This is a genomic window from Acinetobacter sp. ANC_7634 (genome assembly GCF_056779875.1).
The window spans coordinates 1-57,058 of record NZ_JBWYIT010000006.1 but is presented as its reverse complement, the minus strand read 5'-3'; the positions used below and the strand labels follow the sequence as shown (position 1 = coordinate 57,058).

General features: G+C 40.0%; 65 protein-coding genes and 1 pseudogene (1 of these 66 cut by a window edge). 26 read left to right on the top strand and 40 right to left on the bottom strand.

Annotated features, from left to right (window positions below; all coding sequences use genetic code 11):
• The 3 genes in view from metX to AC1M9A_RS07975 are tightly spaced (each overlapping or abutting the next) and all read left to right on the top strand, a layout consistent with a single transcriptional unit that may run on beyond the window.
• Positions 1-93, top strand: partial view of a homoserine O-succinyltransferase MetX gene (metX, locus tag AC1M9A_RS07985; protein ID WP_035265259.1) — the end only. 1,068 nt of this gene lie to the left of the window's left edge; the window shows 93 of its 1,161 coding nt (coding positions 1,069-1,161); its start codon lies beyond the left edge, outside the window; its stop codon occupies positions 91-93.
• Positions 93-686, top strand: a complete 594-nt coding sequence (metW, locus tag AC1M9A_RS07980) for a methionine biosynthesis protein MetW (RefSeq protein ID WP_092766759.1) — start codon at positions 93-95, stop codon at positions 684-686. The genes metX and metW overlap by 1 nt, the downstream gene beginning before the upstream one ends.
• The gene (locus AC1M9A_RS07975; RefSeq protein ID WP_481597594.1) at positions 683-1,273 is read left to right on the top strand and encodes a tetratricopeptide repeat protein; all 591 of its coding nucleotides are present in this window, start codon (positions 683-685) and stop codon (positions 1,271-1,273) included. The genes metW and AC1M9A_RS07975 overlap by 4 nt, the downstream gene beginning before the upstream one ends.
• A gap of 42 nt (positions 1,274-1,315) precedes the next feature.
• Here the strand turns inward: AC1M9A_RS07975 and AC1M9A_RS07970 are convergent, their stop codons facing one another.
• Positions 1,316-1,771, bottom strand: coding sequence for a GNAT family N-acetyltransferase (locus AC1M9A_RS07970; protein ID WP_481609991.1), 456 nt, complete (start codon positions 1,769-1,771; stop codon positions 1,316-1,318).
• A gap of 94 nt (positions 1,772-1,865) precedes the next feature.
• Between AC1M9A_RS07970 and rdgB the strand changes: the two genes are divergently transcribed.
• Positions 1,866-2,495, top strand: a complete 630-nt coding sequence (gene rdgB, locus AC1M9A_RS07965; protein ID WP_481609990.1) for an RdgB/HAM1 family non-canonical purine NTP pyrophosphatase — start codon at positions 1,866-1,868, stop codon at positions 2,493-2,495.
• Here the strand turns inward: rdgB and AC1M9A_RS07960 are convergent.
• Entirely contained in the window at positions 2,492-3,367 is an 876-nt protein-coding gene (locus tag AC1M9A_RS07960; RefSeq protein WP_481609989.1) for an AEC family transporter, read from the bottom strand. The genes rdgB and AC1M9A_RS07960 overlap by 4 nt on opposite strands.
• A gap of 172 nt (positions 3,368-3,539) precedes the next feature.
• Here AC1M9A_RS07960 and tatA point away from each other — a divergent pair, with 172 nt between their 5' ends.
• From tatA to AC1M9A_RS07940, 4 genes and pseudogenes are all read left to right on the top strand, one after another.
• On the top strand, positions 3,540-3,767 hold the full coding sequence (gene tatA, locus AC1M9A_RS07955; RefSeq protein WP_035266725.1) for a Sec-independent protein translocase subunit TatA: 228 nt from the start codon (positions 3,540-3,542) through the stop codon (positions 3,765-3,767).
• A 15-nt stretch (positions 3,768-3,782) separates the two neighbouring features.
• Positions 3,783-4,032: pseudogene (gene tatB / locus AC1M9A_RS07950) on the top strand (Sec-independent protein translocase protein TatB); the annotation flags it as partial.
• Between the two features lie 211 nt (positions 4,033-4,243).
• The gene (tatC, locus tag AC1M9A_RS07945) at positions 4,244-5,026 is read left to right on the top strand and encodes a twin-arginine translocase subunit TatC (protein WP_481609988.1); all 783 of its coding nucleotides are present in this window, start codon (positions 4,244-4,246) and stop codon (positions 5,024-5,026) included.
• A 165-nt stretch (positions 5,027-5,191) separates the two neighbouring features.
• A complete protein-coding gene (locus tag AC1M9A_RS07940) occupies positions 5,192-7,399 on the top strand; it encodes a PhoX family protein (protein ID WP_035266728.1) in 2,208 nt (735 codons plus the stop codon).
• Between the two features lie 27 nt (positions 7,400-7,426).
• On the opposite strand, the gene AC1M9A_RS07935 is transcribed toward AC1M9A_RS07940, so the two are convergent.
• Positions 7,427-8,230: an NRDE family protein gene (locus tag AC1M9A_RS07935; protein WP_481591566.1), complete on the bottom strand. Its 804-nt coding sequence runs from the start codon at positions 8,228-8,230 to the stop codon at positions 7,427-7,429.
• A gap of 93 nt (positions 8,231-8,323) precedes the next feature.
• Between AC1M9A_RS07935 and lgt the strand changes: the two genes are divergently transcribed.
• The 9 genes from lgt to msrA all read left to right on the top strand — a co-directional run bounded on the left by lgt (position 8,324) and on the right by msrA (position 14,491).
• On the top strand, positions 8,324-9,139 hold the full coding sequence (lgt, locus tag AC1M9A_RS07930) for a prolipoprotein diacylglyceryl transferase (RefSeq protein WP_035266733.1): 816 nt from the start codon (positions 8,324-8,326) through the stop codon (positions 9,137-9,139).
• Positions 9,140-9,223: 84 nt separating this feature from the next.
• The gene (locus tag AC1M9A_RS07925) at positions 9,224-9,595 is read left to right on the top strand and encodes a hypothetical protein (RefSeq protein WP_481591589.1); all 372 of its coding nucleotides are present in this window, start codon (positions 9,224-9,226) and stop codon (positions 9,593-9,595) included.
• Between the two features lie 132 nt (positions 9,596-9,727).
• Entirely contained in the window at positions 9,728-9,979 is a 252-nt protein-coding gene (locus tag AC1M9A_RS07920) for a hypothetical protein (RefSeq protein WP_179998671.1), read from the top strand.
• Positions 9,980-10,126: 147 nt separating this feature from the next.
• Positions 10,127-10,618 carry a lipocalin family protein gene (locus AC1M9A_RS07915; protein WP_481591567.1) on the top strand — a complete coding sequence of 164 codons (492 nt, stop codon included), beginning with the start codon at positions 10,127-10,129 and terminating at the stop codon, positions 10,616-10,618.
• A 192-nt stretch (positions 10,619-10,810) separates the two neighbouring features.
• Positions 10,811-11,653, top strand: a complete 843-nt coding sequence (gene thyA / locus AC1M9A_RS07910) for a thymidylate synthase (RefSeq protein WP_035266815.1) — start codon at positions 10,811-10,813, stop codon at positions 11,651-11,653.
• A gap of 93 nt (positions 11,654-11,746) precedes the next feature.
• Positions 11,747-12,259: a dihydrofolate reductase gene (locus AC1M9A_RS07905; protein ID WP_035266739.1), complete on the top strand. Its 513-nt coding sequence runs from the start codon at positions 11,747-11,749 to the stop codon at positions 12,257-12,259.
• Between the two features lie 26 nt (positions 12,260-12,285).
• On the top strand, positions 12,286-13,356 hold the full coding sequence (locus tag AC1M9A_RS07900; protein ID WP_481587592.1) for an Lnb N-terminal periplasmic domain-containing protein: 1,071 nt from the start codon (positions 12,286-12,288) through the stop codon (positions 13,354-13,356).
• Between the two features lie 74 nt (positions 13,357-13,430).
• The gene (locus AC1M9A_RS07895; RefSeq protein ID WP_035266743.1) at positions 13,431-13,886 is read left to right on the top strand and encodes an META domain-containing protein; all 456 of its coding nucleotides are present in this window, start codon (positions 13,431-13,433) and stop codon (positions 13,884-13,886) included.
• Between the two features lie 83 nt (positions 13,887-13,969).
• Positions 13,970-14,491, top strand: coding sequence for a peptide-methionine (S)-S-oxide reductase MsrA (msrA, locus tag AC1M9A_RS07890; protein ID WP_035266744.1), 522 nt, complete (start codon positions 13,970-13,972; stop codon positions 14,489-14,491).
• Positions 14,492-14,541: 50 nt separating this feature from the next.
• Here the strand turns inward: msrA and AC1M9A_RS07885 are convergent, their stop codons facing one another.
• The 5 genes from AC1M9A_RS07885 to AC1M9A_RS07865 form a co-directional block, all read right to left on the bottom strand.
• Entirely contained in the window at positions 14,542-14,946 is a 405-nt protein-coding gene (locus tag AC1M9A_RS07885) for an ExbD/TolR family protein (RefSeq protein WP_035266746.1), read from the bottom strand.
• Positions 14,946-15,569, bottom strand: coding sequence for a MotA/TolQ/ExbB proton channel family protein (locus AC1M9A_RS07880; protein WP_180028347.1), 624 nt, complete (start codon positions 15,567-15,569; stop codon positions 14,946-14,948). Before AC1M9A_RS07880 ends, AC1M9A_RS07885 begins: the two co-directional genes overlap by 1 nt.
• Before the next feature lie 20 nt (positions 15,570-15,589).
• The gene (locus tag AC1M9A_RS07875) at positions 15,590-16,408 is read right to left on the bottom strand and encodes an energy transducer TonB (protein WP_481609987.1); all 819 of its coding nucleotides are present in this window, start codon (positions 16,406-16,408) and stop codon (positions 15,590-15,592) included.
• A 213-nt stretch (positions 16,409-16,621) separates the two neighbouring features.
• Complete coding sequence (purU, locus tag AC1M9A_RS07870; RefSeq protein ID WP_092766746.1) at positions 16,622-17,488, bottom strand: formyltetrahydrofolate deformylase; 867 nt, start codon at positions 17,486-17,488, stop codon at positions 16,622-16,624.
• Positions 17,489-17,576: 88 nt separating this feature from the next.
• Complete coding sequence (locus tag AC1M9A_RS07865; RefSeq protein WP_035266753.1) at positions 17,577-18,269, bottom strand: TetR/AcrR family transcriptional regulator; 693 nt, start codon at positions 18,267-18,269, stop codon at positions 17,577-17,579.
• 124 nt (positions 18,270-18,393) lie between these two features.
• Here AC1M9A_RS07865 and AC1M9A_RS07860 point away from each other — a divergent pair, with 124 nt between their 5' ends.
• The 4 genes from AC1M9A_RS07860 (at position 18,394) to AC1M9A_RS07845 (ending at position 22,282) form a co-directional block, all read left to right on the top strand.
• Complete coding sequence (locus tag AC1M9A_RS07860) at positions 18,394-19,842, top strand: coniferyl aldehyde dehydrogenase (RefSeq protein ID WP_035266754.1); 1,449 nt, start codon at positions 18,394-18,396, stop codon at positions 19,840-19,842.
• Positions 19,843-20,007: 165 nt separating this feature from the next.
• Positions 20,008-20,244: a 50S ribosomal protein L28 gene (gene rpmB, locus AC1M9A_RS07855; protein WP_000048256.1), complete on the top strand. Its 237-nt coding sequence runs from the start codon at positions 20,008-20,010 to the stop codon at positions 20,242-20,244.
• A 12-nt stretch (positions 20,245-20,256) separates the two neighbouring features.
• Entirely contained in the window at positions 20,257-20,412 is a 156-nt protein-coding gene (rpmG, locus tag AC1M9A_RS07850; RefSeq protein ID WP_001205031.1) for a 50S ribosomal protein L33, read from the top strand.
• A 151-nt stretch (positions 20,413-20,563) separates the two neighbouring features.
• Entirely contained in the window at positions 20,564-22,282 is a 1,719-nt protein-coding gene (locus tag AC1M9A_RS07845) for a cation:proton antiporter (RefSeq protein WP_035266756.1), read from the top strand.
• Positions 22,283-22,318: 36 nt separating this feature from the next.
• On the opposite strand, the gene AC1M9A_RS07840 is transcribed toward AC1M9A_RS07845, so the two are convergent.
• From AC1M9A_RS07840 to AC1M9A_RS07815, 6 genes are all read right to left on the bottom strand, one after another.
• On the bottom strand, positions 22,319-22,597 hold the full coding sequence (locus tag AC1M9A_RS07840) for a hypothetical protein (protein WP_035266758.1): 279 nt from the start codon (positions 22,595-22,597) through the stop codon (positions 22,319-22,321).
• Positions 22,598-22,719: 122 nt separating this feature from the next.
• Positions 22,720-23,223 (bottom strand): DUF6586 family protein, encoded by a 504-nt coding sequence (locus tag AC1M9A_RS07835; protein ID WP_035266761.1) that lies wholly within the window; start codon positions 23,221-23,223, stop codon positions 22,720-22,722.
• A gap of 193 nt (positions 23,224-23,416) precedes the next feature.
• Positions 23,417-23,743 carry a hypothetical protein gene (locus AC1M9A_RS07830; protein WP_035266764.1) on the bottom strand — a complete coding sequence of 109 codons (327 nt, stop codon included), beginning with the start codon at positions 23,741-23,743 and terminating at the stop codon, positions 23,417-23,419.
• Positions 23,744-24,040: 297 nt separating this feature from the next.
• Entirely contained in the window at positions 24,041-24,292 is a 252-nt protein-coding gene (locus AC1M9A_RS07825) for an RNA recognition motif domain-containing protein (protein ID WP_035266766.1), read from the bottom strand.
• Positions 24,293-24,372: 80 nt separating this feature from the next.
• Positions 24,373-26,361 (bottom strand): ATP-dependent helicase, encoded by a 1,989-nt coding sequence (locus tag AC1M9A_RS07820; protein ID WP_481609986.1) that lies wholly within the window; start codon positions 26,359-26,361, stop codon positions 24,373-24,375.
• 102 nt (positions 26,362-26,463) lie between these two features.
• Positions 26,464-27,606 carry a glycerate kinase family protein gene (locus AC1M9A_RS07815; protein WP_481609985.1) on the bottom strand — a complete coding sequence of 381 codons (1,143 nt, stop codon included), beginning with the start codon at positions 27,604-27,606 and terminating at the stop codon, positions 26,464-26,466.
• A 134-nt stretch (positions 27,607-27,740) separates the two neighbouring features.
• Here AC1M9A_RS07815 and AC1M9A_RS07810 point away from each other — a divergent pair, with 134 nt between their 5' ends.
• Positions 27,741-28,256 carry a hypothetical protein gene (locus AC1M9A_RS07810; protein ID WP_481588666.1) on the top strand — a complete coding sequence of 172 codons (516 nt, stop codon included), beginning with the start codon at positions 27,741-27,743 and terminating at the stop codon, positions 28,254-28,256.
• Between the two features lie 55 nt (positions 28,257-28,311).
• On the opposite strand, the gene topA is transcribed toward AC1M9A_RS07810, so the two are convergent.
• From topA to AC1M9A_RS07790, 4 genes are all read right to left on the bottom strand, one after another.
• Entirely contained in the window at positions 28,312-30,951 is a 2,640-nt protein-coding gene (topA, locus tag AC1M9A_RS07805) for a type I DNA topoisomerase (protein WP_481591572.1), read from the bottom strand.
• Between the two features lie 32 nt (positions 30,952-30,983).
• Positions 30,984-31,433, bottom strand: a complete 450-nt coding sequence (locus tag AC1M9A_RS07800; protein ID WP_481587602.1) for an ammonium transporter — start codon at positions 31,431-31,433, stop codon at positions 30,984-30,986.
• A 204-nt stretch (positions 31,434-31,637) separates the two neighbouring features.
• Positions 31,638-32,648: a hypothetical protein gene (locus AC1M9A_RS07795; protein WP_481591573.1), complete on the bottom strand. Its 1,011-nt coding sequence runs from the start codon at positions 32,646-32,648 to the stop codon at positions 31,638-31,640.
• 112 nt (positions 32,649-32,760) lie between these two features.
• Positions 32,761-33,006: a SlyX family protein gene (locus AC1M9A_RS07790; RefSeq protein WP_035266784.1), complete on the bottom strand. Its 246-nt coding sequence runs from the start codon at positions 33,004-33,006 to the stop codon at positions 32,761-32,763.
• A 34-nt stretch (positions 33,007-33,040) separates the two neighbouring features.
• Between AC1M9A_RS07790 and AC1M9A_RS07785 the strand changes: the two genes are divergently transcribed.
• Entirely contained in the window at positions 33,041-34,951 is a 1,911-nt protein-coding gene (locus AC1M9A_RS07785) for an ATP-binding cassette domain-containing protein (protein ID WP_481609984.1), read from the top strand.
• Positions 34,952-35,009: 58 nt separating this feature from the next.
• Here AC1M9A_RS07785 and AC1M9A_RS07780 read toward each other — a convergent pair whose 3' ends face one another.
• From AC1M9A_RS07780 to AC1M9A_RS07760, 5 genes are all read right to left on the bottom strand, one after another.
• A complete protein-coding gene (locus AC1M9A_RS07780; protein ID WP_035266789.1) occupies positions 35,010-35,579 on the bottom strand; it encodes a HupE/UreJ family protein in 570 nt (189 codons plus the stop codon).
• A 17-nt stretch (positions 35,580-35,596) separates the two neighbouring features.
• A complete protein-coding gene (gene ureG / locus AC1M9A_RS07775; protein ID WP_481609983.1) occupies positions 35,597-36,211 on the bottom strand; it encodes an urease accessory protein UreG in 615 nt (204 codons plus the stop codon).
• A gap of 22 nt (positions 36,212-36,233) precedes the next feature.
• Positions 36,234-36,899: an urease accessory protein UreF gene (locus AC1M9A_RS07770; protein WP_481590387.1), complete on the bottom strand. Its 666-nt coding sequence runs from the start codon at positions 36,897-36,899 to the stop codon at positions 36,234-36,236.
• Positions 36,886-37,371 carry an urease accessory protein UreE gene (ureE, locus tag AC1M9A_RS07765; protein WP_481591590.1) on the bottom strand — a complete coding sequence of 162 codons (486 nt, stop codon included), beginning with the start codon at positions 37,369-37,371 and terminating at the stop codon, positions 36,886-36,888. The genes AC1M9A_RS07770 and ureE overlap by 14 nt, the downstream gene beginning before the upstream one ends.
• Positions 37,372-37,541: 170 nt before the next feature.
• Positions 37,542-38,429: a DMT family transporter gene (locus AC1M9A_RS07760; RefSeq protein ID WP_481609982.1), complete on the bottom strand. Its 888-nt coding sequence runs from the start codon at positions 38,427-38,429 to the stop codon at positions 37,542-37,544.
• A 392-nt stretch (positions 38,430-38,821) separates the two neighbouring features.
• Here AC1M9A_RS07760 and AC1M9A_RS07755 point away from each other — a divergent pair, with 392 nt between their 5' ends.
• Positions 38,822-40,309, top strand: coding sequence for a PAS domain S-box protein (locus AC1M9A_RS07755; protein ID WP_481593284.1), 1,488 nt, complete (start codon positions 38,822-38,824; stop codon positions 40,307-40,309).
• The gene (locus AC1M9A_RS07750) at positions 40,300-40,947 is read left to right on the top strand and encodes a response regulator transcription factor (protein WP_481608982.1); all 648 of its coding nucleotides are present in this window, start codon (positions 40,300-40,302) and stop codon (positions 40,945-40,947) included. The genes AC1M9A_RS07755 and AC1M9A_RS07750 overlap by 10 nt, the downstream gene beginning before the upstream one ends.
• A gap of 35 nt (positions 40,948-40,982) precedes the next feature.
• On the opposite strand, the gene AC1M9A_RS07745 is transcribed toward AC1M9A_RS07750, so the two are convergent.
• The 16 genes from AC1M9A_RS07745 to AC1M9A_RS07670 all read right to left on the bottom strand — a co-directional run bounded on the left by AC1M9A_RS07745 (position 40,983) and on the right by AC1M9A_RS07670 (position 55,403).
• Entirely contained in the window at positions 40,983-41,975 is a 993-nt protein-coding gene (locus tag AC1M9A_RS07745; protein WP_481607785.1) for a 2Fe-2S iron-sulfur cluster-binding protein, read from the bottom strand.
• A gap of 5 nt (positions 41,976-41,980) precedes the next feature.
• Positions 41,981-42,313 (bottom strand): non-heme iron oxygenase ferredoxin subunit, encoded by a 333-nt coding sequence (locus AC1M9A_RS07740; protein WP_092766730.1) that lies wholly within the window; start codon positions 42,311-42,313, stop codon positions 41,981-41,983.
• Positions 42,310-43,080 (bottom strand): SDR family oxidoreductase, encoded by a 771-nt coding sequence (locus tag AC1M9A_RS07735; protein ID WP_481608983.1) that lies wholly within the window; start codon positions 43,078-43,080, stop codon positions 42,310-42,312. Before AC1M9A_RS07735 ends, AC1M9A_RS07740 begins: the two co-directional genes overlap by 4 nt.
• Positions 43,077-43,601 (bottom strand): flavin reductase family protein, encoded by a 525-nt coding sequence (locus tag AC1M9A_RS07730; RefSeq protein ID WP_481608984.1) that lies wholly within the window; start codon positions 43,599-43,601, stop codon positions 43,077-43,079. Before AC1M9A_RS07730 ends, AC1M9A_RS07735 begins: the two co-directional genes overlap by 4 nt.
• Positions 43,588-44,859 (bottom strand): styrene monooxygenase/indole monooxygenase family protein, encoded by a 1,272-nt coding sequence (locus AC1M9A_RS07725; RefSeq protein WP_481608985.1) that lies wholly within the window; start codon positions 44,857-44,859, stop codon positions 43,588-43,590. The genes AC1M9A_RS07730 and AC1M9A_RS07725 overlap by 14 nt, the downstream gene beginning before the upstream one ends.
• A gap of 34 nt (positions 44,860-44,893) precedes the next feature.
• Positions 44,894-45,370 carry a nuclear transport factor 2 family protein gene (locus AC1M9A_RS07720; RefSeq protein WP_481587616.1) on the bottom strand — a complete coding sequence of 159 codons (477 nt, stop codon included), beginning with the start codon at positions 45,368-45,370 and terminating at the stop codon, positions 44,894-44,896.
• A 13-nt stretch (positions 45,371-45,383) separates the two neighbouring features.
• Positions 45,384-45,737, bottom strand: coding sequence for a hypothetical protein (locus AC1M9A_RS07715; protein ID WP_481587617.1), 354 nt, complete (start codon positions 45,735-45,737; stop codon positions 45,384-45,386).
• Positions 45,738-45,748: 11 nt separating this feature from the next.
• Positions 45,749-46,951, bottom strand: coding sequence for an aromatic ring-hydroxylating oxygenase subunit alpha (locus AC1M9A_RS07710; protein ID WP_481587618.1), 1,203 nt, complete (start codon positions 46,949-46,951; stop codon positions 45,749-45,751).
• A 110-nt stretch (positions 46,952-47,061) separates the two neighbouring features.
• On the bottom strand, positions 47,062-48,396 hold the full coding sequence (locus tag AC1M9A_RS07705) for an acetamidase/formamidase family protein (RefSeq protein ID WP_225530670.1): 1,335 nt from the start codon (positions 48,394-48,396) through the stop codon (positions 47,062-47,064).
• A 45-nt stretch (positions 48,397-48,441) separates the two neighbouring features.
• Positions 48,442-49,326, bottom strand: a complete 885-nt coding sequence (locus AC1M9A_RS07700) for a SphA family protein (RefSeq protein WP_481609981.1) — start codon at positions 49,324-49,326, stop codon at positions 48,442-48,444.
• Between the two features lie 412 nt (positions 49,327-49,738).
• On the bottom strand, positions 49,739-50,323 hold the full coding sequence (locus tag AC1M9A_RS07695) for a lysozyme (RefSeq protein WP_481609980.1): 585 nt from the start codon (positions 50,321-50,323) through the stop codon (positions 49,739-49,741).
• Positions 50,324-50,490: 167 nt separating this feature from the next.
• A complete protein-coding gene (locus AC1M9A_RS07690; RefSeq protein WP_481609979.1) occupies positions 50,491-52,020 on the bottom strand; it encodes a DUF4209 domain-containing protein in 1,530 nt (509 codons plus the stop codon).
• Positions 52,021-52,084: 64 nt separating this feature from the next.
• Positions 52,085-53,785: an urease subunit alpha gene (gene ureC / locus AC1M9A_RS07685; RefSeq protein WP_481609978.1), complete on the bottom strand. Its 1,701-nt coding sequence runs from the start codon at positions 53,783-53,785 to the stop codon at positions 52,085-52,087.
• A 12-nt stretch (positions 53,786-53,797) separates the two neighbouring features.
• Complete coding sequence (locus AC1M9A_RS07680) at positions 53,798-54,106, bottom strand: urease subunit beta (RefSeq protein WP_481609977.1); 309 nt, start codon at positions 54,104-54,106, stop codon at positions 53,798-53,800.
• 22 nt (positions 54,107-54,128) lie between these two features.
• Complete coding sequence (ureA, locus tag AC1M9A_RS07675) at positions 54,129-54,431, bottom strand: urease subunit gamma (protein WP_035270654.1); 303 nt, start codon at positions 54,429-54,431, stop codon at positions 54,129-54,131.
• Positions 54,432-54,527: 96 nt separating this feature from the next.
• Positions 54,528-55,403: an urease accessory protein UreD gene (locus tag AC1M9A_RS07670; protein ID WP_481609976.1), complete on the bottom strand. Its 876-nt coding sequence runs from the start codon at positions 55,401-55,403 to the stop codon at positions 54,528-54,530.
• Positions 55,404-55,638: 235 nt separating this feature from the next.
• Here AC1M9A_RS07670 and AC1M9A_RS07665 point away from each other — a divergent pair, with 235 nt between their 5' ends.
• Positions 55,639-56,574 (top strand): LpxL/LpxP family acyltransferase, encoded by a 936-nt coding sequence (locus AC1M9A_RS07665; protein ID WP_481609975.1) that lies wholly within the window; start codon positions 55,639-55,641, stop codon positions 56,572-56,574.
• A 22-nt stretch (positions 56,575-56,596) separates the two neighbouring features.
• Here the strand turns inward: AC1M9A_RS07665 and AC1M9A_RS07660 are convergent.
• On the bottom strand, positions 56,597-57,058 hold a 462-nt coding region (locus AC1M9A_RS07660; protein ID WP_481609974.1), incomplete at its 5' end, for a hypothetical protein.

Genomic DNA, 57,058 nt, shown 5'->3' with positions numbered 1-57,058 from the left:
TTCTTGTTCCCTATCCCTTTATATGTCAAAACTTTAAGGGCTTTCTTAGGTGGTGTAGACCATCTTGCTTCAACCCCTAAGGAGACCGTGTAATGCGTATTGATCAGAAGCTTGCAGAAAAATGGATTAAACCTGATTCAAGCATTTTAGATCTTGGTTGTGGCGATGGTGAGTTACTGGCTCATATGAGCAAAAAGCACAACATTCGTGCATACGGATTAGAAATCGATCAAGAAAAGATTGCAATTGCAGTCAGTCGAGGGTTAAATATCATCCAACAAGACTTGAACCTCGGTTTGGGACGCTTTGCAGACCAGTCATTTGACTATGTTGTCATGGCACAAGCTTTGCAAGCTGTAGATGCACCTGATGTGCTTTTGCGCGATATGGTGCGTGTTGGGAAACAAGCAATTATTACTTTTCCTAACTTTGCACACTGGAAAACACGCTCTTTCCTTGCTTTAAAAGGGAAAATGCCTGTTTCGGATGCCTTACCCTATATGTGGTATAACACTCCAAATATCCATCTGTGCACGTTTAAGGATTTCGAAGCACTTTGTGCTGAGAATCAAATTAAAATTATTGACCGTTTAGCCGTGAATGGGAATCAACAAGGGAGTTTGCTCAGCAAGCATATCCCGAACTTGTTTGGCGAGGTCGCGATTTATCGAGTGAGCGCTCTATGAAAAAGTTATTCTTAGGTACTTCATTATTTCTAGGGTTGTTGAGTTTCCAAGTTCATGCAGATTATGTACCTCAACAACCATCAACTTCTGCACTGGCTGCACAGTATTCACGTATGCCTGTATCTGAGCTGCAAAAAGCTGCTCGAGCAGGTCAACCGGCTGCCCAGTTTTATCTGGCAACACATTATCAACATGGTAAAGATGTTGCTAAAGACCTAAAACAAGCTTTCGTTTGGTATAAGGCAGCAGCCGATCAAGGTATTTCATCTGCTCAGCTGAATGTGGGTCGTATGTATGCTGATGGTATTGGTGTTACTAAAAATGAAACCTTAGCTCGCCAATACTTCGAAAAAGCAGCAAGTCATGGTGACAATCGTGCAAGCTTCAATTTAGCCGTTATGGAAGAGCAAAAGAAAAACTATATGGGTGCTTACCAATGGTATGAGCTTTCTACACGTGATGGCATGTTAGATAATAAAGTGATCAATATGTCTGAGACGAAAAAGACGGCTTTGGCTGCCAACCTGACACCAGAACAAATTCGTACTGCACGTGACCGTGCTGATCAATGGATTCAAAGCCGTTAATTACGCTTATAAGTTTGAAGAAAGCACCTATCGGTGCTTTTTTTATTCGATCATCTTCTTCATTCTTATGAATTTCATATCTTCGAATATGTCCACTTCACTATGTGAAGTAAAACCTAATTTTTTATAAAAATGAACAGCCCCTATATGTGCATTGACTGTTATCTGTTGGATATCCGTTTGAGTTAATTGATCTAACACATAATTAAATAAATGAGTTCCAACGCCTTGAAATTGCAGATTTGGATGAACAAAAAAATGAAAAATATGAGTGGGTTGTTTGTAAGCAATCATCCCAACAAGCGACTGCTTTAATTCTGCAACAAAGTATTTTATCTCTTGATGATTGATGTGCGATACAAGAGCTTCTTTTGAAAATAGGGACTTACTTTTTGGCATTTCATCAAAGTGATTCAAAGCTAAAGCAATACAGGACGCAATATTTTCAACATCCGCGATCTCTGCTTGACGAATATGAATGGTATTTAAATCTCTCATGATTAATGATTGGTTATTTTAGAGATGAGTTCATCTGTATCATCGCAAATATCCGTTAGAATAGCTTCAAATTTGAAACTGAAAGCGATTCAACATGGCGTCTAAAGATTGGTTAGATCAAGGTACTTTGGTTTTAGCGAGCAACAATAAAGGGAAAATAGCTGAGTTCGAAAAGTTATTTGAAGAATTAAAACTCCCTGTTAACGTTGTGCCTCAAGGAAAACTGAACATTGAGGATGCGGTGGAAGATGGGTTAAGTTTTGTAGAAAATGCCATTATCAAAGCACGACATGCTTCTAAGATTTCGGGTAAACCAGCTATAGCAGATGACTCAGGTATTTGCGTCCCTGCACTTGGTGGTGCTCCTGGTATTTACTCTGCACGTTATGCTGGTGAGCATGGCGATGATGCTGCCAATAATGCTAAATTACTGGCAGATTTAGCACCATTACGTAACAATGGTGACGTGATTGAAGGGATGTTTGTCTGTGTACTCGCCTTAGTTCAACACGCCGAAGATCCTTTACCTCAGATTTTCCAAGGAATCTGGAAAGGTGAAATTTTGGAAGTAGCACGTGGCAAAAATGGTTTTGGCTACGACCCACTGTTTTGGCTACCTGAACTCAATATTAGTAGCGCTGAAATGACCAAAGAAGAAAAAAATAAGATCAGTCATCGTGGTCAAGCCATGCAGTTATTCAAAGCAAGCCTCGAAACGAACTAAACGATCAGTCCATGATAAACCATGGCAAATAAACCAATTGTCATGCAACTTACGATGGTACCCGCTGCGATATATTGGGCTGAAACACCTGTTCCTGAATAATGTGTTTCTAAAGCAACAATATTCGCTGCGGGTGGTAATAAAAAAAACATAGACATCAGTGCAATAACAACCAGTTCGTGAGGAATCGGTAGAAGAAAATAGGCTACCGCACAGCACACTAAACCAAATAGAAATTTAATCAAAGCAAGTTTTAAACTTTCAATTAAATCGGACAAGTGAATTTTTACTTGAGATAACCACATCCCAAGGATACACATCCCTGTAAAGGTCATTAACCACTTATCCAATATATACAATGATTGAATCATTGCATCCTGCTGAAAATGACTAACATTCCATAACGAAAGAAAACCAGCAACTAATAAAGCTAAAATCGGTGGAGAGAAAGTCAATTTTCTCAAAATCTCCATCGCAGACTGCTTTTCAGCACTTAATACGGTCACTGCACAAATATTACCAAAAATAGAGCCCCCGACATAAAGTGCAACCATAGGACTAGATGCTTGCGCACCAAAAATAGCGAATGCAAATGGAAAGCCCAGCCAAGCCATATTGAGGTAACTGGAACATAAGGAGACTAATTTGTCTTTTGTACGGTAATAAACAAATAAATACAGCAAAAATGAAGCGATAAAACTAAATAACATCAACCATATACTACCCTCTTGATAAAACACCATATTGTAAATAATGATGAGAGGAATCAGCACTTTCGCCAACAACATCGCCATAAAGGGACGAATTTTTTTTAAATATTCTACGCCAAAATAGCCGATAAGAAAGGAGACTAGTGGGAGTAGAAGAACCATATTAAATATGAAATAGATTTTTTCTCATCTTAGCACAACATCTATTTCACTTCAGGATAAGTCTCTTGCACACATAAGAAAGCCATGACTTCAAACTGAAATAATTCCGTCAACTTGCTGTCATAAAGAACTGTTGAAATCATTCAAGATCATTTTCAATAAGGAATATATCATGGCTGGATTATCAATTTGGCACGTACTTATTTTCGCAATTGTCGTTTTACTTTTGTTCGGTACGTCTAAGCTAAAAAATTTGGGTAAAGATGTTGGTGGTGCGGTTAAAGATTTTAAAAAATCAATTAAGGATGACGAAGACCAGAGCACATCTGCTCAATTAAAAGAACCACGCACGATTGAACATCAAACATCTCATGATTTGAATTCAACAGCGAAACATTAAAGGTAGGTAACAGTAATGCTGAATATTGGTATGGCTGAACTATTAATGTTTGGCATCATTGCATTGCTTGTTCTTGGACCTGAAAAGCTTCCTGAGGGTGCGCGATTTGCTGGTAAATGGTATGGCAAAATTAAACGTATGGTCAGCAATGTACAAAATGATATTGATCGTGAACTAAGAATGTCTGAACTTAAAGAACAAATGCAGACTGAAATGAAGCGCATTCAAGAATTAGAAGAAAAAATGAAAGCGCAAATGCAGGAAATTGAAAAACACACAGTATTAAGCGATGAATATTTAAATCCACCTATCCATCAACAGGTTCGCTCTGAAACAAGCCCTGTTTATGTGTATTTAAACGTTCAGCAAAGTACAGCAGTTCCTTTTAGAGGACACGCTACACCTAAGCAAAGTTTTATTCATATTCAAAATTCGGCGCAACACAATAAACCGTATGTAGTCTTAGCGGAGGCAGTATGAGTCACAATACTCTCCCAAATATCATCTCTTCAAATGAGGAAAATCCTCAGCTTGAAGAAATGCCAATAACCAAGCATCTTATTATTTTAAGAAAATATTTATTTAGAATAGTTGGGGTCATTCTCGTTTTATTCTTTTGTTTATTACCATTTGCAAATCAAAGCTATCAAATTATGTCTGAGCCTCTTAGAGCTCAACTCCCAATAAATTCATCAATGATTGCAACTGATGTCACCGCGACATTTATGGCACCATTTAAGTTAAACTTCTTCGTTGCTCTAATGATCGCCATGCCATTTATCATTTATCAAATATGGGCTTTTGTCAGACCGGCGCTTTATAAAAATGAGAAAGCTTTAGCTCTACCATTACTCATCGGAAGTATTACATTATTTTATGCAGGTGTTGCTTTTGCTTACTTTATAGCCCTCCCTTCGATTTTACATTTTTTCATTAGCGTTGCACCTGAAACGGTTGCACCCATGACTGACATTAATAGCTATCTGAGTTTCTGTTTAAAATTATTCTTGGTTTTTGGTTTAACTTTTGAAATTCCAATTGTGACTTTATTACTCATTATGATTGGGGTCGTTACCACAGAACAATTGGTTGAAAAAAGACGTTTTATTATTGTAGGTTGTTTCTTCGTTTCTATGTTTGTGACGCCACCTGATGCACTCTCGATGATTATGTTAGCGATACCAATGTGGATGTTATTTGAATTGGGACTTTTGTTTGGAAAATTACTCGAAAACAGAAGAGCAAAGTCAGTACTTTGATATCTTGACCCTTTTACACATAGGCGAGTCTGAAGACTCGCCTTTTTCATACTCTTTAAATAAAAGCTTAATTCAACTGACATAAATCTATCACTTGATTGTCATGATTCCGCATTAAGTTGTTTGTGACGCTAAAAACTACCAAGCAAGATGCTAGGAACGAACATGACTGATTTAACACCTTTTAACGATGATTACGATAGCAATGATTCGGGGAATCCAGAATTTCACCATTTACTTGAAAAGCAAATTACGCGTAGAGATCTCATTAAGAAGACTGCTGGTGGTGCAGTAGCATTGACAGTAGCGGCTTCAGTAGCAGGCTGTAACAGTGACGACAATGACAATAACAACTCAAATCCTTCTCTACCTGAATTCGACAAATCAAAAACGCCAACTGAACTAACATTTAAAGCGGTTGATAAAAATATTAAAAATGAATTCACAGTGCCTGAAGGATATGAAGCACGTGTTATTTATGCACTAGGAGACCCGCTTTTTGAAGGTATGCCTGAATGGGATGCAGATAATATTCCGAGTGGTGCTTCATTTACCATGCGCTCAGGCGAATGTCATGACGGTATGACATATTTCGGCATGAAAAATAGTCGTTATGATCAAAATGAGTCAAATGTAGGTTTACTGGTACTCAACCACGAATATGTAGATAACAAAGCGATTTTGCATCCAGCGAATAATACCATTTCAGCGGATATTCGTTCTGAAGATGAAGCATTACGTGAAATCAACTGTCACGGCGTTTCAGTGATTGAAGTACAAAAAAATCCTACAACTCAACAAGTCACTCTAAACAAACGCTCTGTATTCAACCGTCGAATTACAGCTGCAACACCGATCGATTTCGCTGGTCCTGTAAAAGGGCATGAATTGGTACAAACCAAGATCAGTCCAGAAGGCACATTTACATTAGGTACGATCAATAACTGTGGTAACGGTTATACGCCTTGGGGCACATACTTAACCACTGAAGAAAACTTTAACCAATACTTTACTCGCGATGATAAAGATCGTTCTGAAAAGGATTTGGAGTCGTTAAAACGCTATAAAATTGCTTCAAATAGTTCTTATAAGTGGCACACAGTTCAAGCACAACTGTTCCCTCAAGATGTTTATGAGCGCTGGTTAACTAAAGTCTCTGCATCTTCTGCAACTCAAGATTTTAGAAACTCACCAAATACATTTGGTTGGATTGTTGAAATTGACCCGTTTGATGGTCGTCAACGCCCAGTAAAACGTACAGCTCTTGGACGTTTTGCACATGAAGATTGTCGTGTCAGTCGTGCCATTCCTGGGCAACCACTAGCCTTCTATATGGGGGATGACTCTCAAGGCGAATATATCTATAAATTTGTTTCAGATGCGGTTTGGGACCCTAAAGATATCAACGGTGGTTATGCTGCTGGCGATAAATATATGAATAACGGTAAATTCTATGTTGCTAAATTTAACTTTAATGAAGCAACTCAAAAGACGTCTGGTGAGTGGATTGAACTCAATATCTCCAATCCATTAATTGCTAGTTATTCAAAATACAAATTTACAGATCAAGCTGATGTATTGGTAAATGCCCGTTTAGCAGGTGATGCAGTTGGTGCAACCAAAATGGATCGTCCAGAATGGGTTGCCGTAAACCCAGAGAATGGTGAGGTTTATGTCACCTTAACAAATAACTCATTACGTGGAAGTGAGCATACGATTGATGCTGCCAACCCTCGTAATTATGCTGATAATGATAAAGGTGGTAGTCCTCGCGGGAATATCAACGGACATATTATTCGTTTCCGTGAAACTGGTGATACTGTTACAGCAAAAACATTTGTATGGGATATCTTCTTATTTGGCGCAGAAGAAGATTCACTTCCGGGTGTAAACCTATCTGGACTCACATCAGCAAATGATTTCTCAAGTCCAGATGGCCTATGGTTTGATCCACGTGGTGTCTTGTGGGTACAGACTGATGATGGCGCTTATACAGATGAAACGAATTGCATGATGCTCGCTGCACTTCCAGGTCAAGTAAGTGATGGTAAAGTGACTTCTGCAAATGCTGGTTCAAATAATGCCACTCAACTTACTCCTGCTGGCGCACAGCTTGATGATTCAAAGTTACGTCGTTTTTTAACAGGCCCTTCAGGCTGTGAAATTACAGGTGTAACGATGACACCAGACTATAAAGCTATTTTTGTGAATGTTCAGCATCCAGGTGGCACTTGGCCTGCAAATCACAGCAACACTATCAGCGGTGGTAAAGGTACACGTCCTCGCTCTGCGACGGTCGTGATTACACGTAAAGATGGTGGCGAGATTGTTGGTGAAAGTCTAGAAAAGAAAGAAAACACTCCTGCTGCTTAATTCAAACATTGAAATAGAAAATGCCGACTACGATGTCGGCATTTTTTTTGAGAGATTCAGATCAATTTTGACTATGTGATTCTGATGTTCACCTTGCTGCGTTTTTTCAAGCCAAGTCCATTGGTTTCTTTTCAACAACAGGTAGTTTGAGCATCGTGTTCCATATATCGGGCTTTGTATAAAAGTAGAAGATAACAGCTGCTCCATTTCCACTGATATGCCCGTTTGAGGTAATAAGTCTAAATCAATTTTTCTTTCATCTTGTAAGATATCCCAAACGGCGTACTCTAAATCATACGCTTTTTGAGCATTGGGATTTAATTGCAATAATGGTAAGAACTCTTGTGTGAAGCGTTTACGCAAATGTTTGGTTTTTTCCCATGGATCACTTAATACACCATTGGAAACCACATATACACCTTTGGCAAGCACTTGTGGAGATTCACCACGATTACTCATATAAACCGCTTGATCAGAGGTTCCGATAAAAAGGTTAAATCCAGCGTAATCACATTGCTTTTTTTCTAATTCTTGGGCGAATCGGATCGGTGCTAAATCGGATTCCAGATATTGCTGAATGATATGTCCTCTTGAAGTTGGATATTCCTTCTTATCATTTGCATCACGGTAATTTGTCACAAGTGCCCAACGCCCTGCAGCAGTAATCCCCATCCATGTCCCACCAGATTGTAAATCTTGACCTGCAATAATTGGGCTATTTTCCCACTTATGAATTTGTGAAGCAGGTCGGTGATAAAACTCATCCCGATTTGAAATTAAGCATAATGGTGTTTCATCCAACACTTGCCATGCGATTGCTACAATACACATCGTTGCATCCTTAGAACTTTACACATTGAATGTACAACATTTTTTCAGTCTTTCCGTTAGAATCGACACAAAACATAATATAAAGGAAAAGCAATGCTGACCTATCCTTCTATTGACCCAGTGGCAATATCTGTGGGTCCATTACAAGTTCACTGGTATGGACTCATGTATCTACTCGCATTTTTATTTGCTTGGGGCTTGGCAACATTCCGTGCTAAGCAACGAGGATGGACACCAGACATGGTCTCTGATCTCATCTTTTACGGTGCATTAGGTGTCGTGATTGGTGGTCGAGTAGGCTATGTGTTCTTTTATGGTTTTGATCAATTCCTTGCAAATCCGATATGGTTATTCCAAGTTTGGACAGGTGGCATGAGCTTCCATGGCGGCTTCTTAGGTGTCATGTTGGCCATGTTATTGTGGTGTAAAAAATACAAAATGACTTGGTTCCAAACACTGGATTTTATTGCCCCATGTGTTCCAACAGGTCTGATGTTTGGTCGTATTGGCAACTTTATTGGCGGCGAACTTTATGGCCGACAAGTCACAGATCCAAATTTCGCATTGGGTATGATTTTCCCTACAGATCCTTTACAACTCGTACGACATCCATCCCAACTTTACCAAGCACTCTGTGAGGGTTTGATTCTTTTTATTGTTCTGTGGTGGTTTAGTTCTAAACCTCGTCCACGCATGGCTGTTTCTGCCCTCTTCTTAATTGGATATGGCATCGCTCGCTTCACAGTTGAATTCTTCCGTGAGCCAGATAATGGACAATTATTTATCGGATGGATGAGCAAAGGACAATTCCTTACAGTTCCAATGATTCTCATCGGGCTATGGATGCTTTGGTATGCCTACCAAAAGAAAGTATATGACTGGGGTCCTCTACAAAATAATGGCAAATAAGTAAATCATGCCCTCAAAGGTGAACATCTTGTTCACCTTTTTTTGTGCTAGAGTTTTGACTTATTTACTTTGATTCAGATTACTATGCTCGAGTTTTGGTTTGATCCTAAAGTTTCAATACAACACAAAGCTTTATTTTTTATTTTGATTACGAGTGCTACCGCTACGTTATATTGGATGCAACCGCTTAACTTCGATGCGATCTTAATGTTTGTGGGCACAGGTATCGTTTTTCTTATTTGCCGTTACTGTAAAATTCATTTCGCTTCACACCATCCAACAGGGTTGATGTACCGATTATTTACTTGGATTCCTATCGCTCTGCTACTTGCCTTAATTTTCATACATGCAAAGGATGGAGAAATTCTTTTACCTGGTGCTCAAGGATTAGGATTTATGGCTTTATCTATTTGCTTATTTTCTCCACTGTCACTACTTCATCAACATCAGCATTAAAACGTCATTATGTTAAATTTCTGGTATTCGGAACGATGCACACGCACGATTAAATTGATCATTTGTATATCAACGTGTGTAGTGATTCTGTTGACAGCTGAAATTAAAAAACTTGATTTTCTATCGACACTAATGAGCTTATGTTTAGGCTTAAGTCTACACATTATTCATCATGTTTTGATCCAATCTAAGCGTCTAAAGCATCAGCTGAAAGCATATTATGCTTTTAGTCCTTTCATCTTGATTGTATTTTTTATCTTCATGCTTTCAGCGCTGAACTTTCAAAATAGCAGAGAGTTTTTTGCACTTTTTGTACAACTCATGGGTTATAGCGCAGTGGGATTATTCGTAGTGAGTTTATATGCATCTCGTACACCCCGCTGAATTTCAAAACAACTAAGCAAATGAAAATAAATATAAAATTAATCACACTCACTTAACGCTTTGCTACAGAACAGTATTATTTCTACTCCAAAACTGTGCCTATACTCAAAGGATGTATCTAATTTAGATTAAATGGAGTAAATCATAATGAGTCAAAATTTAACGACCGTATCTAACTTCCAACTTGAACGCTATTTAGGTACTTGGTATGAGATTGCACGCTTACCAATGAAGCATCAACCTGAAGACAGTACGGATATTTCGGCAGTCTATACCTTAAACAGCGATGGAACTGTACGTGTTCAAAATCGTTGTCTTGATGGCAACAAAGAACTGGATGAGTCTATTGGCGAAGCCACAGTTGTAGATGCTGAACATGGCAAATTAGAAGTCAGCTTTTTGCCTGAAGGATTTCGTTGGATTCCATTCACTAAGGGTGATTATTGGGTACTTAAGATCGATGAAAATTATCAAACTGCTTTAGTCGGTGAACCTAATCAAAAATATCTTTGGATTCTGCACCGTGAACCTGTGTTAAATGAATCTATCAAGCAAGCGTATCTAGCATATGCTCAATCCATTGGTTATGACCTAAGCGATTTAATTCATACTGTACATACAGGACACAAAACTGTTTAAGCCCTAAAATTTTGTGTTAAATGAGAGCACCCTAAAGGGTGCTTTCTTATTTCTTTAATTACTCGCTTTCAAAGAGTCTATTCCGTAAGGAAGATATTAAAATGCATGCTGCTTTAGTATAAACTGATGCCAATGAAATTTTTGGCATTGGTTTATTCTTCAAATGCCACATTCAAATCGATCAGGACATTTATGAAAGCGTATTTAGACCTACTACAACATATCCTCGACAATGGCGGTGATAAAGGTGACCGTACTGGTACAGGTACTCGTTCTGTATTTGGTCATCAAATGCGCTTTGATCTTTCTAAAGGTTTTCCTCTACTGACCACAAAGAAAGTTCACTTCCGTTCAATCGTGATTGAATTACTTTGGTTCCTTAAAGGTGATACCAATGTTAAATATCTGCAAGATCATAAAGTTACAATTTGGGATGAATGGTCGACAGCTGAGCAGACTGCTCGTTTTGGACGTCCTGAAGGAGAGCTAGGTCCAGTATATGGACACCAATGGCGTAACTTTGGTGCAACTAAAAAAGACGATGGTTTATACGAGCAAGATGGTTTTGATCAAATCAAATGGTTAATTAATGAAATTAAAACCAATCCAAACTCCCGTCGTTTAATCGTATCAGGTTGGAACCCAAAAGAAGCTGGACAAGTGGCACTCCCTCCTTGTCACACGCTTTTCCAGTTTTTTGTTCAGGATGGAAAATTATCATGTCAGCTTTATCAACGTAGTGCTGATGTTTTTCTTGGCGTTCCATTTAATATTGCAAGTTATGCACTTCTCACCCATATGATTGCGCAAGTCTGTGATCTAGAAGTCGGTGATTTTGTTTGGACAGGTGGTGATACTCATCTTTACGCCAATCATTTCGAGCAAGCACAACTTCAATTAACACGTGAACCACTTCCATTGTGCCAACTCAAACTGAATCCCGAAATTAAAGATATTTTTGATTTCAAATTTGAAGATATTGAAATCGTAAATTACGAATCGCATCCTGCAATTAAAGCACCTGTTGCGGTTTGATTTTAACTAATGTCTTTTGGGATCACAGTTGATACTAATCGTGATCCAACTTTACATTTCCCTCTTTAACTCATATTCGCTGGAAGAATAATCATGGCATTTCAAGGTTTAGAAGTCGTACACGTCGTTGCAATGGATCAGCAACGTTGTATTGGCAAAGGAAATGATTTGCCATGGCATATTTCAGCTGATCTCAAACATTTTAAAGAAATTACCCAAGGTGGTGTTGTGGTGATGGGACGTAAAACACTTGAGTCTATGGGTAGAACGCTTCCTAAACGTGTAAATTGGGTCATTACACGAGATACGTCATGGCAATTTGAAGGAACAAAAATCGCGCATACAATCGAGAGTGCACTTGAGCAGGCAGTCCATGATGTAAAAGCTTCAGAAAAGCCTGGATCTATTTTTATCATAGGTGGTGGAGAAATTTTTAGCCAAACGATCTCTATTGCGGATCGCTTAGAACTCACGCATGTTGAATTAGACGTTCAAGGTGATGCTCATTATCCTGAGATTCCACCTGAATTTAAAAAAGTGGCATCAGAGCAACACATTGATGACAAAACAAATATTGCATTTGAGTTCGCAACCTACCAAAAATAAAGCTTTCTTACATATAGCCAATAACAATGCATAACATCGGTAAAAGAGAGTTTATTCTTGCGCTTGCAAAGGGAGCTTTTCACTCCCTATTTAGTTTATTTGTCATCTTCTCTTCAATTTGGTTATGTATGGCCTTATGGGTTCAAGAGCCATTTGGCTGGTTAGTCAGTCGTATTATCATTGGCTTTTGGGTCGCTTTTGCCTTAAGTGTTTTAGGCATATATGCAACACAACATTTTTTCAGCCGTAGTAAAGATGTTGTCTTATACATTGTCTTTTTTGCGTTCAGTTTAGTTTGGTATTTTAGTATCCCTGCCAAACAAGACCGTGAGTGGAATCCTGAAGTCGCAAGAATTCTCAATTATGAACGTCAAGGTGATTGGGTCACTTTACACAATGTGCGTAATTTTGCATGGAATGAAGACGGAACCTATCAAGAACGCTGGGAAACACGTCAAATTGATTTGAATCAAATCAGTGGCATTAACATCATTACTTCATATTGGATGGGACCACAAATCGCCCACACTTTAGTCAGCTTTGATTTCAAAAACTCTAAACCACTGACCTTTTCGATTGAAATTCGCAAAGAAAAAGATGAAGAGTTTTCTGCTATTGGTGGTTTTTTTAGAAAGTACGAAGTCAGTTTAGTTGCTGCTGACGAGAAAGACATTATTTATACACGTAGCAATGTACGTAATGAGCAGGTCTATTTTTTCCCAATCAACATGGAAGCTGCTGAAATGAAAGCTTTATTTGAGGAATATTTAGAGCAAGCAGATAAACTTAGTCAAGAACCAAAATGGTATAACACCTTGACCAGTAACTGCACCACTTTGGTTTTTGATATGGTTCAAGCGATTTCCAAACATGAACTGCCAGTGGACTACCGATTATTAGCCTCAGGTTATTTACCTAATTATCTGTATGACTTAGGGGCATTACAACATCATTGGGATATCAAAACATGGTACAACAAGGCACATGTCAACCCAAGAACAGACCAATTTAATCAATTTAAATATCAAAGTAGTGAAAATTATTCAAAATTGATTCGTCTGGGTCTCCCTCAGAGTCAGCCAGAGCTTGCACCTTAGCGTATCAGTTGATATACATAAAATTGACTTGAATTTAATTTACATTAGAAAGAAATAACACAGGGGCATTTCATATGTTAAAACAACTTTTAGCCGTATCCGTTATAGGCTCAGCATTACTTTTTACAGCATGTACCACAACACCATCTGCTGAAAAGCAACAACAAGCACTTAATCAATTGCAAAATAAAACTTGGATTTTGACACATATTGGCGCAACAGAATTTAAGACCGACCCTACTGCACACAATGTTCCAAGTATTCAATTTGATGCAGCATCTAGTCGTTTGAGTGGTGCAGATGGTTGTAACCGTTTTATGGGTGCATATAGCATTAAAGCTGACAAAATTAGCTTGAGTGAAGTTGCAACTACACAAATGATGTGTGTGAATACTCAAGAACTTGCAAATCGCTATAATGCTGCCTTGGCAAAAGTCGCGGCATTCCAAGTCTATGACAAAACGCTTCGCCTACTCGATGAGAATGGTAATCCAGTATTGCAGTATGAGTCTGCAATACAACCGCGTTAACAGTTAAGCAACCATTTCACTGGTTGCTTTTTTCATTCTACACCCCATTATTTCAGTCATTGCAACTCAATAAGGTGAATCCCATGCAACAAGCTTTGCTCGGTGGCGGATGCTTCTGGTGTGTTGAAGCAGTTTTCCTTCAACTCAAAGGTGTCACTAAAGTCGTGAGTGGTTATGCGGGTGGGTATACGGCCAATCCAAGCTATGAGGACATTTGCAAAGGAGACACCCATCACGCAGAAGTGGTTTTAGTGGATTTTGATGAAAGTCAAATTAGCTTTGCTCAATTGCTTGATGTATTTTTTGCAACACATGATCCAACCACACTCAATCGCCAAGGTAATGATATAGGTACGCAATATCGCTCTGTCATTTATTATTTTAATGAAGAACAGCGCCAGATTGCAGAGAAAGCGATTCAACAGTTAAAAGCAGAAGGTTTAGATATTGTTACAGAACTAAGCTCAGTACCGACCTTCTACCCTGCTGAAGAATATCATCAAAATTTCTTTGCTCGTAACCCGACTCAGGGCTACTGCAATTTTAGTATCCCACCAAAACTTTTAAAGCTTCGCTCTAAATTTGAAGGTTTACTCAAAGACTAATACAGGTATAAAAAAAGCGACCTTATGGTCGCTTTTCTCATGTTAATCAGTTAATTATCTGTGGCAAAGGCAATGTCAGCAAGCCCGGCTTCGCTTGCACGTGACATCACTTGAGCAACAGTATCGTAACGTGATTCTTTATCTGCTTTAAGAATAATTGTCGGTTGTTGTGCTGAACCACCGGCATCGTTAAATCTTTTTTGCAATTCATCTAAGCTGATAATTTCTGAATCCCATGCAATCTCACCCTGTGAGTTAATGCTTACTTGAATCGATTCAGGTGGCGGATCAATGATATCCGCTGTCGTTTTTGGTAAAGTTAATGGAATTGATGGGTTAGCAACGGTCGCTGTCACCAAGAAGATGATCATCAAAACCAACATAATGTCAATTAACGGGATGAGGTTCATCTCCGTCATGCCTGTATCGTTGTCTTCACCCAATTGAAAAGCCATTAAGCTTGACCTCCAACGTAACTTTCTTGAGTCGCTTTCACTTCAACTTTTTGCGCAGAAGAATCTTGTTGCAGCATCGTGTCGATTAAAAGACTGTGAGCATGATCTTGTAGTTCATTACTTAATGTACGATTAAAGCGAATACAAATGTTGTATGCAATCACTGCTGGAATAGCTACTGCTAGACCAATACCAGTCATAATCAGGGCTTCACCCACAGGGGTTGCAACTTGTGCAAGTCCTGCTTGACCGCTTTTACCTACTGCAACCAATGCATGGAAGATTCCCCATACTGTACCAAATAGCCCTACAAATGGTGCAAGTGAGGCAATTGTTCCGAGTACAGCAACACCTTTTTCAGCAGATGCTTTTTCCAAAGCAATCTGACGCAATAAAGCTTGCTCCGCAACAGCTTTACGTTGTTCAAATCCCAAAGGAGCGAGTTTTGCTTTCAATCCTGCTAGTGCTTTAGAGAGTTGAGCATAAGCAACTTCTTTCAGTTGACGTGTTCCCATCACACGTAAAACGACAATCGTCCATGTCGCAATAGACATTGCGAGTAAAACGAAATAAAGCGTCTTACTGACTGCATCAGCATGTTGCCAATAAACTGAAAAGTTCATACTCGAACTCCTAATAAAAGTTAGCCGTTAGAATTCAACTTAAGTTCAAATGGTTGTTCCGCTCTAAACGGATAAGCCACACCATTTTCCTTATAAGGTCTGAATTTTGCATTACGCACTGAGCGTAAAATCTTTTGATCAAGCGAATCAATCCCACTTGATTTTGTGATTCTGGCATTCACTACATTACCGTTAGTGTCCGCTTCAATCGATACTACAACAGTACGATCAGAACCTTGTAAATCTCGGTTGGTATATGATGGCTTCGGTGTACGAGACCATGATATTTGCCCAATACTTAAATTCTTTGGTGTATTACGAGCTTGCTGCTCACGACGTTCTTGTTCGCGTCTTTCATTTTCCAAGCGCTCACGTTCTTGTTGCTCACGTAGCTGTTGGTCACGCAATGCTTGCTCACGTCGCTGCTGTTCAAGTAACTCACGATTTTTACGTTCTTGCTCTAAACGCTGTTGTTCCTGCTTTTGCTTTTCTAATTTATCTTCTTGAACAATTGCTTTTTGTTCGACAGGTTTAGGCTTTTCAGCAATGACTTTGGGTTTAACCACAGGAGGTGGTTCAACGACTTTAGGTTCTGGTTTTGGTTGAACTTGAGGTTCCACAGGTTCAACAGGAGGTGGCGGCGGTGGCGCATCCTCTTTAATCTGAACAAAACGAACCTTAATTGGGTCTTTATCAATAGGTTTTAATTCAGGTGTTTTCATCTGACTCACTGCAAATAAAACACCAATATGCCCGATCACCACTGCAATGAGCGAAGTAAGCACTTTCTTTTTCATTGAGATTGGATTTTGCATCATAGGAATGGAAGATGGGCTCATTAAAGTTTATGACCTGATATACATTGACGCTGTCTTCAGAAGGAAGATTTCAATCAAACTTATCGGTTAGTACAATTAAAGTACGCCAATAATAAATGAGAAGTGTTTTCATTTGCAACTATTAATTCTGCAGTTTTGATGAGTTTTTTTGATCATCAATAAAAAAGGCATGCTCACGCATGCCTTAATAAATCAGTGATATTTAATTAAAAATCACTGGAATACCACAGTTTTATTACCATCAACAATGATACGGTCTTCTAAATGCCACTTAACAGCACGCGCCAAGACATTACGCTCAACGTCTTGACCTAATTCACGTAATTGATCAACTGTAAAATCATGGCTGACACGCTCAACATCTTGTTCAATAATCGGGCCTTGATCCAAATCAGCTGTCACATAATGCGCTGTTGCACCAATCAGTTTTACGCCTTTTTCATACGCTTGCTTATAAGGGTTAGCACCCACAAAAGCTGGAAGGAAAGAATGATGAATGTTGATCACTTTCATTTCCCACTTAGAGACGAACTCTTCATCAAGAATCTGCATATAACGTGCGAGTACAAGCAAATCATTACCTTGCATTAACTCATCAATTTTTGCATATGCTTCGCGCTTGTTCTCTTTATTGACAGGCACAACTTCAAAAGGAATACCGAAATTTTCCACAGACTCACGTAGATCTTCATGATTCGACACAACCTTAGTGATTTCACAAGGTAATCCACCACGTGCATGACGCCATAAAAGTTCAAGCAAGGCATGATCGACTTTCGATACCAAAATACCTACTTTCTTTACATCTGACACTAAAGCTAGACGCCAATGCATGTTGTAACGTTCAGCTACGTTTGTGGCGAAAGTTTGTAGAATATTTTCCTTACGGCTTTGCAAATTGTCGAGTTCAAACTCAACACGCATGAAATAACGCCCGCCCTGAGCTTCTGTTGCATATTGATCAAGCGCAGTGATGTTTGCCCCTTGATGATACAAAAAGCTCGATACAGCCTGCACGATTCCTGGTTTATCTTCGCAAGTAATCAGTAAACGTGCTGTGTTAGCAGTTGTCATATTCATGATGATTTATATCACTTAACAGTTAAATTGAAAAACAGCCGCGTATTCTAACTCTTTTTTTAATGCTTTCAAATTATCTTTGCTGAAATCAATCTTCTCGATCAGCAGAAAGACTAGCAAATAATTCAGATGTTCCCAGCGTTTCAAGCAAGCGCTCATAAGTCTGACGACTTTCACCACGTAAATAAGGACCTTCAAGAAACACCATTTGACGCAGTGCCTGCCAAACCCACTTTTCATCTAGATGGTTGGAATCTTTTAAATGACCAGACATATAGAGAAAGTTCGTCCAATTGGTTAGGACGATCCATAGGTTAATGATCAACGCTTCAATTTCAGACTCTGTCATTTGCATGAGACCTGCATTGACGAAGGCTCGGTAAATCTTTTGACCTTGTTGCATCACTTTACCTGCGAAACGCGGGTAAATTTTTCTAAAGTCATCATTATTTTCGGTTAAATGATATACATCACGATGCAGAAAACGATAGGCCCATAACTGACTACTGAGTACTTGAAAGTATCGGATTTTATCATTGGCATTTACATCACGGTCTTCTGGCAATGCTAGCAGCTCTAAAGTTGCATGCTGATATTGCTCCATCAACTCTTTAATGATCTCTTGCTTGTTACGAAAGTGATAATAGAGATTACCAGGGCTAATACCTAACTCTGCTGCGATATGGTTAGTTGTGACAGATCGCTCTCCACGTTCGTTAAAGAGTTGCAAACTAATTTGCAAGATTCGGTCTTTGGTTTTTAACGTTTTGGAATGCGACATCCTAATACCATCTATAACAAGAATAATGACGTTTAGCCCAAGCTAACATAAAAGTGACTTGACTTTTAGAGTATTTACTCTAAAAATAAAAATCACATCAACCCTTACATTAGTGGTACTGGTCATGAACAGTCAAACAAAAACAAATTTAATGACGACTGAAGCATCGGAAGTTCAGCATTTACATGATCTTCTAGCGCTTCAGAAAGCAGCCTATCGACGTTATCCGAACCCGACAGCAAAACAGCGTATTGAACGTTTGGCTCGTCTTAAAGCAGTTTTGATTAAATATCAGGACCAAATTGCAGAAGCAATTAGCCAAGATTATGGTAATCGTTCGGTTTCTGAAACGAAAATTGGTGAACTACTCACTTCACTCGAACAAATCAAATATTACAGCAAACATTTAACAGAGTGGATGAAGCCTTCTAAACGCCATATCGGTATTTTACATCAACCTGCAAAAGGTTGGGTTCAGTATCAACCTTTAGGTGTTGTCGGTATCATTTCCCCTTGGAACTACCCTTTATTATTGGCGATTAGCCCATTAGTATGTGCATTGGCAGCGGGCAACCATGCCATGATTAAAGTTTCAAGCACCTCTCGTAACTTTGGCTATGTATTACAAAATGCTTTATCTGAAGCGTTCCCACAAGAGTTAGTTGCCGTTGTTACAGGTGGTGGCGTAATCTCTGACACATTCAGTCATCTTGCATTTGATAAATTAGTCTTCACAGGCTCTACCAATGTTGGTAAGACTGTGATGAAAGCAGCATCTGAAAACTTAGTTCCAGTTATTCTAGAACTTGGTGGTAAATCACCAGTTATCGTGCACCCTTCAATTGACTTAAAGGATGTCGCGGAGCGTGTTGCATTCGGTAAATTGTGGAATGCGGGTCAAACTTGTGTCGCACCAGATTATATTTTCCTACCACGTGGTAAAACTTCAGAGTTTATTCACCAGTTTGAAACCGTTGCGAAAACGATGTATCCAACATTACGTGACAACCAAGATTACACCTCTATAGTGAGCGATAAGCAAAATAAACGCTTACAAGGTTACTTAGAAGATGCGATTCAAAATGGTGCTCAAGTCACTGAAATTAACCCATTAAAAGAAGAGCTTGCTTCTGTACGTAAAATAGCGCCAACCCTTCTGACCAATATCAGCCCTGATATGGAAATTATGAAGAACGAAATCTTTGGTCCAATTTTACCAATCTTAGAATATGATCAAATAGACGAAGTTATCGAGTTTATTAATGACCGACCACGTCCACTTGCATTATACTATTTCGACTTTAACGATGCTCGAGCAGAATACGTTTCGCAACGTACTCACTCTGGACACTTTGGTCAAAACGCTGTTGTTACTCATGTTGCACAAGATGATCTACCTTTCGGTGGCGTTGGTGCATCTGGTATGGGCAGATACCATGGTCCCGAAGGCTTCTTCAGTTTATCAAATGAACGCTCAGTCATGTCTATTCCAAAGCTATTCAGCTTGAAATACGTACTGCCTCCGTTTAATAGACCGATCCCTAGTCTTATCCGTAAAGCCTTTCTTCGTTAAATGATCAAGGCATGATCTATCACAACAGGTCATGCCCTGTTTTTATCAATTTCGCTTGTCTTTTAAGCGTATTTTTGATATAAAACGCCCCTTGAATGAATTCAATCCGTTTTATTTTGACTGGCCATACAGGTTTGCTGTTGGCTAAATCAATGGAGTTACACCATGTCTAAGGTTTGCCAAGTTACCGGCAAGCGTCCAGTCGTTGGTAACAACGTCTCACACGCCAACAACAAAACTAAGCGCCGGTTCGAGCCGAACCTGCACCACCACCGTTTTTGGTTAGAAAGCGAAAAACGTTTCGTACGTCTTCGTCTAACTACTAAAGGTATGCGTATTATCGACAAATTGGGCATCGAAAAGGTTGTTGCTGACCTACGTGCTCAAGGTCAAAAGATCTAAGGAGCAACGAAAATGCGTGATAAGATTCGCCTAGTTTCTTCTGCTGGTACAGGTTATTTCTATACCACTACTAAGAACAAACGTACTATGCCGGAAAAAATGGAAATCAAAAAATTTGATCCAAAAATCCGTCAACACGTAATCTTCAAAGAAGCTAAAATCAAATAATTTTAGTTCTTTAAAAAAATACGACCCATTGGGTCGTTTTTTTTGCCTTTTTTTTCTTCAGGTTGTTAAAATTTAATCTCAGTTTGGCATTTTTTATGCTTATACAGCTCAAAAGCCAATTCATAATTTATAAATATTTAAGGGGTGATTAGTGCCACATGATGTAGATTTAATTATATTGCTTGCGGTTGGTTTTGGCTTAGCCCTTATTTTTGGCTTTATCGCCGCACGTTTACGTCTACCCCCTCTTGTTGGCTATCTCATTGCCGGCATTATTATTAGCCCCAAAACCCCCGGTATCGTCGCCGATATCACACTAGCCAATCAACTCGCAGAACTGGGTGTCATGTTTTTGATGTTCGGTGTCGGGATGCACTTTTCACTGAAAGATTTAATGCAAGTTCGGCGTATTGCTGTCCCTGGTGCAATTTTACAAATCACAGTGGCTACCATCCTCGGGATTGGCGTCTCCATGCTATGGGGATGGAGTTTTGGGTCAGCATTGGTGTTTGGCTTAAGCTTATCTTGTGCGAGTACTGTGGTACTCCTAAAAGCTTTAGGTGACCGAGGCTTACTGGATTCAGTCAATGGAAAAATTGCTGTGGGATGGCTACTCGTCGAAGACCTAGTCATGGTGCTCGCTTTAGTTTTATTACCCGCTACAGCTGTACTCCTTGGTGGAACAGCACTGGAAGGCGCTGATCCAGATCAAAATGTCTTTGTGACTTTAGGAATAACCTTACTTAAAGTTGCGGGCTTTATTGCCTTTATGCTGATTATTGGTAAGCGCCTCATCCCTAAAATTATTCAGTTTGTCGTACGCTTGGGTTCTCGCGAGCTATTTACACTGACTGTGGTTGCAGCAGCCGTATCCATTGCCTATGGTTCATATGCGATTTTTGGCGTTTCAATGGCATTAGGTGCATTCTTTGCTGGGATGGTGGTTAAAGAGTCTGACTTCAGTCATCGTGCTGAAGAAGAAACGTTACCACTGCGTGAGATATTCTCCATCCTATTCTTCGTCTCTGTCGGAATGTTGTTTGACCCAACAATTATCGTTGAAGAACCACTTCATATTCTGGCTGTGATTAGCATTATCATGATCGGAAAAACATTAGCAGCAATGGCGCTGGTTTTGTTCTTCCGCTATCCATTAAATACCGCACTTACAGTAGGTGCCTCACTCGCTCAAATCGGTGAGTTCTCATTTATATTGGCAACACTCGGTCTATCTATAGGATTATTAACCCCTGAAGCTCAAAACTTGATTTTAGCCGGGGCATTATTTTCTATTTCGCTCAATTCTGTTTTATTTTCAGCCATTGAACCCGTACAGAAATGGATTCGTGAGCGCTCGCATTTGGCTCGTTTGCTTGAGCGTAGTGGTGATCCATTGGCGATGCTACCTGACGAGGTCTCACAGGACTACCTGCGCGATCAAGTGGTCATGGTCGGTCATGGAGAAGTTGGACGTCGCTTAACAAAAACACTGATGGAAAATAACATCAAAGTGGTGATTGCTGAAGAAAATCGAGAAATTGTTGAAAAACTACGTGCAAAAGATATTGCTGCAGTATCAGGTTCAGCAACAGAACCGGGCGTATTAATTCAAGCGCATATACAACATGCGAGGCTTTTAATTATCTCGCCGATGGATATTTTAGATATTCATAAGATTGTAGATACTGCCAAACTTCTGAATCCACAGATTCAAGTTTTGATCTGTGCAGAAAGTAAAGAAGAAGCTGAAGCAATACGTGCAGATGAAATTGGTGAAGTGTATTACGCGAAGGAAGAAATGGCGAAGAACATGAGCAATCATATTCTAAATCAAATTGAAATCGCACATCATCATGCACCATCTCACTAAGTAAAATAAAAACCGCGCTATTTGCGCGGTTTTTTCTTAGCTATAAAACTGTGGTTTTTCATCTACGACTTCCGCATGCCATTCATTCGATTGTTTTTCGAGAAGTGCAAATAACGCAGCCTGAATCATGTGTTGGGCAATCAAAGGCATATGATCACCTAATAAAGCTTTCACTTCATCATTAAATTGAATTTTCACAAGTGGCTCATCCTCGGATGCAGCGTGACGAAGCGCTAACTCGCCATTCTCAAGTTGCACCAATTCTAAAATTGCTTCTTGTGTTCCGAATAATTCTTTCAATTGCTCTATAGACATATACCCTCCATGATTCACATGGTGGCAAAATGCTGAATGCACTTTGCATAGCTTAGACTATTTTATATAAGTTCTAAAATTTATATTTCAAGTCTAATCGTTTAAAACTGTCATGATTACAATTAAAACTCAACCATTTCGTTACGAAAACCGTCAATAAGATGGGTTAAGTCACGATGCCACTCTCGAAGAATTTGAGTGTCTGGCAACCACGCTTGAGGTGTCTGCGTGACTTTAATAATAAGATTTGAAGAAGTCTCATCCTCAGGTTCTGGTGCACTTGGTTCAGGTGCATACTGGCACATACGATAAGCGCGCTTTAGTTCTGCAATAAAACCATCCTTTGCAAGATGCTGTAAAACGGTGATTTCTGGAGAAACTTGCCCTTTAGCGGCCATATGCTCTTCAATAGATTTTAATGTAGGTGAAAAATCATTTAAACGGTAATAACGAACCAACTCTTGCAAAAATGCCAAAACCGCTCCATGCAAATGAAAGACTGCCGCTTCACGATGGGCTTGAGCTTGTTGAATATGATCTGTCTGTTCTGCTTGCTGACATGATAGACGGGCAAAATAGAGTTTTTGATTAGTGCGATCTGCATGAAAACGAGCAACACGAGACATGAAAACTTCCTAGCAACATTTATGTCATACAACTTAAATGTTGGCGCCATATCACGCAATGCTTTTAAGAAAAAAATAAAGATTAATTTTAGATCAACAAGATTGATTGAAAGCTTGATGATTAATGCATACTGCTTAAAAAAAAAGCCAGCCAAATACATGGCTGACCCTTTCGAATGAATCTAAGGTTATATTAGCGAACAATACCCTTAAAAATTCCTAATGGATTATAAGTCCCATCGCCTTTTTCATTGTCATAATGAAATTTGACCTGATCTTGATCACCACCTAACAGTGTTCCAGCCTTGTAAAGACCTTCTGAAATCGCAAGGAAGCCAACATCAATTGCTTGATGAACTGTACCAACACCAGGAATTAGGCTCAGTGGCTTCCAAATTGGAGCTTGAACATTCAATGTGCTCGAAAATAAGTTTGATGCGTTTTGAAGCGTGTCACCGATTAACGTACCTGCACCTGATACGATTTCTGTTTCTAGATGATTTAATTCTTGAATAGACATTTTTATAACCTTTTGGGGTTTTATAATGGAGCTTTTATACTACACACTTCACTCAAACTTATTCAATCTATTATTAAGATATACTTCACAATAATTTGTATATAAATGTGATTTTAAGTGTATATTTTTAATAAAAATATTAATATATAACAGAAATACATTTCAAAAATATGTCAATTCTTCAAAGTACAAAAGTCGGTCAAAAAAGCTAAAAAAGATTCATATTTATTAGTGAAATTAAATAAAATATCAAATAAAAAGGAGCAATAACTGCTCCTACTTTATTTAGACATCAAGTTATGCTTCTGGCTTTTCGTCTGCAGCTTTTACTCGAATACCTGCACCTTTAACTTTACGGGTGTTCAGCCCCTTAATTGCTTTCACAGCTTCACGACCATGTGGCATTTCAACAAAGGCAAATCCTTTCGATTTGCCTGTTGCAGCATCTAATACCAATGTACATGAGTCTACTGTTCCAAACTGCTGAAATAACTCCAGAATCTCAGCTTCAGTAATGCTGCGCTCTAAGTTACGAACTAAAATTTTCATGAAAAAACCTTAAGAAGATAGGCAAAAAAACCAAAAAGTACGCGCCTACTCTACTTTTTGTATGAAACAATCTAGATAGTTTAATCGAGATCAATCCCAAAATCTAAATTAATCGACTGTCGCTCAATCAAAGCACTCTTAACCGTTTGCTGCCTGGTTTTATAATGTGTTTCACTTGTACACAAATGTCTTGAAAGATCATTAAGAAAATAGCTTTCAACTTTTCGTCCTTGCTCATCGACTTGTTCCCTTGCCCACGTCACCAAATTTTGCTTGGTTAAAATCAATTCATTTTGTGCACGGGTAAGTGCTACATAAAGCACACGGCGTTCTTCTTCAACTTCATCAAAATCCCCTTGAGCTCTTGCATGTGGATACTGACCAGGTGTCACATTCGCCACGTAACAAACTTTTTGTTCAGTTCCTTTCGCAGAATGTATCGTGATCAAAGTCACAACATCAGTCTCTGATTGGCGCTCGATTTCACTGATTGAAACTGGATCAAGCACGTAGGCTTCTAAAAACTCACTTAACTGAGTATGTTTTGAAGCTAACTGTTTCACCAACTCAAAGTCTCCTTGACGACGCCCCCAATCCTTTTTGTAATTTTCACTCAACTGAATTTCTATTGCCTGAATTGCCAAGCTTACGCAAGCTTGAACTTCAGTCTTTATCACATTCAACTGCTTCATAATGAGTAGAGCCTCAGCAGGAATACGTCCAAATTTTTCTAGTTTTTCCGCAATGACGTCATCTTGAGGGTCCTGTAACAACTGTTGCGCTAAACGGCTTGCGCCAACATCACCGACCCCATCCCAAAGCGTCAAAAACCGCATCCATGCAATATCGTCTGAAGGATTGGCAATGACCCGTAGTAAACTCAGTAAATCCTTAACATGCGCAGTTTCAAGAAGTTTCATACCACCAATAAACCGATATGGGACATTGGCTGCAATGAAAGCTGCTTCAATATGACGAGCTGCAAAGCTTGAACGTACCAGAACCATATGATCGCGCCAAGGACTTCCCTCAAGCAAATGTCGCTCTTTAATATCTATGGCAATCCATTTTGCTTCATCAAACTCATTCGGGAAAATATGAATTTTAGGCTTTATGCCTGTACCTCGATACGCATTTAAGCGCTTGTCATATTTAATCTCACTTTGATCAAGCAACCAATTTGATAAATCTAAAATTTCTTGAGTAGATCGGTAGTTTTTTTCTAATTTAAAGATCTGTGCTGCTGGCACACGCTCTTTAAAATGATGAATGTTTTCGAAATCTGCTCCACGAAAACCATAAATCGATTGAGCATCATCCCCGACACAAAACAAACTTACTCGATCCTTTAAAGGCTCTAATAGCGCCCATTGCAATGGATTGGTGTCTTGCATTTCATCCACAAGCATATGTCTGCAAATCGAGGCCACATAATCGACTAGACCCTCAGACTGTGCTAAAGCTGATGCCACGATCGCAAGAATATCGTCATAATCAAGAAAGCTGCGTGCCTGCTTTCGAGTTTCATATTCTTTCATGATTTCTGCAATCAGGTCTTTCATTGCTAAGAATTCAGGCATTTGCTTTTCTATGGCAACACTTAGCTTTTGACGCGTATTTCTAGCATATGAATACAGATCACATAATTCAGCAGGCTTCGGGAGCTGATTGGGATTCTTCTTATCATCTTTACCACGTATCAAACGAAACATCATGAGTTGATCATCACGATCAATAATTGAGAATTGCGCTAAGCCGAAAGCTTTTGGTATACGACGCAGCAAGTACATACAAAAAGTATGGAATGTTGATGCTCGTAATCCTTTTGCTTGTTCACCGAGTGCCAATTCGACACGCGCCACGATTTCACTGGCAGCACGACGCGTAAACGTCAAAATTTGAATTTGATTGGCGGGTACACCTTGATCAATAAGATAAGCAGCACGTGCCACAATCGTTTTGGTTTTACCACAGCCCGCACCCGCCAACACCAAACTATGTAAGGCTTCTGTGGTTGCAGCTTGTTTTTGTTGAGGATTTAATTCATCAATCAGGCTGTCTAAACTCATCGCTACTCATCAATTTTACAATAACAATAGTTTAACAGAGCTAGATTTAGAAAATACAAACACGCTTCAGTTTTAAACCTCAAAGCCCACTTACATAGAGGATTAGATATACTGCCTTACGATATTTTGTACCGTTAAATCTAAATTCTGAACTGCATTTTTCAAGGATTCTGACAAACTTTGATCCAGAGGATTAATACTACAGATGTGATGAAACCCTTGTTCGTACAATGGTTCTACCCCTTCACCAACTCTACCAGCGAATGCAAATACAGGCTTGTTGTGCCGATATGCGACTTGAGCAACGGCAAATGGGGTTTTACCAAATTGAGTCTGAGTATCAATTTTCCCTTCACCCGTAAATACATAATCAGCTTGCGCAATTTTTTCAGCCAATTGAGTTTCCTCAATGATTAATTCAGCACCCGATCGAATATCTGCGCCTGTAAATGCCATCAAACCAAATCCCAAACCACCTGCTGCACCAGCACCAGATCGATGACGTAAATCAACTAAAAGCTGCTGCTCTACCACCCCTGCAAAGTGCAATAAATTATGATCCAATACTTGCACCATTTCAGGTGTTGCCCCTTTTTGCGGACCAAAAATATAAGATGCGCCAAGTGGACCACATAATGGATTGTTTACATCTGAAGCAATAACAATATCTGTTTTAGTCAATCTTGGGTCGAGTTGTGACACATCAATGGAATCGATTTGGTTTAAGTTTCCACCTGTTGGCTCAAATACTTCATGATATTGATTAATAAATTTCACGCCCAAAGCATGCGCCATACCAGCACCACCATCATTGGTCACACTCCCACCCAATCCGATGATGATCTTTTTCACCCCGAATTCGAGAGCTGCAGCAATCAGTTGCCCTGTTCCTACAGTATTAGTGAACAAAGGATTTCTTAAATGAGGTGGTATGAGATGAATGCCATTGGCTTTCGCCATTTCAATGACTGCTGTTTGTCCCTGATCAATTAATCCAAAATGAGTCATGACACGCTGATTAGCGAATGGGCCTTGTGCTTCGCACGCGATTTTTAATCCTGATTTTGCCATGACCAATGCATCAATGGTTCCTTCACCACCATCTGCCATTGGATTCAAAATACATTGTGCATCGGGTAAGACTTTATGGATGGCATTTTTCATAATCATGCATACCTGCTCAGCAGGCATGCTTTCTTTGAAAGAGTCGGGAGCCAAAATAAAAGTTTCTATCCTTTGCTGCATACTTTATTGCTATTCTCATATTTAAATTAATTCAGATACTTATTTATTACATTGAGATTTTCAATTTTTCAAATAGAACCCTTATATATATTGTAATAAACTTACAATTCCCCAAAAAAAATAACGGTATAACAATGCAAAAATATCAAATATTTAAAAAAACTTTAGTGCTGTGTACATTCATTTTTGTATGTAATCAAGCTACCAGCTCGTCTGCAACCAATTCACACAGTAGTGAAAATATTCAATTATCAGCACTTTCAGCCAAATGGAAATGTACTGAAGAAATGGATTACATGGGTTATGCTGCGAAAAGCGAAATAGTGTCTGAGTTCAAACCAAATGGTCAATATTTTGAAAAAAATCAAATGACCTTTATTAAAGATAACGAGAAAGCAATTGCTTATACCCAATCTGAAGCTCAATGGAGTTTACAAGAACATATACTCACAATTGATCAAAATAAATTACTGAAATTTGAAATAGACAATGCTCAAGTTGAAGAGCAATTAAACCTTAAATCAGCTTTAGCTGATCCTGATGCTGTGAAATTACTAATTAAAAAACTCGATAACAAAGAAATGATTGCGAATTTCATTCTATTTGATACAGAAATAGAAAATCTCTCAAGAGTATGTGTAAGACAATAAATTTAATGTCATAAAAAAATGCTGACCTAAGTCAGCATTTTCTGTTATTTAATCGTTAAGCTTCAATCCATTTACCATCTTGGTAAATCAAAGACCATTTCGTTTGTTTACCTTCAGGCGTTTCAGAACCAATATATTGCGCTTGATTTTTACGACTAAACTTCACTAAAGTTGGGTTTCCATCAGGGTCAGTATCTGGCGCTTGCAGAATAAACTGATACTTTGGATCTAGCTGTTCAGCAACCGTACGCAATTCCGCAACCTTAGGAGCACGAGTTTCACGCACTTTAGGGAATTTACTTGCTGCTAAGAATAAGCCTGCTGCTCCATCACGTAATACGAAAAAGTCGTCATGTTTCGTTGAGCGCAAATGTTCCATTTTAATCGGGTCGACACGAGGAGGCGCTGGTTGACCGTTCTTCAATACTTTACGTGTATTTTCACAGCTTGTGCAGGCAAAATAAGGACCAAAACGCCCTGTCTTTAACTGCATCTCACCATCGCATTTGTCACATGGAATTGTTGGACCATCGTACCCTTTAATTTTGAACTCACCTTCTTCAAGCTCAAAACCTTCGCAGTCTGGATTGTTCCCACAGATATGAAGTTTACGACCACCATCAATAACATAGCTATCCATTGCTGTTTCGCAAATTGGGCAACGTTTTTTCGACATTAAATCTGCGGTTTCTGCAGACTCATCATCAGATAATGCGGCCAAGGACTCTACTGGCGTTAAGTTAAGTGTACCTTTACAACGTTCTTTCGGTGGTAAGTTATAGCCAGAACAACCTAAGAATACACCTGTGGTACCGGTACGAATCTGCATCGGACGATCACATTCTTTACAATGCACAGCATCAACTTCAACAGGCTGATTACGGCGCATGCCATTTTCACCCTGTGCAGTAGTCAGACGTTTCTTAAAATCACCATAGAAACTATCTAATAACTCTTTCCAATTACGCTCACCATCTGCAACTTTATCCAGTTGACCTTCTAGATCTGCAGTAAATGCATAATTCATTAAGTTGTTAAAACTTTCGTCCAAACGATCTGTAACGATTTCACCCATCTTCTCTGCATAGAGACGACGGTTATCCAATTTCACATAGCCACGATCTTGGATCGTTGAAATAATCGCTGCGTAAGTTGAAGGACGACCAATGCCTTTTTTCTCAAGCTCTTTCACCAATGATGCTTCTGTAAAACGTGCAGGTGGTTTAGTGAAATGTTGCGAAGGATCTAACTTTTGAAGTTGCAGAACTTCACCCACTTTCACAGCAGGCAGTAAAACATCATCATCCGACTTGTTCTGGCCACGTACTTTCGTAAAGCCATCAAATACCAAAGTACGACCTTTAGCTTTAAGTTCTACACCGTTTGCATCGACCAAGATTGTCGAAGACAAATATTCAGCAGGTGTCATTTGACATGCAACAAACTGACGCCAAATCAGATCATATAGACGCTGAGCATCGCGATCTACGCCCGCAAGCTGATCACCCTTCAACGCGACGTTTGATGGACGAATCGCTTCATGGGCTTCTTGCGCACCTGCTTTATTTCCAAAACGGTTTGGCTTTGCAGGAAGATATTTTTCACCATACTCGGTTTCGATATGTCCACGTACCATATTGACCGCATCATCACTCAAGAATGTAGAGTCGGTACGCATATAGGTAATATAACCTGCCTCATACAAGCGCTGTGCCATCGTCATTGTTTTCTTTACAGAGAAACCAAGTCGAGTACTTGCTGCTTGTTGTAAGGTCGATGTGATATAGGGTGCGCTCGGATTAACTTTGGTCGGTTTATCTTCACGGGCAGCAACTTTAAATTCAGCTTCTTTTAAAACATCCAATAAAGCATCTGTTTGTGCTTTGTTTTGAAGTTTTAATGTCTTACCTGACTGTTTGACTGCTTCTAAACGAATATCATCTTTTTTAGATTTGGTATCTGCAAAAACTTGCCAATATTCTTCAGGAATAAAAGCACGAATTTCTCGCTCACGCTCTACCACAAGTTTCGCAGCAACTGACTGTACACGACCCGCAGATAAACCACGTGCGATCTTCTCCCACAATAGTGGTGAAATCATAAAGCCAACAATACGATCAAGGAAACGGCGTGCTTGTTGTGCATTGACTTTATCAATGTCTAAACGAGCAGGCTGTTTAAATGCTTCTTGAATGGCATTTTTAGTAATTTCGTTGAAAACCACACGTCTATAACGAGAGTCATCACCACCAATGACTTCTTTTAAATGCCAAGCAATTGCTTCTCCTTCGCGGTCCAAATCGGTTGCGAGATAGACCTCGTCAACCTGCGAAGCAAGCTTTTTCAGTTCTGAAACAACATTTTCTTTACCAGGAAGCACTTCATAGTGTGCTTTCCAACCGTGCTCAGGGTCTACCCCCATACGATTAATCAGTGCCTGTTGAGCTTTTTCAGCTTTCTCTTCAGCAGTCTGTTTGGTACGTGTTACTGGTTTCTTTTCCGTACTTTTTGAAGCACCTGTTGGTAAGTCACGGACATGACCCACAGATGATTTCACAATGTAGTTTGAACCTAAGTATTTATTAATGGTCTTCGCTTTAGCAGGCGACTCGACGATCACTAAAGCACGTTTTTTTCCAGCTTCTGACGATTGAGCTGTAGCGCTTTTGGATGTGGACTTAGGAGCATTCGCCATAGTGAACCGTTATTCCTATAAGATTAAAAAAATTAAATTTCAGCCAATTTATGTAAAAGTGCTTTCATTTCATCAAGTTGTGTAGCGTGAAGATCTTCTTCTTCATTCCAGTACAAACCGACGCAATTAGACTGCATATCAATAGCATAAATCCCTTTTAATGCAATGGGGAAATCATTAAATTTCTCATTTCCGTGAACAACATTGAGTTTTTCATTTTCAACCAAAGCGCGCATTAAAGGTAGGCGACCATCAGGAATGATAACGCTGTAATACGCCACCATACTGGCACGATTTTCTGATGCCATTGGAATATTGGTCCATGAAGGTGCAGCAATCAAACGTGGGTGTAATCCCATTTTTCGCGCTTTCTCACGCATAATCCCCAAAGCTTTTTCTCTTGGATTTACACGTAATCCGAAGATCGAGCCCAGCACAAACACAACGATAAGAATCGTTATCCAAAGTCCAGCATTTTCCATAGTTCACCTTTTGCTTCTTATATTAGAGTTGCATAAGCCGAATATAAAAGGCAAGTTGAAAATTAAAAATACGATTTATAGCGGCATGAAACCAGTATTGAGATCTGAACCAAATAAGGCACGATGTGGTATAACCCACCTAAGCACAGTGCAACTGAAATAAAAAAAAAGCGATAAAATCATCGCTTTTTTCCTAGGCATATTTTAGTTCAAAAACATCTCATGGCTATAAAGTACTTCATGACCATTCCAATAAATATATCCCTTATCAATCATTTCCTTAAGCAATAATCGCACATCAGATTTTGGAAATAGCTGTTCTAATAAATCACGCAGTTCATAAATATCTTTAGGCTTTCCGGATTTTAAAGCATTCAATTTTTGGATGACTTCCAGCTGGACAGGATCTATTTTTTCAAAATTTTTAAACAAATCACTCTGAATATGTTGAATGTCTTGTGACTCTTCAATTTCAGCTAAAATGTCTTTTGCTTCGATATGTAGCTTCGCCAATAACGCATCTACCTGACCAAGCTTGTGGTCTGCTACTACATCTTCATCAACATTCATATCCAATTGAGCCCACTGCTTTAATACCTTTTTACGAAAGGAAATTTGCTCACCTTCTTTTTTAACTACCTTTAAATTAATCAGCATGCCAATCAATTTAGCGCTGTGCTCGTCATTTATGCGCAACGTATTCTCGATCGAGTTTTTAAGCTTAGCTAAGGTGTTGGGCTTCCCTTCCATACGAACCACAACATCACAATACTGCTTTACTTTAAATAAATCATGATTTTGACGAATAGTTTCAACTGAAGGCACGTTGTATTTGAGTTTTGACACAGGTTGCTCTGGTTGTACCTGTATCAAATTACATTGAATGCCAGAAGCTCGCATCATGTCAGCCAACATGGTGCTACAGTCTCGTGCAGAAATCACATCAATCTCTGCGCCATGCTCAACCAATGCCAAGATTTGCCCCACAATCACAGCGTACTCAAATTCTTTTTCTTTTGCCTCAAGCATTTCTAAAATGACAATTTGACCACTACTAATCCAACTCGCAAATTCAGTCAAATCAGTGAGACTGTAATAAAAACTCCCTTTCGAATGAAATAGATAGGTCGTGGTGTAATGTTGCACAATCTCCCGAAATAACGTCGAAGTCGGCATGTTATTTTCAAGATCTATTAGGACAACTTTAGCGCTCATAGGATAAGATTCAGAATTCGGCAAGTGAAAAGACTATTACAACGACCTTCATATCAAAGGTCAAACTATTTACGCATACTTCTTAATAAATAATCAGTATTTATGTCACGTCTTAATAATGTGGCGGTTTATCCAAAATTGGATCAAATGGAGCAACACCATCGTCAGCATGAGTAGCTTCAACACGTTGATACAAAATTTGCATTTGTTTCTTTAAATCGCTGATTTCACGGCTTTGTAATGCAATTTGAATATTTAACTGATCAACTAATTCATCTAAAAATGCAATTCGGACTTGCAAATCTTCTATGGGTGCGGAAAATGACGCCTGCTCATTTAGATTTTTTTGATTCGACATTATAAGTCCTCATCAGGGGATTTCAGGAAACATTATGGCCTATATTACCTTAAGGGACGTCCAACTCGCATTTGGTGGACCGTACTTACTCGACGGCGCGAATTTTAGTTTAGAGCGCGGCGAACGAGTGTGTTTGATTGGCCGTAATGGTGAGGGTAAGTCTACTTTACTTAAACTCATTGATGGAAGTTTATTGCCTGACGCTGGTGAAGTTTCCCTGCAAAATGGTATTACCATTTCTATGCTGGCTCAAGACGTGCCAATGGACTCGGGACGTGTTGCAGATATTGTGGCAGATGGCGCAGGTGAAGCAGCTTCTGTTCTTAGAGCTTATCACGAAGCAAGCGAAGCTTGTGTACTCGGCGATATGGAAGCTTGCGATCGCATGGGTAACTTGCAACATAAAATGGATCAATTAGATGGTTGGGCACTTGAAACTAAAGTGAATTCAATCCTCAGTAAAATGGGACTTGATCCTGATGCTGATTTAGCTGATCTTTCAGGTGGTCGTAAACGTCGTGTGCTTCTTGCACGCGCACTACTCACCCAACCTGATGTTTTGTTACTCGACGAACCAACGAACCATTTAGATGTTGAAAGTATCGAGTGGTTAGAAAAATTCTTACTCGATCAAAATAATCTAACATTACTCTTCATTTCGCATGACCGTTCATTTGTAGACAGTATTGCTACACGTATTGTGGAACTGGATCGTGGCATCTTACGCAGTTATGAAGGGAACTATTCACGTTACCTCGAACTCAAAGCTGCACAGATGGAAGCAGAAGAAAAACAAAATGCGCTGTTCGATAAAAAGTTAGCAGAAGAAGAAGTTTGGATTCGTCAAGGTATTAAAGCACGTCGTACCCGTAACGAAGGTCGTGTGCGTGCCTTAAAAGCATTACGAGAAGAATCTAAAGCCCGCCGTTCGCAGCAAGGCAAAGTGAGCATGGCCACCCAAGATGCTCAACGTTCAGGCAAAGTGGTCTTCGAAATTGAAAACCTCAGTGTGCAATTTGGCGACAATCCTCCAATTATCAAAAACTTTAACGCATTGGTGCTACGCGGTGACCGTATTGGTCTAGTCGGTGACAACGGTGTCGGTAAAACCACGCTGATCAAAGCAATTTTGGGTCAACAAGAACACTCAGGTACGGTCAAAACAGGGACACAACTCGAAGTGGCTTATTTTGACCAGCTTCGTAACGTGCTCGATCTTGAAAAATCGGTAAAAGACAACGTGGCCGAAGGGTCAGACTTTGTCGATATCAATGGCGGACGTCGTCATATCTATAGCTATTTACAAGATTTCTTGTTCTCCCCTGAGCGTGCTCGTACACCTGTAAAAGCCCTTTCTGGTGGTGAACGTAACCGCATTTTATTAGCGAAATTACTGCTTAAACCATCGAACCTCATCGTGATGGATGAGCCAACCAATGACTTGGATATGGTGACGCTTGAGCTGCTTGAAGAGATGCTCAGTGATTACAAAGGAACTTTATTGTTGATCTCGCATGACCGTGCCTTTATGGACAATGTCGTGACCTCAACTTGGGTATTCGATGGCAAAGGCAATATCGATGAATATGTCGGTGGTTATCAAGACTACCTCATGCAACGTCCTGATCAAACTGTAGTCGATCAGAAATCTGCGGTGAAGAAAGCAGCTGCAAAAGCTGAAGCGGCGGCAACCCCTGCACCCGCAGTTAAAAAAGTAAAACTAAGCTATAAAGATCAACGTGCTTTAGAACAACTTCCTGCTGAAATGGAAGCTTTGGAAAAGGAACAAGCCGAGATTAATGCGCTTTTAGCTGATGGTTCTTTATTTGTGACAGATAGTGACAAAGCAACTCAACTTTCGATTCGCCTTACTGAAATTGATGAGTTACTTTTAGAGAAATTAGAGCGCTGGGAAGCGCTTGAAAGTCTTGCGAATGGTGGCTGATTACCCTGATGAATAAAAAACTCCGCGCTTGCGGAGTTTTTTATTTTGCCAAGTTTGATCACGCTAAACCAATTACTGCAACCAATGCTGCTAGTACACCTACAATCTTTTTACCTTGTGGAACAAATTTCACCATCAATGCCCCTAAACCCAGTCCAAGAGCATAAATCATTGCCATGGCAGTAATCATGCCTAAAATCTGAACGCCAACATTTCCATTCATCGCTAATTCAGCTCCGTGTGCTGAACCATGAAAAACTGATAGAAACACTGCTGCAACTGGAAAAATTCTGTTCGATTTGGTCCATAAACTTACAGCTAAGATGAACAATGAACCTACAATTCCAATTTCTGCAACGCCATTCGGAATAATTCCATGCGCACCTAGACTGAATCCAGCAACGAGCGCTGTAAGCAAGCCCCATGCCCCAATCATCTTCCAAATTTTAGACATGCTCCACATCAAAACGCCGAAACTGAGTGCCATCATCAAATGATCCAATCCTGTAAACGGATGAATGAAGCCCGTCCAAAAATTAGCGTCATGGTGATGATGGCCTGGATGTGCCATTACAAGGCTCGGAACACTTGCCAGAATGAATAGACCGAATTTATTGCATTGTTTCATCCTTTAAGCCCTCTTGTTTAAGCTTTGAATAAACCTTGTTTTTCAATAAAACTGATAATCTCGTTTAAACCATCTTCAGTTTTCATGTTTGAAAACAAGAACGGTTTATCTCCTCGCATACGCTTGGCATCTTGATCCATCACCTGCAAATTCGCTCCAACCATTGGCGCCAGATCTGTTTTATTGATAATCAGTAAGTCAGACTTGGTAATACCTGGACCGCCTTTACGTGGAATTTTTTCACCACCAGCAACATCAATCACATATAGCGTCAGATCAGACAGTTCAGGGCTAAACGTTGCTGCCAAATTATCACCACCACTTTCAATGATAATTAACTCTAGACCAGCAAACTTTTCACATAAGTCATCAATCGCTGCCAAATTGATTGAGGCATCTTCACGAATAGCCGTATGAGGGCAACCGCCAGTTTCCACCCCCACAATACGATCGGGTGACATGGCTTCATGACGAGTTAAGAAGTTGGAATCTTCTTTGGTGTAAATATCATTGGTCACCACCGCCATATTGTATTTATTACGTAATGCACGGCATAAATTTAAAGTCAGTGCTGTTTTACCAGAGCCGACTGGTCCACCAATTCCGACACGTAAAGGAGAACGTTCTGACATGATTGATTCCTTATGATAATTTTTAAGATCTAAATAAACGCGAATATTGTGTTTCATGAGACATGCTGAGCATGGCATATTGAGGTAAGGCACTGCTAAGTTGATGATCTTCTATACACATTGCATGCGTTATGGCATCTGGGACTAAGCCATGTAAATGCCACAAAATTCGTTGACCACTCATCTGACCGAGCGGCACAGTTTTGACTGCGCCAAGTACTTGGTTTTCTAAAACAGTAAATGTATACGCCGTTAAAACATCTTCGATATTCAGATCCAATCGCCCACATAACTGAGCATATACAGGTACAAATCCAAGTTGTTTTTTGACCGTAACGGGCATTTTCAATACATCTTTAATCCATGCGTTCAAGGAAAATGCCAACTGCTGCGATTCAGCCAATAACTCACGACTTTCACGACTGGCCCGATACAACTGCGCCCAATGATTAAACTGCTGTTCATCATCATGGGCCTGCATCAAACGCTTCAATACAGGTAGCTCAAAACGAACCAAAAGCATTTCCAGAACTTCTTCGAAGTACGCAATACTGGATTGCTCATCATGGATCAAACCTTGATCGATCGCACTTTCAACACCTTGCGAATAGCAATAAGCGCCTACAGGCAAAGCTGTAGACGACAAAGTTAACAGTTTGAGTAAGTGAGCTGCATTAGTGATGCGCATGAGCATGAATCGCTTTGATTGGGCTGAGACGATGATCATGTCCATGCTGAGCATAAGCACCACTTTCTGGCTCAAATGGATGATCCACTTCAGTCACCATTAAACCCAATCCTTCGACCATTTCTGCTAAGACATGATCAGGTTCAAAATATAATGCATGAGGAGTGAGCATAAGAGGGACATGACGATTCCCTAAATGATAGGCTGCTTTCAAAAGCTCAAAATCAGAAGAAGCTTGGGCACACATCAGGCGTTCGGGCAATGCGTCCACCCGCAGTAAGTCACCTGATTCAGTTGCAATAAATGATCCGCCGCGAAGAATACCTGTGCGCGGTAAATCTGCACCAATATCGCACCCTGAAACTAAAGTTGCACGAAAACGGCTCTTTTGTCGTGTATCAAAGTTGAGTTGCACAGTTTCGAAAGCTTGATCTTCTGTCACTGCTTCTATTCTTTGAGTATAGATTTTCATGCCTTTCCTATTGTCGCTTGAATACTTTGCTTTAATTTCAACTCGCGAAATGTCTTGTTCAACATCAATCCATTTACGCATCAAAATTAAGCATTATTCATGCCAACATGAAATCTATTGGTGCATCCCCTTCTTCTTATTAAAGAATATTCAATGATCTATAAAAATGTTTAAGCCCAGATCACCAAGATTGCCGCTATCACAACTAAGGCTAATCCCCAATGTTCGGCTTTCGCTAGCTTTTCTTTAAAGAAATAAGCGGAGATCAACAAACTAAATAAGATTTCAATTTGACCAAGTGTTTTCACCACTGGGACACTCATCATACTCATGGCAGTAAACCATCCGAGCGATGCCATAAAACTACATACACTGACTTTAAAGGTCAGTCCTAGACGTTGCCACATCGCCAGCAAAGTTTGACGACGGAATAAACTGAGATACAAAAGCATACTCAAACATTGTAAGCCAATCACCGACAGTAATACCCATGCAGCGCGATGAATTGTTGGCAACATTGTTAGTTCAAGACTGGCCTCTCTGACCAATAGTGAAGTGATAGCAAAACACAAACCACTTCCGATGCCAATCATCAGTGTTTTGGGTGAAAATCCAGTAAAACCATGTCCCCGACTCAACAGAAACACAGCAAAACCACCCAGTAACACCCCAAACCATGCCAACCATGACAAATGATCAGAGAGAAAAGCAACGCCAATGATTGCAGCTAAGATCGCTTCACTTTTAGCCAGTCCCACGCCAATGGCATAGTTTTTTTGCTTAAACAACTGCACCATTAACGCAGTCGCTAAAATTTGGCTAATGCCTGCGATAAAAATATAAACCCAATATTTTGTCGTAAATTGAACAGTCGCTGTTACAGGTGAGAAGTGATAAAGGCTACTCAAATAAATCAATGCAAAAGGCAAGGCGAAGATAAAGCGTGCAAGGGTGACGCCCCATACATCGACAGTGGTACTCAATTGTTTTTGAAAGGCATTGCGCCAAGCCTGCATAAAAGCAGCCATGAGGGTAAAGAGAATCCAACTGAACGCCATAAAAATATCACTTTAATGAGTAGGACTGACGGGTTTTATTCTATGCCTCATCCAGTGTAATGACTAATCAAAAAAGGATTGTATGTAGATAGCATAAAGTTTGATTTTATTCGTTAGATAAAAAGATGATATTTTTTGAGCTAACATTCCTCGTGTAACTGTCACCTAAATCAGTTGAAGTAACATGGTATCTAAATTGCATAACATTGAGATCACTGATAAATTTTTCACATGAATATTTTTATATGTTAAAAGTATGTAATTAGACCCTAAGTCTAATTGCAAGATGCTGCCCCTTAATGCAGTATTTACTTATAAAAAAAATGATTTATCAGTGACGATATTTCACCCTATACCCGATAGCCGGAAGCCATCTCAGGTAAGGACCTACAATGACCAGCTTACAATATTATCAAACTATTTTTGATAAAGCGGGCGATGCAATTTTTGTACATGATATTGGCAGTGTCCAATTTATGGATGCCAATGAAGCCGCTGTAGAACTTACTGGATATAGTAAATCTGAATTGACACAAATGAACGTTGAAAAGATCAGTGCTTTTCAACATGGTTTTGATTTGCATCATGCACTCCGAAAAGTTCAACAGGCCGCCACTACAAAAGACGAAGCAATCACATTTGAATGGTTAATAGAGTCTCAAGACCAACGTCATATCCCAGTTGAAGTATGTCTTAAAAAAGTTGAGATTGAAAATAAACCAAAGCTTCTCGCTCTAGTACGTAACATCAGCGAAATCAAAAAGTATCAATATGCTCTACAGTCTAAAGATCAATATTTCAAAATGCTGCTTGAGCATTCTGGAGATGGAATTGCTATTCTCGACTTACAAGGCAAACTACTTTATGCCAGCCCATCATTACAAGGTATTCTTGGTTATCGGGATCGCTTTGTACTCAATAAGAATGTGTTAACTGCAATTCATCCTGATGATCGTATTAAAGTCAGACAGCTTCTATTTAAGAAAACAGAACAACGTGCAGTTGGTGTGATTCATTACAAAATCTTGCACCACAATGGAAAATGGCGACACCACGAGGCAACCTATCGTAACTTATTAGATCACCCTGATATTCAGGGAGTATTGGTGAATTATCGTGATATCACTGAGCGTATTGAGGCTGAAGAAAAAGCACGTGCTCGTGAAAAGCAACTTGGTCATATGTCACGTTGCAAAACGATGGGCGAACTGGCTACAGCGCTCGCCCACGAATTAAATCAACCACTGGCTGCACTCAACAATTACGTTGGAGGTAGTATTATTCGCATTCAAAACGGTTTAGCCAACACACAAGAGACTCTTGATGCCCTCAATGCTGCTTTAAATCAAACACATCGCGTCAATGGCATTATTCACAGCATGAGAAGCTTTTTACGTAAAGGCGAAGCGAATTTCCAGATTCATTCTGTGAGTCATCTTATTCAAGAGTTACATCCTTTGATTAAGCTTAAAGCAGATCAAGGTGGATGTACCATCCATTATGAATTAAGTGTTTCGCCTATTTTTATATCAGCAGATGAAACGCTCTTTAGCCAAGTCATTATCAATCTCGTCTTCAATGCGGTCGATGCTCTACAAACTAACCCTGAGGGTGAAAGGGACATTTATATCCGCACTTGGCAACATAACCAACATGCTCGAATTGCAATTGCAGATAATGGGCCTGGACTCGAAGGGCAAAATCCAGAACAAATTTTTGAATCTTTCTATTCAAGTAAAAACAACAGCATGGGTATTGGCTTAACTCTGTCTCGAAGCATCATTGAAAACCATCATGGTTATTTATGGGTCTGTGAAGGTGAGTCCGGCGCTATTTTTAATATCTCTCTGGCAGCACAGGAGCGTACAAAATGTATTTAACCAATTCTCATGTTCCCGAGCCCATTGTGTATGTGATAGATGATGATCAAGACATTTGTAATTCACTCACATGGTTGCTCGATTCCGTGCAACTCGAAACAAAAACATTCAATAGTGCTACTGAATTCCTGAATTATCAGCGCCCGCAAACGCCTGCATGTTTGATTCTTGACATTCGTATGCGAGGAATGAGTGGCTTGCAATTACAACAACAATTGAACCAACAAAAAAACCGTATGCCGATCATTTTCATGACTGGTCACGGCGACATTCCAATGTCGGTCAATGCGATGAAAGCTGGGGCATTTGATTTTTTAGAAAAACCTTTTAATCCACAACATATGCTTAATCAAATCCAAGCCTGTCTGCAACTTGCTGAACAAGACTTTATTGAAGAAGAAAAACGTCAAGAACAGATGATTAAATTGAAATCTTTATCACCAAGAGAAAGTGAGATTATAAATTTATTGGTCGATGGACTTTCGAGTAAACATATCGCACAAATGTTGAATATCAGCCATAAAACAGTAGAAATTCACCGCACTCATATTCGTCAGAAATTAGGAACTGAATCTATCGCACAGATCGTCAATATGGTCTTGATGTGTCGTGATCGCTCAATACCGGCGATGGGTTAACCATCGCCTGAGCGGGAGAAAAATGATATCTTCGATTAAAAGAAACGATCAAAATGAATTTGTTGTTGTGGAATACCTGCTTGATGGGCCATTTGCTCAATAGATTTCACCATCGGTGGCGGACCTGCACAATAAATTTCATGCTCAAGCAACTGTTCGCCTAATACATCTTGAATCACTTCATGAATAAACCCCGAACGGATACCTTCAATGAGTTCAGAGGAGGTTGCAGGTACATAATTGAGGCGTTCCCCTAACTCTGTCCAGTCACGTAATTGATTTTCAGTAAACAAATCACGTTGCTCACGACCACCATGGAAAAACCAGACTTTTTGATGTTGCAAATGTGGGTTAACTGCAACGCCACGAGCAATCGCTAACATGGGAGCAAGTCCAGAACCACCAGCCACACAGACAATAGGGCGAGGCTTCTCTTGTAAATGCGCTAACCCATATGGACCATCAATTTGAATATCAGCCTTTTCACGTAACTGTTCATCAAATAACAAATTGGTCATTTTACCATCAGGAACACGTCGAATTTGGAAGATCCATAACCCCTCTTCATTCGGTAGGTTAGACATTGAGTACGCACGAAGTAACTGTTGATTCACCCAAATTAAAGCGTATTGTCCAGGAATAAATTGTGCTGGCTCATCTGATTGAAAATGTACTTCCAAAATATCATGTGTCACCAAATGAGCATGCTTCAATGTTACTCTTTTTTGTTTTGGAATAATTTTAGGAACACATTGTTCGTCTAAACGAAGCTTAATGACACAATCAGATTTGGGGCGACACTGACACGCCAGTAACCGACCTTTACGTTTATCACGATCGCTTAATCCAGGTGCATCTGCCCATAAATTTTCTACTTCACCTGACAGGACTTCGATTTTACACGTCCCGCAACCACCCGCATTACATTCGTAAGGAATGCCTAATCCTTCACGTAAGCCACCGCGTAGCAATACATCATTAGCTGAACAATAAAATTCGGCTTGACCGTCTATTTGGATTTTATACATCGGCATCACTCCACCAAATAAACATTATTGTCACGTACAATCGATTGATAGGTTTTCAGTGGAATCGTACAAGGTGCACCACATGGTTCACCGGTTTTGATATTAAATGCACCCGCATGAAATGGGCACTCCACTTCACAGCCATCAATCTCACCATCTGCCAATGATGCATCACCATGTGTACACGTATCATCGGTGACATAGAACTCGCCATCTTCTAAGTGAAACACTGCCAATGGAGGATAACCGTCAATAATGATTTGTAGTCCCTCACCCTGTTCCACATCAGAGGTTGAACACAAAAATTTCTCAGCAACATTGGTCATTTTAATGTTCATTGAGTTAACTCCTCTATCGGTGAATCTGTGGCTTCAGGACCTAGAATGTGATAACCACCATCGGCATGAATCACACTGCCTGTGAGTAATTTTGCTTTCGGGCTACACAACAAACTTAATGCTTGTGCGACTTCCTCTGCATCCGCAATACGCCCTAACACATGGAAACGTCCTGCCACGCGGTCCGTCTTGGTACGGTCTCCGCCAGAGATCATTTGCATTGGTACTGACCAAGTCCAACCTAATGAGAGTGCATGTACACGAATACCATCTTGCGCTAGATCAAGCGCCATGCTTTGTGTGAGTTGTTCTAAAGTTGCTTTAGACGCTGGATAGACCCAGCGTTCTTTTTGTGCAATGCGTGCACTGACACTGCTAATATTGATCACTGCACCATCAACGCTGGCCTGCAGCAAAGGTCGACATGCCTGGACCAGTGCTGCATGACCAAACACGGTCACATTAAAAGTATTTTGCCAATCTTGACGTGTTGAGGCAGATCCATGATCTTCATACAAACACGCCAAATTCACCAAAATATCTAACTGTGTTAATTTGGCACTTAATGTGCGAATACTGTCATCATTAGCGAGATCTAAAAATTCATATTGCGCTTGGGTTGCGTCTGCCACTTGCTGACCTTGCGTTTGATTAATGTCGGCAACAATGACTTGTGCACCTAAGCTTTTTAATTCTTGCACCACGGCTTGACCAATGTGCGTTGCACCACCTGTCACCAGGACCACTTTGCCATTTAAGTCTGTCATGAAACCTCCTTGTACTCAGGCCATTCATTAAATTGACCTTTGCAGAACAACAGTGGACGTTGGTTACTGTGACGACATTGCTCAATTTTTCCTAAGAAAATTTGATGATCGCCTGCTTCAATTTGTTGTTCACGTTTGCAAACAAACTGCACCACACAACCTTCTAAAATAGGTGCTTTGCAATCTTGAATAGTCCACGTGCCATGTTGGAACTTATCCGCAATCGGCTTAGCAAAGTTCAAACCTACATCTCGCTGATGTGCACCTAAAATATTGATCGCAAAGTATTCAGCATTTTCAAAAATGGATCGGCTCGGAGAATGATTGACTAAACTCCATAACACCAATGCAGGATCTAAAGACACTGAACTAAAGGAATTAATCGTCAACCCTACAGGTTGTTGATCTTGGTCTAGGCAAGTGACGATTGCCACTCCTGTCGCAAAGCCACCAAATGCCTGACGGAGCGATTTCGCTTCCGCCAGATCAACATCCTGCCAAAGTAATTCAGGCAGCTGCATGTTGAAACTCCTTTCGTGACAAGTACTCTTTTGCCCCAGCTTCACCATCTACCGCTGGCCAGAAACCACATGGATTGTTGAAATGCCCCATAAAATCATCTGCAATGGCTTGGTTTTGCGATGCTGCGCCTAACACTTGCAATAAGCTTTCACTTGGTGGGTTTAACAGCAAGTTGGTAAATTCTGTGGTATAACGACCTGAATTTTCCCAGAATTGCTCGAATACTTCTGTCATCCAATCTGCACTAAAGTCTTCATCACCTCGTGCTAAAATCGCAGCTAAATAATGCTCCACCATACGAGTTGCATTGTTTGCGCCTTGTCCTGCGATTGGATCATTTACAATGACAGTGTCTCCAATCCCCCAAATTTTTGCACCGTTATCTAAGGTTGCAACAGGATCTCGAACTTCAGGGCGGAATGCACCTTTGAGCCATGCATTTGGATCACTTAATTCCATATTATCGACCATACGGAAGCTTTGATCTGGTGTTACTTTGGCAACCGCTTCTTTCATGCGTTGGACCATTTCTTCGCCAGATGTCACATCATCGAAGATATCCATTGGACCATTCGGTACACATTCAAATAAGAAACTACGACATGGACCATGCGTGTGACTGTAGAATGGCATACTGAAGTATTCACCTGCACCTGCCACGAAGTTGAAATGTAAGGTCTGTGAGGGTTGACCTTGCCAACTATTTGGACCACACAAATCATCACCTACGACGAGTGCAGCAGCCAATTTACGTGGCGGTGTTTGATGCACTGAACGTGTTTCATTACGTTTGAATAGGCTCGTGATATTGCCCTTACCTGCCGCCAAAATCGTCAGATCATTTTCAGCAGTGATTACTTCCAAATCTTCTGGACTGACATTTTGAATGATGAGCTTGCCACCACGGCGTGGATATTCTTCTAACCAACGGTGATACTTGGTTCGCTGATCCATCGCGATACCTTTGTTCTGATGCAAGAATCCTGTAAGTGGCAATGCAATTGAACCATCTGGACCACGGAAATCTACATGAATGGCTTGACCATGATGGGCTTTACCATCCCAGAAATTCAAACCAAGTTTGCGTTCAAACTCTAATGTATTGGCGAAGAACATCGTGGTACTGACCATACGACCGTGTAACAATTCATCCGCAGGGCGATCTACATATAAAGTGACATCATATTTATTTTCGAGTAGCGAGAACGCCAGTAATAAGCCTGCTTGTCCACCACCGATAATTGCGATTTTTCTCATCTTGAATTCCCCTTAGGCCGTACTGATACAGTGCCTATATTGCTGTGTTCGGATAAGGTTGATTGAAGGTCAGATTCAGTTCGACACGATCAAATTTCCATTCACCCCATTGATTCCGACGTACTTCCGTTTTATAAAAACCACCTAAACAACAGGTTGTTGGTTGGTTTTGTTGTGTTGATGAATCTGCCAGATTACAGACTTCCCAAAGCATCCATGACGCGTTTGCATGATTTTGATCAATGACTTCAATATCTGGCATCGCCATGATATGTAAGCTCCAAAGCACTTGTGCTTCTGCAATCTCTGACAATGCATTCAAGATATTTTGGCGTCCTTGATATTCTCCAAAACCATTTGCACACCATATGGCATCCTCATGAAATACATGCTGTAAAATGGCTGAATTGTTGCGCTGATCAGCCGCTGTTGCATAACGACCGATCAGGCTACGAATCGCCTCGCAGGTCTCCAGATAGTGCAAACGCTGTTCTAGATTGTGCTGGCTCATCTTCGAGATCCTTTTAAACGTTAACTACATCACCAGTTTCATAAACGAAACGCTTTTCTTCAAAGGCGTATGGCACACCTACTGAACCTTTATAAAGTTCAATATGTGGAGCAACTTCGGCAAAACTCAGGCTTAACCAGTACAACTTGTGCAGCTCTTCAGGCAAGGTACCTAAAGCGTATTGGTCAAGTGCTGCAAGGAGCTTGCGCATTTCAGGCAAAATAGCATCGTAAAAAGCTTGCAATTCAGCTGTAGTCGAATTTAAGCGTGCTGCATGACGTTGTTTCGATGTCCCTAAAGCCCATTTCGCGACATAAGGTTCTAAGCTTGAAAAGTCAGCTGGCAATTGTGAAATGATGTTTGACATGTGCATTCTCCTTATGCGCGATTCAGGTATTGTTCAAGAACGTGGTAACCGTGACGAATCAGGATTTCTTCGTCTTGTAGATGCATCACTTTTTTCGCTCGAGACTCAAGTGCTTCTTGGGTATCTTCCATGGTGGCAGTATCTTCTAACCACGCATTACGTTGTAATACTTGTGCAAACTCTTGCGCCCAACGCTCTGAATAGGTTTTCGCTTTAGGCAGGTAATAGCGACCCTCCCAACGGGTTTGGTTATGACCGACCGGCCAGAACTGATGGGTGAACCATACACCTTCAGTCACATGCACCAAGATATTCGGGAAAATGACAGATAATTCAAACGAGAAGTCATCACGATCATTTGGATTGACTGATTTAGGTAGCTGAACACGTTCATAGTGATTCACCAATGATGCGCCAGTGATCTCACCTGACAATGCAGCCGCTGGTTTTGGATTGGCGTTTTTGGTTAAGCACACAGCGCAAGTACGATGATCACCAAACAATTGCACTTCTTGTAAACCTGATGCGAATACATTCGGGAAAGAGCCTGCATGAATGGTCGCCACGTGATACGCTTCAGCAAATGCGTCATGAGCGACTTTCCAGTTACAGTTCAGAACTGTGTTATAGGCAAAGCATTCTTCCATTTCATGGAATGGATAACCGCCTAAATGCTGTCCCATACCACCTAAGAATTCTTCTACCGATTGAGTGCCATCATTATCCAAATTGATGAAAATAAAACCTTCCCAAACTTGGGTACGAATAGGTGCAAGACCGTTATGACCTTTATCAAAACAAGAAGTGAATTTTTCTTCTTCAGGTACGCTGACCAAATCACCTTTAGCATCGTAAACCCAACCGTGGAAACGACACGTCACGACTGCGGCTTTGTTTGAACCAAAGGTTTCATTGCCGGTTTCCACCACAACTTTATTGCCACGGTGTGAACAAATATTATGAAATCCACGAATTTCACCATCTTTACCGTGCATTAAAATGACTGAGGTTTTAGCAAAATCTAAGCGTTTAACTTTGTAGTCGCCTTTCTTTGGTATTTCTTCTACACGCCCCACTTTCAGCCAAACTTTTGAGAAAACTTTTTCAATTTCCTCTTGATAGATCTCTGGCGAAATACATGGTTCGGTTGGAATCGGCTCAATACCAAGTTCTGGATATAAATCGCCCCAACGGAGTTTTGCATTACTGTTCATATGACATTCCTGTTCAAGTTCTCGTTTCTAAGTTTTAAGTTCAGTAAATTTCATGCTTATTTGCGAACAGCGTTTGAATCATCTGAATCAACCGCCGTTCACGTGATGAATTAAAGTTGGTAATGTTCGCGAACTAAGTTTGCGATCCCCAATTTTTCTAAAATTGGCATTGGGCATAAGAAGGTTGCACGTACCATTCCTGGTAAACGGCTGATTTCGATAGAGCCTGTGATGGTGCAACGGTTCATGACCTCATCCACACTTAAACCTGTGACTTTTGCCGCTCGATTTAAAGCATTGTCCGTTGCATCATTGAGGTTCTTACCTGTTCCCATAAATGTGATTGGACCACTTTCCTCAATCTCAGTTTGTCCCCAACGCGCACCTAATGCTTTCACTTTTTCACGCTCTTCCTTGGTAAATGGACGTGCCATTGGTGGTAAGTCATCTGGTGCTTGAAGTAAAATTGGGCCGTCAATTGTTAAACCTTTAATCACTTCCACTTGTAATTCTGTTTCGCCTGAAACGTCCGTGGCATGCCCTGCAATTTCACCATTGCCTTGTTGCGCATGCATATCTCCCATGTAGACACCTGCACCTGGTACTTTCACAGGACAAATCAAAATACAGCCTGGACGAATCGAATTGGTATCCATGTGACCGTCTGTTTTGGCTGCGATAAGTTCTTCTTCAGTCATTCCGAATTTATGCGGTGCATCAATCAAATACTGACCAAAGTCGTGGCAGTTGTGAGAGTCTGGTAAGTCACGTGAAGGTGTCGTACCAATATTTCCGAGGAATGGACGCATATGCGCAGCAACCCCAGGCATATCAGCACGTGCAAGCGACAAGATTGAATGTTGCGCTGCATGTTCAGGCAGTGCAGAAAGCTCATTGGCATTGCCTGCTAACTTGTTGGCAATCTCTTGATTGACCGTCAAGCTCACTTTGTTTTCTTCATCCAACACAATCACATAACCATGTGAAAAGCGAAAAGCACTGACTTCTGCCCCACAGTTTTTACAGTGAATCGCATCTTCACCAATTCCTTCTACATAACTTGCCGGTTGCTCTGTACCACATGCTTCACAGTATTTCGCAACAAACGGATCGCCTTTATAACGCCCTTCAACAAATTGCATCACACCCGATGAGGTTGCTGTAGAAGTGACATGCATATCCTTAATCTTTAAAGCGACAGCATCACCTACCTCTGCACCTTCAATAAAGACAGGGAGTGTCACTTCATGACCACCTTGGAATGCAGGTGTAATCATTGGACCCCAACAGCCAGGCGGTGTGCCTGTTTTTAACGTTCCACCATTTTTTAAAGGTCCCAGCATACGTTGGCTTGGTCCCACAATACCGCCTGAAAACTCATTCACCACTAAATAATCGACAGCTCCAGCACTGCCTGCTGCATATTCTTGATTCTCAATTTTCATGGCCTTACCTCTATATGCTTGCTCTAATGTTTAGGTAACAATGTTTTAAAATGGGATGGTGATATCAATTGCGAACTTCTGACCTTCTGGTCGGTTTTCAACATCAAATTCTTTTTGATATTTCGCTGCGATTGCATACCCTTTAGGGAATTGATAGCGAACTTGCGGACCTATGCTGGCTGCTTTAGCTTTAAAATCACCTAAAACAGCACCTTCACCTGAGTCACCTTCAAGCTGACGATGTACGTAACCACCAACACCAACCGCCAAAGGTCCCATGTGTTTCGCAACTAAGTAATCGACATGCAAAGCGTTGCCCGATTCATATTTGGTATCCTTATTCTCGAAATTGATGTCGTACATCCACTTTGTACTGACTTCGATACCTTGTTTATTTAAGTATGTGGTCGAGATAATCGGTTGAATGGTGTAATAATTACGCCCAATATTTGCGAGTCTATTTTTGTTGTAAGAGCCAATTGGAATATAAAAGTCGACACCTGTCGCCACATGCCAATCCCCTTTATGCCAACCCAATAAGAATGGATCGATAATGAGATCACCCATTGCCATGTGATCATCTTGACGACCACCTAATGTAAGATCAGCATGGGCATATACAAGGAATGCATGCATGCCCCATGTCGCGCCTAAAAATGTTTTGTCACTGACATAGACACCACGAGCAACTGTGGCAAAAGTATCAATTTTAAAATCATCAAATACTGGATGATCATTTTTAAATTTATCTGCGTTGTAGTATTGGTTATAACTGACGAGATACATCCCAGGTGGCGGCATTGCTCCACCAAAAAAACTCTCTGTCCCATCTGGATAAGCACTTCCGCCATTTTCAGCGGCAAGCGCTAAACTTGCGCTACTGAAAAGACATGTAGTCAATGCCACAGAAGTTAGATATTTCCTTACCATTACCGCATCCCCCTCGTTGCTAAATTCCTTGCTGGCGATGTTCTAAATCGTCTAGCGCATGTCTTAATCTAGTCTTGAAAGGAGGCAGGGAAATATAAGGATGAATCTAGGGTGTTTTAGGGATTAATCTGCTTAAGCTAACGGATTTTTCTAGGTGGAATAGTGATTTTGGCAATTTGTGATAAGTAATAAACTTAAAGCCAATAAGGGAAAACCCCTATTTATTGATCTAAAATAAGATCGAAATGACATATTTTGAAACATCTAAACTCATTATTTTTCTTTAATTCTGAGAAGAAGAGCATTCATTATTTGCTCAAAGTCACATTTTTAAACATGTCTATTTATGCGGGTAGAAGTTGTATTGGTATTCAGTTCGATATAGATGATGAGATCATGTTTTCTGTAGGATTTATTTTAGAAAATATGCTTTCTCAATTGCCCGACGATTGACCAACCCTTGTACCGTCTGACCGCCTGCTTTAATCCAGACATCAAACTGCTGACTTGCTCCCACGTAATCACCCTGATTGAGTAATTTGAGTAAGGTTGAATTTTTAAAAGCACCTGCACCAATGTTGTAGGTCAATGACACCAATGCATCAAACTGGTTTTGTGTCAGGGGTACGTTGACGGATGAACTTACGGCTTTTTCAAAGCGTGCTAGGTCATGATGCATATAGCGTTTAGCTTGTTCAACTGAACATCGGTCATGGATCTGCACAGGCTGTCCATGTGGATAAACCGTCGTGCCATAACCAATGGTGCAGACTCCTGCTTGGTCATAATAGGCTTCTAGCTTTAAGCCTTCAAAGTGACTAATGAGATCAATCCCTGCGGGGCTGAGTCGAGTGATTTTATCTGAGGCAAAACCGTAGTTTTGATGTGATGAATCATGATCAACTGCGACGCCAATGTTGGAGTTTGATTTTTTCTGTTTGGTCTTTTTAAACTCTTTGGAGAAGGAATTTAAAAAATTAGTCCAAAATGAGCTCATTTAGAGTTCCTGTAAGACTTTAGATAACGTACTTCTGATCATATCCGTACTTTGAACTAAAATTATATAGTTTTAGCCAATCGTTAATTTTTTAATTTCGTATATTCAAAATTTGTCTCAAGACAATCTGTCACTTCATGCTTCAAAAGTAAATATTTTTATTTCAATTATGAGTTTTCTTGGTGCATTTCTTTAAAGTCTAAACAGCTAATAAAAATCACAACCATAAGTAATATATCCGCATAGTATCCATTAAATTCAGATGGTTTCATCAAACCATGAGCTAGTTTATTTCTCAAATTAAATCCTGCTCGGTTATCTAAAATCATGCTCAATACTAATAACTCTGATCGAGTTAAGTATCTTTGGACTTTTTTACTTCTGAAAAAAGCACCTATTTCCCGAAAATCAAATCCACCATTTTTATTTTGCTTTATATCTGCTTCTCCAACATCTCTCAATAAAATTCTTAACTTAGCTTCAATCAAAGGTATAATAGAACTAATAAACAGGAAATAATTTTCATCCAAATATTGAGAAATACTTTCAAAAATCAAACTATCCATATGATTATCAAATATTTTTATATTATTTAATACATATGAAAAATCCTTTCTTTCCTTTAACAGAGGTAAATATATCTCATGTACAAATAAACAATATATTTCAATTATTTGTTTACAGTGTCGAATATTTAGTTCTTCTATACCTGTCCCAAGACTAGATATTTTTAAATATTCTGTATCAAATAACGCTAAATGAAAAATTTCACTCAATCCTTGACTGGCTAAACTATCTTGATACGTATAACAGTTGATGAATCTATGAGCTGTTTGAATAAAAATATCTAAAGTAGAATCAAATGAACTGTATTCATTTCTAATTTCATTTACATGAGCTGAAGATAAGCCATAAGGTATTCCCTGCCCCTTAAATTGTTCTTTAATACTTGAAGCGAGCTTTCTGATTTCTAAGAGAATTATATTCTTATTTTCATGTTTATCTAATGAGTAATTAATCCAAACCAGTAAATTTTCTAATACCTGATGATAGTTCCAAACATATTCTTTACCCTCTTTAGACATAACATCATTAAATGCCGCATCTATAATCTCTTTAATAAATAAATTATCTTGCTTCTTCTCAAAAAATTGAAAAACCGAATCAAATAAATCCGAATAGTCAAAATATATATGTATATTATTTAATATATAACTCTTAAGTTTTGAACGCTCAACCTGATTAAATTGATCTAAAAGACCTAGCCTTATAAGACTCAGAACTGATTTTATTTTAAATAAGTTATGCTCTATCATTCTACTAAGAAGGGCTTTATCTATTGAAACAAATACCTCCTGTAATCTTGATATCAATTTTCGCTCGCAATCAACTAAAAATCCTTGCTTATGAAAACAGTAGTTATTCATTATTAGGTAGTCAAAAATACCCTTAATATTTTGAATTTTTCTATAGTCAGATTTTAATTTCCAATATTCTGCCAATGTAACGAGACAATGGATTTTATAAATGATAGAGCTTGAACTATTATATCTATTCCAAACTAAAATTAATTCTGATTCATCTAAGTGAGCCACATTAGCTAAAATTTTAGCGTCTAAATCTTCAGGTATTTGTCTGTATGTATGTGCAGAACAGACTTTCCAATATTCACTCGTACCAAACTGTAAGTTATCCATGTTCTATCCGTATTATTTTTCTATAAAACTATAAAAAACAAAGCCCTTTCACAAGGGCTTATTCTTAAAACAAAAAATACCTTTGCGCCATCGGTAATACTTCCGCAGGCTCACAAGTCAGCAACTTCCCATCCGCTCGCACTTCATAAATTTCAGGATCAACCTCCATCACAGGACAGTAGTTATTCAGTTTCATATCTTTCTTCTGAATATCACGTGTGCCTTTACATGGACTGATCAACTTTTTCAGCCCGAGCTTTTCATGCACGCCTGCCTCCATCGCGACTTGGGATAAAAAGGTGATACAGGTGTTATGCACACCGCGCGCATTAGCACCAAACATCGGACGATAATGCACTGGCTGTGGTGTTGGAATCGAAGCGTTAATGTCTCCCATCGGCGCAGCCGCAATCATCCCGCCTTTAATAATCATCGACGGTTTTACCCCAAAAAATGCAGGCTTCCACAGTACCAAGTCAGCAAGTTTACCTACTTCCACCGAACCAATTTCATGGCTTAAACCATGCGTAATTGCAGGGTTAATTGTATATTTAGCGATATAACGTTTTACACGATTATTATCATGTGTCGCATTGTCACCCTCTAAAGGTCCACGCTGCACTTTCATTTTATGCGCGGTTTGCCACGTACGAATCACCACTTCACCGACACGCCCCATCGCTTGCGAGTCTGATGACATCATGGCAATGGCACCTAAGTCCTGCAAAATATCTTCTGCAGCAATGGTTTCACGGCGAATACGACTTTCTGCAAATGCCACATCTTCAGAAATTGCAGGGTCTAAATGGTGACAAACCATCAGCATATCCAAATGCTCATCAATGGTATTGATAGTATAAGGACGAGTTGGATTGGTGGAAGATGGCAACACATTCGGCTGACCAATGGCTTTTAAAATATCAGGGGCATGTCCACCGCCTGCGCCTTCGGTATGGTAGGTGTGAATGGTACGATTTTTAAATGCAGCCAAAGTTTCTTCCAAGAAACCGCTTTCATTTAACGTGTCAGTATGAATGGCCACCTGTACATCAAACTCATCGGCAACACTCAGGCAATTATCAATCGCTGCAGGGGTTGAACCCCAGTCTTCATGTAGCTTTAAACCCACCACACCTGCTCGAATTTGCTCACGAATCGGCTCAGGCTGACTCAAATTGCCTTTACCAAGTAAACCAATATTCATGGGTAAATCATCTATGGCTTGAAGCATCGTCCCGATATGCCAAGGCCCCGGTGTCACTGTAGTTGCCGATGTCCCTGCTGCAGGTCCTGTCCCACCACCAATCATGGTGGTCACACCAGACATCAGTGCCGTTTCAACTTGCTGCGGGCAAATCCAATGAATATGCGTATCGACACCGCCTGCGGTGAGAATTTGCCCTTCTCCTGCGATCACTTCCGTCGCTGCACCAAGTGGAATGGTGATATCGGGCTGAATATCGGGATTGCCTGCTTTCCCAATTTTCCAAATACGACCGTTCTTTAGCCCCACGTCAGCTTTAACTATGCCCCACCAATCGACAATCAGCGCATTGGTAATCACGGTATCGGCAACGTCTTCAGCCAACAGTTGTGACTGCCCCATGCCATCACGAATCACTTTACCACCGCCAAACTTCACTTCCTCACCATAGGTAGTGAGGTCTTGCTCAACTTCAATAAACAGCTCAGTATCCGCGAGACGAACTCGATCACCTACCGTTGGACCAAACATTTCCGCATAAGCACGGCGTGACATTTTCATTATTATTTTCCCTTAATCCAACTTACCCATAACACGACCCGCAAAGCCATACACCTCACGCTTACCTGCGAGTGCAACAAGTTCAATATCTCGACTCTGTCCTGGCTCAAAACGCACCGCTGTACCTGCAGCAATATTCAGTCGATATCCTCGTGCTAACTCACGATCAAACTTCAACGCATCATTCGCTTCAGCAAAGTGATAATGTGACCCAACCTGAATCGGTCGATCCCCTGCATTTGCTACCGTCATTTTGAGCGTTGCCCGTCCGACATTCATTTCAATGTCTGTATTGGACGTAATGATTTCACCTGGAATCATATTTAATTTTTCCTCTCAGACATCACACAATCGGTTGATGTACAGTGACCAGTTTTGAACCATCAGGAAATGTCGCTTCCACTTGGACCTCTGCGATCATTTCAGCCACGCCTTCCATTACTTCATCCCGTTTTAGCAATGTTGTTCCAAAATGCATGAGGTCACTCACACTCATTCCATCACGTGCACCTTCTAATAGTGCGGCAGAAATATAAGCCACTGCTTCTGGATAATTCAGCTTTAATCCACGGGCCTTGCGTCTTTCCGCTACAAGCCCCGCAGTAAAAATCAGCATTTTGTCTTTTTCTGTAGGTGTTAGTTCCATAATGCTTTCCTCACTATCTTTAAATATTGATGCAAGATGTGTGCTCAAATGTTTGTGTTAAAACAACTTAACTATGTTGCTATGACAAGAATAAATTTATGTGCGCCAAATTCTTGGGAACTCTTCATCAAGATCAAACCAATAACGACGAAGCTTTGCACGAATTGCAGCAAATGCATCATGACACTCACGTACATCATCTCCGAGATAACGTGCGGTTACGACGTAATCGAGTAACGTCAATGTGACGTTAATACTCATACGCATGATTAATTCACGAATTTGATCAATATATTGATCAAGATAGAAATTTGACCGGTATTGTTCTGGAGGCACTGCCCAAAAACTGGCCATCACTGCATGACCGTTCATCCCTAAACAGGACTTTAACCAACGATCATTGCCTTTAAAATTTAAACAGTCTGCAACCAATATTTTCTGATTTTGATAAAGCTGAAATTTATTTTGGTAAGCACCCTGCGAGAAGGTTTCATGTCGTGCTTGCCGTCCAATCACCAACATATCCCAACCGATAAAACTGGCAGCAGCGTCCAAATGTACGATCGTTTCTGAATTTGCATTCGCACCATTAAAGAGCATCGTCTCTTGAGGAAGCCATTCGAAAATCGCCTCATCTTGGACATGAATATGAATATGTTGAAATGCTTGTTTAAGATTGGTTTTGTACCACTTCCCTGCGCCAGGTGTGGTAACCAAAGCATGCGAATCCTGATCTATTTTCATTTCAAAGGTGAGATGATCTCCACCAGCAATTCCAGCAGGTGGATGAACAATAATGGCGTGACATACTCCTGTTTTTTCAGGCCACAGCATCTTTTGCACGCGAACAGGTCCAAAGTGCTTACGATGCGCCAAAATTGTGCGATTTGAATCTTTGGTAAAACCTAACTCTAATTTAGCAAACCAATACTGTGCATTTTTGACTGGCTCATTGAACAATACTTGATTCATTCACGGTCATCTTCGTATTCATATCATTTTCAGTAAATGTTCTGCAAAAATTGCACCAAGTTTGCTCAAGCTAATTTTGGTTAAAGGTTCTTAGGCACTTAATGTTGATATTGATGAGTAATTCATGTGAAAAATCTAAGAACGTTTTTCTAAAGAATCCGATTGTTGCCTTCGCCGAAAAAAAACAGTTCGTGCTAATATAGTGAATTACCTTAAATTGTTATCAAGTTTGAATATGAGTAAACAGAAAAACTACCAACCGGGAGAGTTCCAGTGGTCTTTCTTAATGCCAAAATATTGGGGCATTTGGATTGGTATTATATTTCTGATGCTCCTTGCGATATTACCTTGGGCAATTCAGCATCGTTTAGCGTATCTGATGGGAAATGTAGCTTTCAAATACTTGCGTTCACGTCGTGAAACAACTTTAAGAAATTTAGAAGTCTGCTTTCCTGAATGGATGCCCGAACTCCGTTATGAAAATGCTCGCCAAGTCTTTATTGATCAAATGGTCGGTGTTTTTGAAACACTGAATGCTTGGTACTGTCCCAAATGGTTTAAAGATCGTGTAACGATTGAAGGTTTAGAACATATTCAACAAGCACAAGCAGAAGGGCGTGGGGCTTTACTACTCGGTACACACTCTACCCTACTCGATGCAGGTGGATATGTCTGTGCCCAGTATTTTGATCCAGATGTCGTGTATCGTCCGCAAAATAATCCATTGCTAGATATGCTGATTTACCGTTGTCGTGCCACGATTTATACCCATCAAATCGACCATGATGATATGCGTGGATTAATACGTCATTTAAAAGAAGGACGACCTATTTGGTATAGTCCCGACCAAGATTTTGGTCTTAAACAAGGCGTTATGGCACCCTTTTTTGGTGTACCCGCAGCCACTGTAACTGCACATCGCCGTATATTAAAAATGACCAAAGCTGCCGCGATTCCACTTTACTTCTACCGTAAAGGTGATATTACAAATCCGAAATATCATATTTTGATTGAACCTGCGTTAGACAATATGCCAAGTGAAGATGAAATTGCAGACGCGACACGAACAAATTTGATTATTGAAAATCAACTTCGTTTAGCACCAACCCAATATATGTGGTTCCACCGTAGATTTAAAACACGTCCGGAAGGTTTTGAAAAAATTTATTAAAAAAAGCGGCTGAGCCGCTTTTTTATTGTGTTTCTAATACATCTGAATTTTTATCAGTATCAGGCTTTTTCGCCTCTACCATCTTATAGCGGTTGATACGACCTAACTCATCTTTTAAAGTCATATGCTGCATGTCCAAGACATTTAATATCAGCTTTTCTGAAGTTTTATTTTGATTCTGATCTGTCCAGTTTACATTGAACTCCGTACCTAAACGAGTCCATTGATTTGCATGAATTTCACCGACAGCAACAGGGGTTATAAATTTTGGTACTTTTCCGTTGAGATCAATTTGAATCTCTTTTAAATCCACCCTTGGACATTGCTCAGCAAAACATTGATAGGCTGTTGGTTCAGGCGTTACTTTTTGAGCAAAAGACTGTGCTTTAGCTTCTTTAGCTTCTTTAGCTTCTTTAGCTTCTTTAGCTTCTTTAGCTTCTTTAGCTTCTTTAGCTTCTTTAGCTTCTTTAGCTTCTTTAGCTTC

Coding starts and splice junctions, on each gene's coding strand:
- AC1M9A_RS07800 (WP_481587602.1), bottom strand. CDS start 31,433: ATGGAAAATGCTGGACTTTGGATAACGATTCTTATCGTTGTGTTTGTG.
- AC1M9A_RS07665 (WP_481609975.1), top strand. CDS start 55,639: ATGAGTAAACAGAAAAACTACCAACCGGGAGAGTTCCAGTGGTCTTTC.
- tatA (WP_035266725.1), top strand. CDS start 3,540: ATGGCTGGATTATCAATTTGGCACGTACTTATTTTCGCAATTGTCGTT.
- AC1M9A_RS07960 (WP_481609989.1), bottom strand. CDS start 3,367: ATGGTTCTTCTACTCCCACTAGTCTCCTTTCTTATCGGCTATTTTGGC.
- AC1M9A_RS07915 (WP_481591567.1), top strand. CDS start 10,127: ATGAGTCAAAATTTAACGACCGTATCTAACTTCCAACTTGAACGCTAT.
- AC1M9A_RS07835 (WP_035266761.1), bottom strand. CDS start 23,223: ATGTCTCGTGTTGCTCGTTTTCATGCAGATCGCACTAATCAAAAACTC.
- AC1M9A_RS07780 (WP_035266789.1), bottom strand. CDS start 35,579: ATGAAACAATGCAATAAATTCGGTCTATTCATTCTGGCAAGTGTTCCG.
- AC1M9A_RS07940 (WP_035266728.1), top strand. CDS start 5,192: ATGACTGATTTAACACCTTTTAACGATGATTACGATAGCAATGATTCG.
- tatC (WP_481609988.1), top strand. CDS start 4,244: ATGAGTCACAATACTCTCCCAAATATCATCTCTTCAAATGAGGAAAAT.
- AC1M9A_RS07795 (WP_481591573.1), bottom strand. CDS start 32,648: ATGAGCGCTAAAGTTGTCCTAATAGATCTTGAAAATAACATGCCGACT.
- AC1M9A_RS07725 (WP_481608985.1), bottom strand. CDS start 44,859: ATGAGAAAAATCGCAATTATCGGTGGTGGACAAGCAGGCTTATTACTG.
- AC1M9A_RS07735 (WP_481608983.1), bottom strand. CDS start 43,080: ATGACAGACTTAAATGGCAAAGTGGTCCTGGTGACAGGTGGTGCAACG.
- AC1M9A_RS07810 (WP_481588666.1), top strand. CDS start 27,741: ATGCAAAAATATCAAATATTTAAAAAAACTTTAGTGCTGTGTACATTC.
- thyA (WP_035266815.1), top strand. CDS start 10,811: ATGAAAGCGTATTTAGACCTACTACAACATATCCTCGACAATGGCGGT.
- AC1M9A_RS07690 (WP_481609979.1), bottom strand. CDS start 52,020: ATGGATAACTTACAGTTTGGTACGAGTGAATATTGGAAAGTCTGTTCT.
- topA (WP_481591572.1), bottom strand. CDS start 30,951: ATGGCGAATGCTCCTAAGTCCACATCCAAAAGCGCTACAGCTCAATCG.
- AC1M9A_RS07825 (WP_035266766.1), bottom strand. CDS start 24,292: ATGAAAATTTTAGTTCGTAACTTAGAGCGCAGCATTACTGAAGCTGAG.
- AC1M9A_RS07820 (WP_481609986.1), bottom strand. CDS start 26,361: ATGAGTTTAGACAGCCTGATTGATGAATTAAATCCTCAACAAAAACAA.
- purU (WP_092766746.1), bottom strand. CDS start 17,488: ATGAATATGACAACTGCTAACACAGCACGTTTACTGATTACTTGCGAA.
- AC1M9A_RS07860 (WP_035266754.1), top strand. CDS start 18,394: ATGAACAGTCAAACAAAAACAAATTTAATGACGACTGAAGCATCGGAA.
- AC1M9A_RS07700 (WP_481609981.1), bottom strand. CDS start 49,326: ATGGTAAGGAAATATCTAACTTCTGTGGCATTGACTACATGTCTTTTC.
- AC1M9A_RS07670 (WP_481609976.1), bottom strand. CDS start 55,403: ATGAATCAAGTATTGTTCAATGAGCCAGTCAAAAATGCACAGTATTGG.
- ureA (WP_035270654.1), bottom strand. CDS start 54,431: ATGGAACTAACACCTACAGAAAAAGACAAAATGCTGATTTTTACTGCG.
- ureG (WP_481609983.1), bottom strand. CDS start 36,211: ATGTCAGAACGTTCTCCTTTACGTGTCGGAATTGGTGGACCAGTCGGC.
- AC1M9A_RS07695 (WP_481609980.1), bottom strand. CDS start 50,323: ATGAGCTCATTTTGGACTAATTTTTTAAATTCCTTCTCCAAAGAGTTT.
- AC1M9A_RS07730 (WP_481608984.1), bottom strand. CDS start 43,601: ATGCAGCTGCCTGAATTACTTTGGCAGGATGTTGATCTGGCGGAAGCG.
- AC1M9A_RS07815 (WP_481609985.1), bottom strand. CDS start 27,606: ATGCAGCAAAGGATAGAAACTTTTATTTTGGCTCCCGACTCTTTCAAA.
- AC1M9A_RS07900 (WP_481587592.1), top strand. CDS start 12,286: ATGCATAACATCGGTAAAAGAGAGTTTATTCTTGCGCTTGCAAAGGGA.
- AC1M9A_RS07880 (WP_180028347.1), bottom strand. CDS start 15,569: ATGAACTTTTCAGTTTATTGGCAACATGCTGATGCAGTCAGTAAGACG.
- metW (WP_092766759.1), top strand. CDS start 93: ATGCGTATTGATCAGAAGCTTGCAGAAAAATGGATTAAACCTGATTCA.
- AC1M9A_RS07925 (WP_481591589.1), top strand. CDS start 9,224: ATGCTCGAGTTTTGGTTTGATCCTAAAGTTTCAATACAACACAAAGCT.
- AC1M9A_RS07920 (WP_179998671.1), top strand. CDS start 9,728: ATGAGCTTATGTTTAGGCTTAAGTCTACACATTATTCATCATGTTTTG.
- AC1M9A_RS07770 (WP_481590387.1), bottom strand. CDS start 36,899: ATGCGCATCACTAATGCAGCTCACTTACTCAAACTGTTAACTTTGTCG.
- AC1M9A_RS07680 (WP_481609977.1), bottom strand. CDS start 54,106: ATGATTCCAGGTGAAATCATTACGTCCAATACAGACATTGAAATGAAT.
- AC1M9A_RS07790 (WP_035266784.1), bottom strand. CDS start 33,006: ATGTCGAATCAAAAAAATCTAAATGAGCAGGCGTCATTTTCCGCACCC.
- AC1M9A_RS07720 (WP_481587616.1), bottom strand. CDS start 45,370: ATGAGCCAGCACAATCTAGAACAGCGTTTGCACTATCTGGAGACCTGC.
- AC1M9A_RS07710 (WP_481587618.1), bottom strand. CDS start 46,951: ATGAACAGTAATGCAAAACTCCGTTGGGGCGATTTATATCCAGAACTT.
- rdgB (WP_481609990.1), top strand. CDS start 1,866: ATGGCGTCTAAAGATTGGTTAGATCAAGGTACTTTGGTTTTAGCGAGC.
- AC1M9A_RS07885 (WP_035266746.1), bottom strand. CDS start 14,946: ATGGCTTTTCAATTGGGTGAAGACAACGATACAGGCATGACGGAGATG.
- AC1M9A_RS07975 (WP_481597594.1), top strand. CDS start 683: ATGAAAAAGTTATTCTTAGGTACTTCATTATTTCTAGGGTTGTTGAGT.
- AC1M9A_RS07750 (WP_481608982.1), top strand. CDS start 40,300: ATGTATTTAACCAATTCTCATGTTCCCGAGCCCATTGTGTATGTGATA.
- AC1M9A_RS07865 (WP_035266753.1), bottom strand. CDS start 18,269: ATGTCGCATTCCAAAACGTTAAAAACCAAAGACCGAATCTTGCAAATT.
- ureE (WP_481591590.1), bottom strand. CDS start 37,371: ATGAAAATCTATACTCAAAGAATAGAAGCAGTGACAGAAGATCAAGCT.
- AC1M9A_RS07745 (WP_481607785.1), bottom strand. CDS start 41,975: ATGTATAAAATCCAAATAGACGGTCAAGCCGAATTTTATTGTTCAGCT.
- AC1M9A_RS07715 (WP_481587617.1), bottom strand. CDS start 45,737: ATGTCAAACATCATTTCACAATTGCCAGCTGACTTTTCAAGCTTAGAA.
- AC1M9A_RS07935 (WP_481591566.1), bottom strand. CDS start 8,230: ATGTGTATTGTAGCAATCGCATGGCAAGTGTTGGATGAAACACCATTA.
- AC1M9A_RS07705 (WP_225530670.1), bottom strand. CDS start 48,396: ATGAAAATTGAGAATCAAGAATATGCAGCAGGCAGTGCTGGAGCTGTC.
- AC1M9A_RS07905 (WP_035266739.1), top strand. CDS start 11,747: ATGGCATTTCAAGGTTTAGAAGTCGTACACGTCGTTGCAATGGATCAG.
- AC1M9A_RS07830 (WP_035266764.1), bottom strand. CDS start 23,743: ATGTCTATTCAAGAATTAAATCATCTAGAAACAGAAATCGTATCAGGT.
- msrA (WP_035266744.1), top strand. CDS start 13,970: ATGCAACAAGCTTTGCTCGGTGGCGGATGCTTCTGGTGTGTTGAAGCA.
- AC1M9A_RS07755 (WP_481593284.1), top strand. CDS start 38,822: ATGACCAGCTTACAATATTATCAAACTATTTTTGATAAAGCGGGCGAT.
- AC1M9A_RS07785 (WP_481609984.1), top strand. CDS start 33,041: ATGGCCTATATTACCTTAAGGGACGTCCAACTCGCATTTGGTGGACCG.
- AC1M9A_RS07740 (WP_092766730.1), bottom strand. CDS start 42,313: ATGAACATTAAAATGACCAATGTTGCTGAGAAATTTTTGTGTTCAACC.
- lgt (WP_035266733.1), top strand. CDS start 8,324: ATGCTGACCTATCCTTCTATTGACCCAGTGGCAATATCTGTGGGTCCA.
- AC1M9A_RS07840 (WP_035266758.1), bottom strand. CDS start 22,597: ATGTCTATAGAGCAATTGAAAGAATTATTCGGAACACAAGAAGCAATT.
- AC1M9A_RS07760 (WP_481609982.1), bottom strand. CDS start 38,429: ATGGCGTTCAGTTGGATTCTCTTTACCCTCATGGCTGCTTTTATGCAG.
- AC1M9A_RS07895 (WP_035266743.1), top strand. CDS start 13,431: ATGTTAAAACAACTTTTAGCCGTATCCGTTATAGGCTCAGCATTACTT.
- rpmG (WP_001205031.1), top strand. CDS start 20,257: ATGCGTGATAAGATTCGCCTAGTTTCTTCTGCTGGTACAGGTTATTTC.
- rpmB (WP_000048256.1), top strand. CDS start 20,008: ATGTCTAAGGTTTGCCAAGTTACCGGCAAGCGTCCAGTCGTTGGTAAC.
- AC1M9A_RS07875 (WP_481609987.1), bottom strand. CDS start 16,408: ATGAGCCCATCTTCCATTCCTATGATGCAAAATCCAATCTCAATGAAA.
- AC1M9A_RS07970 (WP_481609991.1), bottom strand. CDS start 1,771: ATGAGAGATTTAAATACCATTCATATTCGTCAAGCAGAGATCGCGGAT.
- ureC (WP_481609978.1), bottom strand. CDS start 53,785: ATGAAAATGTCACGCCGTGCTTATGCGGAAATGTTTGGTCCAACGGTA.